The 56,049-nt window shown below is 65.8% G+C and carries 58 protein-coding genes (2 of these 58 only partly in view); 28 read left to right on the forward strand and 30 right to left on the reverse strand.

All coding sequences use genetic code 11. The annotated features are described in order from the left end of the window. Both katG and ABIA30_RS05005 read right to left on the reverse strand, forming a co-directional pair. A protein-coding gene (katG, locus tag ABIA30_RS05000) for a catalase/peroxidase HPI (protein ID WP_370062627.1) crosses the window boundary here: on the reverse strand, positions 1–1,650 show its 5' portion. The gene continues 540 nt to the left of window position 1, outside the view; 1,650 of the gene's 2,190 nt are visible here — the first part of the coding sequence; it begins with the start codon at positions 1,648–1,650; its stop codon lies beyond the left edge, outside the window. 36 nt (positions 1,651–1,686) lie between these two features. After that, complete coding sequence (locus tag ABIA30_RS05005; RefSeq protein ID WP_370062629.1) at positions 1,687–2,142, reverse strand: Fur family transcriptional regulator; 456 nt, start codon at positions 2,140–2,142, stop codon at positions 1,687–1,689. A 266-nt stretch (positions 2,143–2,408) separates the two neighbouring features. On the opposite strand from ABIA30_RS05005, the gene ABIA30_RS05010 reads away from it, so the two are divergent. Both ABIA30_RS05010 and ABIA30_RS05015 read left to right on the forward strand, forming a co-directional pair. After that, a complete protein-coding gene (locus tag ABIA30_RS05010) occupies positions 2,409–3,488 on the forward strand; it encodes a diguanylate cyclase domain-containing protein (RefSeq protein WP_370062631.1) in 1,080 nt (359 codons plus the stop codon). Between the two features lie 34 nt (positions 3,489–3,522). Further along, a complete protein-coding gene (locus ABIA30_RS05015) occupies positions 3,523–4,287 on the forward strand; it encodes an ABC transporter permease (RefSeq protein WP_370062633.1) in 765 nt (254 codons plus the stop codon). Here the strand turns inward: ABIA30_RS05015 and ABIA30_RS05020 are convergent. Next, positions 4,265–4,954, reverse strand: coding sequence for a GDSL lipase (locus ABIA30_RS05020; RefSeq protein ID WP_370062635.1), 690 nt, complete (start codon positions 4,952–4,954; stop codon positions 4,265–4,267). The genes ABIA30_RS05015 and ABIA30_RS05020 overlap by 23 nt on opposite strands. Positions 4,955–5,003: 49 nt before the next feature. Beyond that, positions 5,004–6,257 (reverse strand): acyltransferase family protein, encoded by a 1,254-nt coding sequence (locus tag ABIA30_RS05025; RefSeq protein ID WP_370062637.1) that lies wholly within the window; start codon positions 6,255–6,257, stop codon positions 5,004–5,006. Positions 6,258–6,556: 299 nt separating this feature from the next. Here ABIA30_RS05025 and ABIA30_RS05030 point away from each other — a divergent pair, with 299 nt between their 5' ends. After that, positions 6,557–6,862 carry a hypothetical protein gene (locus ABIA30_RS05030; protein WP_370062639.1) on the forward strand — a complete coding sequence of 102 codons (306 nt, stop codon included), beginning with the start codon at positions 6,557–6,559 and terminating at the stop codon, positions 6,860–6,862. A 24-nt stretch (positions 6,863–6,886) separates the two neighbouring features. Here the strand turns inward: ABIA30_RS05030 and ABIA30_RS05035 are convergent, their stop codons facing one another. Then, positions 6,887–7,105, reverse strand: a complete 219-nt coding sequence (locus ABIA30_RS05035; RefSeq protein WP_370062641.1) for a hypothetical protein — start codon at positions 7,103–7,105, stop codon at positions 6,887–6,889. A 159-nt stretch (positions 7,106–7,264) separates the two neighbouring features. On the opposite strand from ABIA30_RS05035, the gene yaaA reads away from it, so the two are divergent. The 3 genes from yaaA (at position 7,265) to ABIA30_RS05050 (ending at position 10,133) form a co-directional block, all read left to right on the forward strand. Then, positions 7,265–8,011: a peroxide stress protein YaaA gene (gene yaaA, locus ABIA30_RS05040; protein ID WP_370063347.1), complete on the forward strand. Its 747-nt coding sequence runs from the start codon at positions 7,265–7,267 to the stop codon at positions 8,009–8,011. Between the two features lie 170 nt (positions 8,012–8,181). Continuing rightward, positions 8,182–9,156 carry a TerC family protein gene (locus tag ABIA30_RS05045; RefSeq protein ID WP_370062643.1) on the forward strand — a complete coding sequence of 325 codons (975 nt, stop codon included), beginning with the start codon at positions 8,182–8,184 and terminating at the stop codon, positions 9,154–9,156. Positions 9,157–9,206: 50 nt separating this feature from the next. Beyond that, positions 9,207–10,133 (forward strand): alpha/beta fold hydrolase, encoded by a 927-nt coding sequence (locus ABIA30_RS05050; RefSeq protein ID WP_370062645.1) that lies wholly within the window; start codon positions 9,207–9,209, stop codon positions 10,131–10,133. Positions 10,134–10,139: 6 nt separating this feature from the next. Here the strand turns inward: ABIA30_RS05050 and ABIA30_RS05055 are convergent, their stop codons facing one another. The 4 genes from ABIA30_RS05055 to ABIA30_RS05070 all read right to left on the reverse strand — a co-directional run bounded on the left by ABIA30_RS05055 (position 10,140) and on the right by ABIA30_RS05070 (position 15,459). Continuing rightward, positions 10,140–11,435 (reverse strand): competence/damage-inducible protein A, encoded by a 1,296-nt coding sequence (locus tag ABIA30_RS05055; RefSeq protein ID WP_370062647.1) that lies wholly within the window; start codon positions 11,433–11,435, stop codon positions 10,140–10,142. Positions 11,436–11,468: 33 nt separating this feature from the next. After that, the gene (locus tag ABIA30_RS05060; RefSeq protein WP_370062649.1) at positions 11,469–11,687 is read right to left on the reverse strand and encodes a hypothetical protein; all 219 of its coding nucleotides are present in this window, start codon (positions 11,685–11,687) and stop codon (positions 11,469–11,471) included. 45 nt (positions 11,688–11,732) lie between these two features. Beyond that, positions 11,733–14,591: a glycoside hydrolase gene (locus tag ABIA30_RS05065; RefSeq protein WP_370063349.1), complete on the reverse strand. Its 2,859-nt coding sequence runs from the start codon at positions 14,589–14,591 to the stop codon at positions 11,733–11,735. Between the two features lie 130 nt (positions 14,592–14,721). Further along, positions 14,722–15,459: a glucose 1-dehydrogenase gene (locus tag ABIA30_RS05070; RefSeq protein ID WP_370062651.1), complete on the reverse strand. Its 738-nt coding sequence runs from the start codon at positions 15,457–15,459 to the stop codon at positions 14,722–14,724. Positions 15,460–15,569: 110 nt separating this feature from the next. Here ABIA30_RS05070 and ABIA30_RS05075 point away from each other — a divergent pair, with 110 nt between their 5' ends. Further along, complete coding sequence (locus ABIA30_RS05075; protein WP_370062653.1) at positions 15,570–16,646, forward strand: diacylglycerol kinase; 1,077 nt, start codon at positions 15,570–15,572, stop codon at positions 16,644–16,646. A gap of 48 nt (positions 16,647–16,694) precedes the next feature. After that, positions 16,695–17,459: an HAD family hydrolase gene (locus ABIA30_RS05080; protein WP_370062655.1), complete on the forward strand. Its 765-nt coding sequence runs from the start codon at positions 16,695–16,697 to the stop codon at positions 17,457–17,459. Here ABIA30_RS05080 and ABIA30_RS05085 read toward each other — a convergent pair. Together ABIA30_RS05085 and ABIA30_RS05090 are read right to left on the reverse strand one after the other, a co-directional pair. Continuing rightward, positions 17,422–17,601, reverse strand: a complete 180-nt coding sequence (locus tag ABIA30_RS05085) for a bacterioferritin-associated ferredoxin (protein WP_370062657.1) — start codon at positions 17,599–17,601, stop codon at positions 17,422–17,424. The two genes, ABIA30_RS05080 and ABIA30_RS05085, sit on opposite strands and share 38 nt — an antisense overlap. After that, the gene (locus ABIA30_RS05090) at positions 17,601–18,224 is read right to left on the reverse strand and encodes a fatty-acid--CoA ligase (RefSeq protein WP_370062659.1); all 624 of its coding nucleotides are present in this window, start codon (positions 18,222–18,224) and stop codon (positions 17,601–17,603) included. The genes ABIA30_RS05085 and ABIA30_RS05090 overlap by 1 nt, the downstream gene beginning before the upstream one ends. A 186-nt stretch (positions 18,225–18,410) precedes the next feature. Here ABIA30_RS05090 and ABIA30_RS05095 point away from each other — a divergent pair, with 186 nt between their 5' ends. The 3 genes from ABIA30_RS05095 (at position 18,411) to ABIA30_RS05105 (ending at position 22,583) form a co-directional block, all read left to right on the forward strand. After that, a complete protein-coding gene (locus ABIA30_RS05095; RefSeq protein WP_370062661.1) occupies positions 18,411–19,544 on the forward strand; it encodes a nitronate monooxygenase in 1,134 nt (377 codons plus the stop codon). A 238-nt stretch (positions 19,545–19,782) separates the two neighbouring features. After that, on the forward strand, positions 19,783–20,346 hold the full coding sequence (locus ABIA30_RS05100) for a TetR/AcrR family transcriptional regulator (protein WP_370062663.1): 564 nt from the start codon (positions 19,783–19,785) through the stop codon (positions 20,344–20,346). Next, complete coding sequence (locus ABIA30_RS05105) at positions 20,343–22,583, forward strand: molybdopterin-dependent oxidoreductase (protein ID WP_370062665.1); 2,241 nt, start codon at positions 20,343–20,345, stop codon at positions 22,581–22,583. Before ABIA30_RS05100 ends, ABIA30_RS05105 begins: the two co-directional genes overlap by 4 nt. On the opposite strand, the gene ABIA30_RS05110 is transcribed toward ABIA30_RS05105, so the two are convergent. Then, positions 22,584–23,018, reverse strand: coding sequence for a hypothetical protein (locus ABIA30_RS05110; protein WP_370062667.1), 435 nt, complete (start codon positions 23,016–23,018; stop codon positions 22,584–22,586). 239 nt (positions 23,019–23,257) lie between these two features. On the opposite strand from ABIA30_RS05110, the gene ABIA30_RS05115 reads away from it, so the two are divergent. Next, the gene (locus ABIA30_RS05115; protein ID WP_370062669.1) at positions 23,258–24,496 is read left to right on the forward strand and encodes a cytochrome P450; all 1,239 of its coding nucleotides are present in this window, start codon (positions 23,258–23,260) and stop codon (positions 24,494–24,496) included. A 13-nt stretch (positions 24,497–24,509) separates the two neighbouring features. Here ABIA30_RS05115 and ABIA30_RS05120 read toward each other — a convergent pair whose 3' ends face one another. After that, entirely contained in the window at positions 24,510–25,208 is a 699-nt protein-coding gene (locus tag ABIA30_RS05120; RefSeq protein WP_370063351.1) for a L,D-transpeptidase family protein, read from the reverse strand. 161 nt (positions 25,209–25,369) lie between these two features. Next, on the reverse strand, positions 25,370–26,677 hold the full coding sequence (locus tag ABIA30_RS05125) for a hypothetical protein (protein ID WP_370062671.1): 1,308 nt from the start codon (positions 26,675–26,677) through the stop codon (positions 25,370–25,372). 257 nt (positions 26,678–26,934) lie between these two features. Here ABIA30_RS05125 and ABIA30_RS05130 point away from each other — a divergent pair, with 257 nt between their 5' ends. Then, on the forward strand, positions 26,935–28,401 hold the full coding sequence (locus ABIA30_RS05130) for a peptide MFS transporter (protein ID WP_370062673.1): 1,467 nt from the start codon (positions 26,935–26,937) through the stop codon (positions 28,399–28,401). An 89-nt stretch (positions 28,402–28,490) separates the two neighbouring features. Continuing rightward, positions 28,491–28,730, forward strand: coding sequence for a hypothetical protein (locus tag ABIA30_RS05135; RefSeq protein ID WP_370062675.1), 240 nt, complete (start codon positions 28,491–28,493; stop codon positions 28,728–28,730). Here the strand turns inward: ABIA30_RS05135 and ABIA30_RS05140 are convergent. Beyond that, entirely contained in the window at positions 28,717–29,598 is an 882-nt protein-coding gene (locus tag ABIA30_RS05140) for a cytochrome c biogenesis CcdA family protein (protein WP_370062677.1), read from the reverse strand. The genes ABIA30_RS05135 and ABIA30_RS05140 overlap by 14 nt on opposite strands. Before the next feature lie 4 nt (positions 29,599–29,602). Then, on the reverse strand, positions 29,603–30,094 hold the full coding sequence (locus ABIA30_RS05145; protein WP_370062679.1) for a protein disulfide oxidoreductase: 492 nt from the start codon (positions 30,092–30,094) through the stop codon (positions 29,603–29,605). A 110-nt stretch (positions 30,095–30,204) separates the two neighbouring features. Between ABIA30_RS05145 and ABIA30_RS05150 the strand changes: the two genes are divergently transcribed. Beyond that, a complete protein-coding gene (locus ABIA30_RS05150; RefSeq protein ID WP_370062681.1) occupies positions 30,205–30,624 on the forward strand; it encodes a DUF6188 family protein in 420 nt (139 codons plus the stop codon). 4 nt (positions 30,625–30,628) lie between these two features. Here the strand turns inward: ABIA30_RS05150 and ABIA30_RS05155 are convergent, their stop codons facing one another. Next, positions 30,629–32,548, reverse strand: a complete 1,920-nt coding sequence (locus tag ABIA30_RS05155; protein WP_370062683.1) for a flavin-containing monooxygenase — start codon at positions 32,546–32,548, stop codon at positions 30,629–30,631. Positions 32,549–32,630: 82 nt separating this feature from the next. Here ABIA30_RS05155 and ABIA30_RS05160 point away from each other — a divergent pair, with 82 nt between their 5' ends. Next, positions 32,631–33,914, forward strand: a complete 1,284-nt coding sequence (locus ABIA30_RS05160; RefSeq protein ID WP_370062685.1) for a cytochrome P450 — start codon at positions 32,631–32,633, stop codon at positions 33,912–33,914. On the opposite strand, the gene ABIA30_RS05165 is transcribed toward ABIA30_RS05160, so the two are convergent. Both ABIA30_RS05165 and ABIA30_RS05170 read right to left on the reverse strand, forming a co-directional pair. Further along, entirely contained in the window at positions 33,907–34,275 is a 369-nt protein-coding gene (locus ABIA30_RS05165) for a cupredoxin domain-containing protein (RefSeq protein WP_370062687.1), read from the reverse strand. The genes ABIA30_RS05160 and ABIA30_RS05165 overlap by 8 nt on opposite strands. Before the next feature lie 50 nt (positions 34,276–34,325). Then, positions 34,326–35,231, reverse strand: a complete 906-nt coding sequence (locus tag ABIA30_RS05170; RefSeq protein WP_370062689.1) for a dienelactone hydrolase family protein — start codon at positions 35,229–35,231, stop codon at positions 34,326–34,328. Between the two features lie 125 nt (positions 35,232–35,356). On the opposite strand from ABIA30_RS05170, the gene ABIA30_RS05175 reads away from it, so the two are divergent. Further along, positions 35,357–37,153: an amidohydrolase family protein gene (locus tag ABIA30_RS05175; RefSeq protein ID WP_370062691.1), complete on the forward strand. Its 1,797-nt coding sequence runs from the start codon at positions 35,357–35,359 to the stop codon at positions 37,151–37,153. Beyond that, a complete protein-coding gene (locus ABIA30_RS05180; RefSeq protein WP_370062693.1) occupies positions 37,143–37,586 on the forward strand; it encodes a nuclear transport factor 2 family protein in 444 nt (147 codons plus the stop codon). Before ABIA30_RS05175 ends, ABIA30_RS05180 begins: the two co-directional genes overlap by 11 nt. 73 nt (positions 37,587–37,659) lie before the next feature. On the opposite strand, the gene ABIA30_RS05185 is transcribed toward ABIA30_RS05180, so the two are convergent. Continuing rightward, positions 37,660–38,142, reverse strand: coding sequence for a carboxymuconolactone decarboxylase family protein (locus ABIA30_RS05185; RefSeq protein WP_370062695.1), 483 nt, complete (start codon positions 38,140–38,142; stop codon positions 37,660–37,662). 100 nt (positions 38,143–38,242) lie between these two features. Here ABIA30_RS05185 and ABIA30_RS05190 point away from each other — a divergent pair, with 100 nt between their 5' ends. Continuing rightward, on the forward strand, positions 38,243–38,668 hold the full coding sequence (locus tag ABIA30_RS05190) for a hypothetical protein (RefSeq protein ID WP_370062697.1): 426 nt from the start codon (positions 38,243–38,245) through the stop codon (positions 38,666–38,668). On the opposite strand, the gene bfr is transcribed toward ABIA30_RS05190, so the two are convergent. Then, a complete protein-coding gene (bfr, locus tag ABIA30_RS05195) occupies positions 38,632–39,111 on the reverse strand; it encodes a bacterioferritin (protein WP_370062699.1) in 480 nt (159 codons plus the stop codon). The genes ABIA30_RS05190 and bfr overlap by 37 nt on opposite strands. 302 nt (positions 39,112–39,413) lie before the next feature. On the opposite strand from bfr, the gene ABIA30_RS05200 reads away from it, so the two are divergent. Then, positions 39,414–39,602: a bacterioferritin-associated ferredoxin gene (locus ABIA30_RS05200; RefSeq protein ID WP_370062701.1), complete on the forward strand. Its 189-nt coding sequence runs from the start codon at positions 39,414–39,416 to the stop codon at positions 39,600–39,602. Here the strand turns inward: ABIA30_RS05200 and ABIA30_RS05205 are convergent. Genes ABIA30_RS05205 through ABIA30_RS05215 form a run of 3 tightly spaced genes read right to left on the reverse strand, consistent with a single transcriptional unit; the run spans position 39,599 to position 41,710 of the window. Beyond that, entirely contained in the window at positions 39,599–40,363 is a 765-nt protein-coding gene (locus tag ABIA30_RS05205; protein ID WP_370062703.1) for an enoyl-CoA hydratase/isomerase family protein, read from the reverse strand. The genes ABIA30_RS05200 and ABIA30_RS05205 overlap by 4 nt on opposite strands. Next, positions 40,360–41,067, reverse strand: a complete 708-nt coding sequence (locus ABIA30_RS05210) for an EthD domain-containing protein (protein WP_370062705.1) — start codon at positions 41,065–41,067, stop codon at positions 40,360–40,362. Before ABIA30_RS05210 ends, ABIA30_RS05205 begins: the two co-directional genes overlap by 4 nt. Positions 41,068–41,071: 4 nt before the next feature. Continuing rightward, complete coding sequence (locus tag ABIA30_RS05215; RefSeq protein ID WP_370062707.1) at positions 41,072–41,710, reverse strand: PaaI family thioesterase; 639 nt, start codon at positions 41,708–41,710, stop codon at positions 41,072–41,074. Positions 41,711–41,849: 139 nt separating this feature from the next. Between ABIA30_RS05215 and ABIA30_RS05220 the strand changes: the two genes are divergently transcribed. After that, positions 41,850–42,329 (forward strand): nucleoside deaminase, encoded by a 480-nt coding sequence (locus ABIA30_RS05220; protein ID WP_370062709.1) that lies wholly within the window; start codon positions 41,850–41,852, stop codon positions 42,327–42,329. Beyond that, a complete protein-coding gene (locus ABIA30_RS05225; protein WP_370062711.1) occupies positions 42,326–43,585 on the forward strand; it encodes an alpha-amylase family protein in 1,260 nt (419 codons plus the stop codon). The genes ABIA30_RS05220 and ABIA30_RS05225 overlap by 4 nt, the downstream gene beginning before the upstream one ends. A 179-nt stretch (positions 43,586–43,764) precedes the next feature. Here the strand turns inward: ABIA30_RS05225 and ABIA30_RS05230 are convergent, their stop codons facing one another. After that, positions 43,765–44,691, reverse strand: coding sequence for an NADP-dependent oxidoreductase (locus ABIA30_RS05230; protein WP_370062713.1), 927 nt, complete (start codon positions 44,689–44,691; stop codon positions 43,765–43,767). A 69-nt stretch (positions 44,692–44,760) separates the two neighbouring features. Here ABIA30_RS05230 and ABIA30_RS05235 point away from each other — a divergent pair, with 69 nt between their 5' ends. The 3 genes from ABIA30_RS05235 (at position 44,761) to ABIA30_RS05245 (ending at position 48,272) form a co-directional block, all read left to right on the forward strand. Further along, positions 44,761–45,408 carry a VC0807 family protein gene (locus ABIA30_RS05235; RefSeq protein ID WP_370062715.1) on the forward strand — a complete coding sequence of 216 codons (648 nt, stop codon included), beginning with the start codon at positions 44,761–44,763 and terminating at the stop codon, positions 45,406–45,408. Positions 45,409–45,462: 54 nt separating this feature from the next. Then, entirely contained in the window at positions 45,463–47,796 is a 2,334-nt protein-coding gene (lon, locus tag ABIA30_RS05240) for an endopeptidase La (protein ID WP_370062717.1), read from the forward strand. Between the two features lie 86 nt (positions 47,797–47,882). Next, positions 47,883–48,272 (forward strand): nitroreductase/quinone reductase family protein, encoded by a 390-nt coding sequence (locus ABIA30_RS05245; RefSeq protein WP_370062719.1) that lies wholly within the window; start codon positions 47,883–47,885, stop codon positions 48,270–48,272. Between the two features lie 2 nt (positions 48,273–48,274). Here ABIA30_RS05245 and ABIA30_RS05250 read toward each other — a convergent pair whose 3' ends face one another. Then, positions 48,275–49,288 carry an ATP-binding cassette domain-containing protein gene (locus ABIA30_RS05250; RefSeq protein ID WP_370062721.1) on the reverse strand — a complete coding sequence of 338 codons (1,014 nt, stop codon included), beginning with the start codon at positions 49,286–49,288 and terminating at the stop codon, positions 48,275–48,277. A 3-nt stretch (positions 49,289–49,291) separates the two neighbouring features. Next, positions 49,292–50,341: an ABC transporter permease gene (locus tag ABIA30_RS05255; RefSeq protein WP_370062723.1), complete on the reverse strand. Its 1,050-nt coding sequence runs from the start codon at positions 50,339–50,341 to the stop codon at positions 49,292–49,294. Between the two features lie 85 nt (positions 50,342–50,426). Between ABIA30_RS05255 and ABIA30_RS05260 the strand changes: the two genes are divergently transcribed. From ABIA30_RS05260 to ABIA30_RS05270, 3 genes are read left to right on the forward strand one after another with little or no spacing between them, the layout of a single operon-like run. Then, positions 50,427–50,759, forward strand: a complete 333-nt coding sequence (locus ABIA30_RS05260) for a TfoX/Sxy family protein (RefSeq protein WP_370062725.1) — start codon at positions 50,427–50,429, stop codon at positions 50,757–50,759. Positions 50,760–50,799: 40 nt separating this feature from the next. Next, positions 50,800–51,432: an endonuclease gene (locus tag ABIA30_RS05265; protein WP_370062727.1), complete on the forward strand. Its 633-nt coding sequence runs from the start codon at positions 50,800–50,802 to the stop codon at positions 51,430–51,432. A gap of 42 nt (positions 51,433–51,474) precedes the next feature. Continuing rightward, positions 51,475–52,707: an NAD(P)/FAD-dependent oxidoreductase gene (locus tag ABIA30_RS05270; RefSeq protein ID WP_370062729.1), complete on the forward strand. Its 1,233-nt coding sequence runs from the start codon at positions 51,475–51,477 to the stop codon at positions 52,705–52,707. A gap of 6 nt (positions 52,708–52,713) precedes the next feature. On the opposite strand, the gene ABIA30_RS05275 is transcribed toward ABIA30_RS05270, so the two are convergent. The 3 genes in view from ABIA30_RS05275 to ABIA30_RS05285 are tightly spaced (at most 8 nt apart) and all read right to left on the reverse strand, a layout consistent with a single transcriptional unit that may run on beyond the window. Beyond that, complete coding sequence (locus tag ABIA30_RS05275) at positions 52,714–54,186, reverse strand: acetyl-CoA acetyltransferase (protein WP_370062731.1); 1,473 nt, start codon at positions 54,184–54,186, stop codon at positions 52,714–52,716. Between the two features lie 8 nt (positions 54,187–54,194). After that, the gene (locus tag ABIA30_RS05280) at positions 54,195–55,637 is read right to left on the reverse strand and encodes an aldehyde dehydrogenase (protein ID WP_370062733.1); all 1,443 of its coding nucleotides are present in this window, start codon (positions 55,635–55,637) and stop codon (positions 54,195–54,197) included. Further along, on the reverse strand, positions 55,634–56,049 hold the 3' end of the coding sequence (locus ABIA30_RS05285) for a CoA transferase (protein WP_370062735.1). Its footprint extends 1,942 nt past the window's final position; only the last 416 of its 2,358 coding nucleotides appear in the window; its start codon lies beyond the right edge, outside the window; the stop codon is at positions 55,634–55,636. Before ABIA30_RS05285 ends, ABIA30_RS05280 begins: the two co-directional genes overlap by 4 nt.

Here is a 56,049-nt window from a genome sequence, read left to right on the forward strand (position 1 = left end):
GACGCCGGCGTCCTTGGCCGCCTTCTCGACACCGACGACACCGCCTAGGACCACCAGGTCCGCGAAGGACACACCGGTGCCCGACGCCTGCTGGATCTCCTCGAGCTTGCGGATCACCTGGGCCAGCTCGTCGGGCTCGTTGACCTCCCAGCCGAGCTGCGGCTGCAGCCGGATCCGGCCGCCGTTGGCGCCACCACGCATGTCGCTGGAGCGGTACGACGCGGCCGCCTTCCATGCGGTGTCCACCAGCTGCTGCACCGACAGGCCCGACTCCGCGATGGCCGTCTTGAGCGTGGCGACATCGGCGTCGGACAGCGTCTTACCGGCAGGCACGATGTCCTGCCACAGCCAGGTCTGCTTCGGCACCAGCGGTCCGAGGTAGCGCACCACCGGGCCCATGTCGCGGTGCAGCAGCTTGAACCACGCCTTGGCGTACTCCTCCGCCAGCTCCTCCGGGTGATCCAGCCAGCGGCGGGTGATCTCGCCGTAGATCGGGTCAAGCCGCATCGACAGGTCGGTGGTCAGCATCGACGGGTGAGTCTTGCCGGTGCCCTGGGCCATCGGGACCGAGTTGGCCCAGCCACCGTCCTTGGGACGCCACTGGTTGGCGCCGGCCGGGCTCTTGAACAGCTCCCACTCGTTGCCGTAGAGGATCTCCAGGAACGAGTTGTCCCACTTGGTCGGAGTGTGGGTCCAGGTGACCTCAAGGCCGCTGCTGACGGTGTCGTTGCCGAGGCCGGGGTTGGCCCAGCCCAGGCCCAGCTGCTCGAGCGGAGCGGCTTCGGGCTCGACACCGTTTTCGACGTCGGTAGCGCCGTGGGTCTTGCCGAAGGTGTGGCCACCGACGATCAGGGCCGCGGTCTCGACGTCGTTCATCGCCATCCGGCCGAAGGTCTCGCGGATGTCGATGGCTGCGGCCACCGGATCCGGATTACCTTCGGGGCCTTCGGGATTGACGTAGATCAGACCCATGTGGCTGGCGGCCAACGGGTTCTCCAGCTTGGTCCGGTCGGTGCCGGAGTAACGGTCCTGCGAACCCAGCCACTCGTGCTCGGCACCCCAGTAGATGTCCTCCTCGGGCTCCCAGAAGTCGGGGCGGCCGAAGGCGAAGCCGGCGGTCGTGAAGCCCATGTGCTCCATGGCCCGGTTGCCCGCGTAGACGATCAGGTCGGACCACGAGATCTTCTTGCCGTACTTCTTCTTCAGCGGCCAGAGCAGGCGGCGCGCCTTGTCCAGGCTGACGTTGTCGGGCCAGCTGTTCAGCGGGGCGAAGCGCTGCATGCCGCGCCCGCCGCCGCCGCGGCCGTCCTCGACACGGTAGGTGCCCGCGGCGTGCCACGACATGCGGATGAACAGCGGACCGTAGTGGCCGAAGTCGGCCGGCCACCAGGCCTGCGAGTCAGTCAGCAGGGCGTCGAAATCACGCTCGAAGGCCTCGAAGTCGAGGGTCTTGACGGCCTCGCGGTAGTCGTAGCCCTCGTCGGTCGGGTCGATCGCGGGCGGGTTCTTCTGCAAGATCTTCAGGTTGACCGCGTTGGGCCACCAGTCACGGTTGCTGCCGCCTTCGACGGGCGGCTTGATGCGCATCGGGCAACCGCTCTCCGCGGGTTCCGTCTGGGCCTCGCCAATCGGTGGATGTGTCTCAGGCACTGCATTTCCTTCCGGGAGTGGTGAATTGGGCTGCGATCACGGATGTGATCGTGAAGTTGAAGTTGTCGCTGCCGCACAATCGGGGCACAGGCCCCAGTAGATGACCTCGGCCTCGTCGACGACGAAACCGTCGAGCACGCCGCGACTGTCCGATGGGGTCAGGCAGGGCGCCTCCCCCGTTGCGCAGTCGATGTCGGCGATGGTCCCGCACCCGCGACACACCACATGATGATGGTTGTCGCCGACCCGGGATTCATACCGTGCGACCGAACCCGAGGGCTGGATCCGGCGCACGAGGCCCGCTGTGGTGAGCGCAGCGAGCACGTCGTAAACCGCCTGCCTGGAGACATCGGGCAGAACGTCGCGCACCGCATCGAAAATGGTTTCGGTGTCGGCGTGCGGACGACCGGACACCACCTCCAGAACAGCGAGGCGGGGGCGTGTCACACGAAGGTCTGCAGCCCGCAGGCGTTCCGTGTAGTCCGGTGTCACAACCCCATTCCTACGCTCTTTTCTGGAACGAGTCAAGACTTTGGCAGCGCGTGTTCCGCCTGCCGACACCCTCCCCCGGCACCTACACGGATTGCCAAAAACATTGTTGCACAGCATGTTTAGGCATGGGACTGAATCGTGACAAAGAACTTTTCCACCTGCCCTCCGAATCTGTCCCCGATTGTTAATCTGCTCGCTATGCAACGCCGGACCACCCGCCACCGGGCATCCCCATGCCGCTCTGCCGGACCGCGGCCGGACCGCCTGTGAGTTCCCCGGCCGAGGATCACTACTACTGGTTGACGTCGCTGTTGGCAGCACGTGGCCAACAGCGGAGAACCTCGCGCTCCATCGCGGCGGTGAACGCGACGATGGGTGTCAGCCCGCTGGCGCTGATCGCCAGCCCGGGCGGCCCGCACGGCACCGTGCCTCAAGTACTCGCGATCGCCATCGCGATCTACTCCGTCGGCATCGCGAGCTTGTGGCTGGGACATGGCTGGCCCTCTCGGCCCGTCGCCGAAGTGACGGCGACAGTCACCACACTGGCGGTATGCGTCGCGTGCGTGATCATGACCAACCCGCTGATCGGGCTGTTCGCGTCGGTGACCTTCGCCTTCACCACGAGCCATATCGCGTTCTTCCACCGACGGACGATATTGATCACCTCGTGGATCATGGGCGGCGCCACGTTGCTCTATCTCGCCTGGCGGGTCGGTGAGTCCGATCCGGTGGTGGCGGTGGGCGGCGCCCTTCTCGTCGTGTTGCTCAACCTGTTCATCTATGCGGTGTGCAAGCTGGCGATCGGGCTCAGCGCCACCGATGTTCACCACAGTGAGATCGAGCCGCTCACCGGTCTGCTCAATTCCGACGGCCTGTACTCCAGAACCGCCAACTTGCTGGCCGCCCGCAACCGACAGGACGACCGGCACCTGGTGATGGTGGTGGTCAGCATCGACAGCTACCAGCTGCTCACGTCACTGTCGGGCCGAAAACACGCCAATCAGGCTCGCATCGAGGTCAGCCAGGCGCTGCGGGAAACCGTGCGGCGCAACGCAATCGCCGCGCACGTGTCCAACAGCGATTTCGTCATCGCCGACACCTTCACCGCACCCGACGCCTCGCCGCTGATCGAGCGTGTGCAGGGCGCCATGCGCTCCACCCCGTCGCGGGTGACCGCAAGCATCGGCGTGGTGTGTACCCCGTTGGCGCCGCTCACCGCACACCCGCCGGACGTGGTGATCGACAAGGTCATGGAGGCCGCCACCCAGGCGGTGGTGCAGGTTCGCGAAGCGGGCGGCAACGACGTGCGTTACGACATCCGCGCGGAATTCCCGATAGAGGACTAGCACCGGCGACGCGATCGCCCGTCAGACTGATGCCATGACCGCCGTGGTGCTGGGACCAACCCTGGCCATCGTCTTGGCCGTCATGGTGATCGCCGCCGCGGCGGTGTACCGGATCGCCCGGCTCGGACCCATGCGGGTGGTGCCCGGCGCGGCGATTCGGGCGGCTGCCCAATTGGCCGCGGTTTCGGCTGTCCTGGCGATGGCCATCACCCGGCTGTGGTCGTCGATCGCAGTGCTGTCGGTGATGTTCGGTGTTGCCGCGTTCACCGCTGCCCGACGTACCAGGGCCGGACGCAGTTCGGCGTGGGTGGTGCTGCCGTTGGCCGCCGGCCTCAGTGCGGTGCTGCCGCCGTTGCTCCTGAGCGGGTTGGTACCGGCCAAGGGCGTAGCCGTGGTACCGGTGGTCGGAATTGTCTTGGGCGGCACCATGACTGCGGTCGCCATCGCGGCAAAACGCGCACTCGATGCCCTGCAGCACCGCATCGGCGAAGTGGAAGCCGGCCTCAGCCTCGGCCTCAGCGAACGTGATTCGCGCATGGAAGTGCTCGCTCCCGAACTCACCGATGCACTGCTGCCCAATCTTGATCAGACCCGCACCGTCGGGCTGGTGACATTGCCGGGTGCGTTTGTCGGCGTACTGCTCAGCACCGGTTCGGCGACGCAGGCCGGAGCGGTACAGGTACTGGTGCTGATCTCGCTGATGCTGTCCCAGACCTGCGCCGTCGCCCTGACCGGCGAACTGGTGGCCCGCGGCCGCATCAACCGGACCACGGCAATCAGCCGGACAGCTGGGACCTGATCAGCGGTGCGATCCGGCCCGCCAGATAGGCGTGGCCGGCATCGGTGGGGTGCACGCCGTCCGCCCCGATCAGGCTCGGGTTGTCGACGAACCAGCGCTCGGCAATCGGATCGATGAACGTCGCGCCCGCAAAACCGGCCTGCATGCGCAGCACATCGCGAATCTGCAGCACCGCCGGAGGCACATCGGCCGTGGGCCAGGGCGGGCCGATCACCAGCAGCCGGGCCCCCGGCGCGATGCGGTGAGCGAGGTCGAATGCGTCATGCGTCAAGCCGGATAGCTGCAACGGATCGGCGCCCTGATCGTTACGCGAGCCGAAGAACACCACCAGGCGGTCGTCGGGCTGGACCGCCCGGGTCGTCAGATCACCGAACACGCTGCCATGGTCGCCACGCTGCCAGTAGCCCGCGCGACCCTCGGCCGCGACATCGGGATCGATCCGCAGACCCTGCTCCGCCAATTGCCCCCAGGCCAGCGCAGTCCAGCCGCGCGGACCGAGGCCGCCCATATTCGTCCCGGTGGTATAGGAATCGCTGACCACCGCGATCCGCTCCACCACAGATCCGAGTGGCACGATCCGGTACGAACGTGCCGGAATTCCCACCGTTGCCGCGAGCACCGCAACCAACACAGTCAGTGCGATGCGCACACCGATCAGACGTTTCACTCCCACCCCTAACTCATCGACATCGGATGCAGCTTAGAGGTGTCAGCTGTCAACCGGCGCGCGACGGGCGAGTGTCGTCGTCTTCGGCGATCCGCGTCAAGGTGCGATGTGTCACAGCGCTTTTCGAGTCACTGCCGGTCGAGTCAGTGGTCTTTGACCTGGCACCCGGCGGTGACACCATTCGGCGCATCCAGCGGCGTGCAGGCTCCTCGACGAAGTGGAACAGCACCACCGCGCCGACGAACGAGCCGGCCAGCAGCGCCAGCACGACCAACTTGGCGCTCCAGCTCGGCTGCATGTCGATCTGGTACTGCGCGGCAGCCCAGTTCCACCCCTGGTGTACCAGTTCGTGAACCATGTAGAGGCTGAAGGACACCTTGCCGCCGTACACCAGCACCCGTGTCGACAGCACCGCCGGCAGGCTGCCGGTGCCGATGGACAAGGCCACCACCAGGGGCAGGAAAAGCACGTCGACCAACCCGAAGTCGTCCCGGATGGACGGAACGGGATGTGCGTCAAACCAATACAGAATGCCGACGATCGCCACCACCAGGATCAGCGACAGAGCGCCCGCGGCCAACTCACCGCGACGGGTCAGCCGCAACTTGCGCACCGCCGCGCAGGCCAGGGCTCCGGCGGTGAATTGCAGGATGATGCGGGGCAGCCAACTCCACGGGGTGTAGAACGCTCCGGTCGCCGCCAGGAATACCAACGGCGGCAGGGTGGCGAAGAATGCCAGCCAGAGCAGGCTGCGGGCGCGACTGGCCCGGGCCACTCGGAACAACACCAGCACCAGCAGCCCGAACATCAGGTAGGCCAGCCATTCGGCGCTGATCGACCAGGCCGGTCCGTCCCAGCTGGTGTCATCGAAGAACGGCACCACCCACAGCTGCACCAGGAAGAGCTGGCGCAGATAGTTCGGCCCGGTCAGGTTGGCCGCCTCCGGCGACGGGAAATTGCCGACGTTCAGGGTGAAGATCACCCATAGCGCGGCGAGGTGCATCGTGACCAGATACACCGGCCAGACCCGGGCCAGCCGGAGCCACAGAAAATGCAACGTCTCACGGAATGACCAGGTGGGGCCCATCCGGTCGAGGTAGTTCCAGGTCAGCACGAACCCGCTCAGGATGAAAAACAGGTCGACGCCCTGGGCTCCGCAGTCGAGCACCGGCGCCAGCGCCTCGCTCAGTGGGGGCGACGCCTGATGCAGTAACGGGCGGAAGTGGAACAGCACGACCCACACTGCGGCGACGATCCGCAGCCCGGACAAGGCCTTGATCTCACCGCTGCGCACAACACTCATTTCGGGACTCTGCATAGCTCGTTTCGCACTACTCGCGTCGGCTGCCCGGGCGGTCACCGACCTGGGACATGTCATTCGGCGCAGCGTCAAAAGACTAACAGCGCCCCCTGCTCGTCCACGGATCGCGAAGCCGTGTCGTCGGTAGACCGACACACCCGAGCGCGGGATACCGTCAGAAAATTTGTTTACCCGCGACGGTCCCGCGTTTATCAGCCACACCGAAGGTAATCGGTACTGCCAGCAATGTATTCGCCGTCACGGCACTGGAATTTCCGGTCGAACGAGGGCAATCTGTAGACATGCTAATTAGGCGGAATTTCACAAAATCTGCGGTCGCCGCGGTGGCCGCCACGGCTGCACTCGTCGCGGCTCCCGCAGCGGCAGTGACTTTCGGCGCGATCGTCGGTGGTGACCGCACGGTGATCGCCGATGGCACACCGACCGGATCCGGCGGACCGGATGGCCAGGGCGGCGGCGGAGGCTGCGGCAACGGTTCAGGTTGGCAGGGCTGCGGTGGCTGGAACCCATCTACTGGCGGATTCGGCCACGGCTGCGTGGGCGGCGTCTGCGGCGGCTGGGACGGCAACCGCGGTTGGGGCGGCTGACCGGCTCGAGCCCGGCAGCCGGAGTTACTCCCGGCTCAGATGAGCATCGTCGGCGAACACCAGCGAGCCGCTGTCGAGCAATACCGCCCAACGCCGGGCCGCGTCCGCGATGTGCTGATCGCCGACCTCGACCGAGTAACCGGCATGGTCGCCGTAGTCCTCGACGATCACGCCCTTGCCGCCTTTGAGCCCATCGGCCTTAACTCGAACGCGCATCTGCACGGCGAATTTGTCGCTACCCATGTCCACCCCAGCTCTCCTGGTTATGCGTCTGCCTTAGCCCCCCGACCTGAGCAGGTACCAAACTCTAGGCCACAGCCAGGGCCGCGGCAAAGGATTCCGATGCGCTTGCCAGGTGTGACGTTGGCGTCGGGTGTGCCGGCGTCGGTTACTGTCGTCGCCGTGATTGTGCTGCTGCCGCCCTCGGAGACCAAGCGCCCCGGCGGTGATGGACCGCCCCTGGACCTCGCCGGGTTGGCCACGCCGGCGCTGACCGACCTGCGTGCCACCCTGATCGACGAATTGGTGACCTTGGCGGCGGATCCGGCCGCCAGTCGGTCCGCCCTGGGCATATCCGCAGCTCAGGATGCCGAGATCACCCGCAATGCCGAACTGCGCAGCTCCCCGACACTGGCCGCCATCGACCGCTACACCGGGGTGCTCTACGACGCGCTCGATGTCGGATCTCTGCGGGGCGCGACAGCCGAGCGGGCCCGCAGCCGGCTGGCGGTGGGCTCGGCGCTGTTCGGGCTGCTGCGGGCCGACGACCGGGTGCCGGCCTACCGGCTGTCGGCCGGCTCGAAGCTGCCCGGCGGTACCACGCTGGCCAGCCGGTGGAAGCCGGTGCTGGAGCCCGCGCTGGCCGAAATCGGAGCGCGGGAGCTGGTGGTGGATCTGCGCTCGGGCTCCTACGCCGCGCTCGGACGGCTGCCCGGCGCAGTCACCGTCGACGTGTATACCGAGCATCCCGACGGGAAGAGGACCGTGGTCAGCCATTTCAACAAGGCTCACAAAGGCCGGTTGGCACGCGCGCTGGCCAGCACCAGGGCCGAGCCCGACAACGCCGCCGCGGTGGCCACCATCGCCCGCCGTGCCGGCATGCGGGTCGAACGCGATGGCACCGAACTGACCGTGCTGATCAGCGCCTGAACCCTCAGATTGGGCGATTCTGACAGCAATCTGAAATACTGCTGTATGAGGGGAGTATTCCTTCGCCTTGGTGTCGTCATCACGTTGTTCATCGTTGAGCAACCGGTGCCTTGGGCCGCGATGCGGTGGTAGAGACCTCGGCCGTTTTTTGACGTCCGGAGGCTCCCGCAATGAATGTTTCTCAGCTCGAATGGATCGTCACCGTCGCGGTGACCGCACTCGTGCTCATCTTCGACGTCGTGGTGGTCGGCCGCCGCCCGCATGAACCCACCGTCGCTGAATGCGCCCGTTACCTGGCCGTGTACGTGGGTCTGGCGATCGCTTTCGGAATCTGGGTGTGGTCATTTCACGGCGAACAGTTCGGCCTCGAGTTCTTCGCCGGCTGGCTTACCGAATACAGCCTGTCGGTGGACAACCTGTTCATCTTCTTGATCATCATGGCCAGCTTCGGGGTGCCGAGAAAGTATCAGCAGCAAGCCTTGCTGATCGGGATCATCTTGGCCCTGATTTTCCGCGGCATCTTCATTGCCCTTGGCGCAGTGGCTATTTCGGAGTTCTCCTGGATCTTCTACCTGTTCGGCGCCTTCCTGGTCTACACCGCGGTCAAGCTCGCCTTCGACTCCGACCACTCCGACGACGGCGACAACTCGATGGTGCGCCTGGCCCGTAAGTACCTACCCACGACCGATCGGTGGGACGGTGTACGGCTGTACGTCAAGGACAACGGCAAACGCCTGATCACACCGATGTTCCTGGTGGTAGTGGCCCTGGGCACCACCGACCTGTTGTTCGCGCTGGACTCGATCCCGGCGATCTATGGCCTCACCGAACAGCCCTACCTGGTGTTCACCGCCAATGTCTTCGCGCTGATGGGCCTGCGCCAGCTCTACTTCCTGCTCGGCGATCTGCTCAAGCGACTGGTCTACCTCTCCCAGGGATTGGCCTTCATCCTGCTGTTCATCGGCGTGAAGCTGGTGCTGCACGCACTGCACGAGAACCGGCTGCCTTTCATCAACGGCGGCAACCAGGTGCCGGTCCCCGAGATTCCGACGATGGCCTCGCTGGCGGTCATCGTCATCACTCTCGCGGTCACCACGGTGGCGAGTCTGTACCGCACCCGAAGGGCTGATCAGCAAAGCACCTGAGGTCTGCGGGGCCGGTCCAGGCGTAGATCGCCGCGTGCAACAATCTGCGCATGGTTATGCCGATTGATCGCCCCAAGCTGGAGGGCAACATCGCCGTCGGCGAGGGTCGCCAGATCAGTTTCGCCGAGTTCGGCAATCCCCAAGGACGCGCAGTGTTCTGGCTGCACGGCACCCCGGGCGCGCGCCGGCAGATCCCGACCGAGGCCCGCTCGTTCGCGGCCCGCAAGAACATCCGGCTGATCGGCGTGGACCGACCGGGCATCGGCTCGTCGACCCCGTTCCAGTACGAGAACGTGCTGGGGTTCACCGATGATCTGCGGACCATCGCCGACACCCTCGGCATCGACAAGTTCGCGGTGATCGGATTGTCCGGCGGCGGCCCGTACACGCTGGCCACCGCGGCCGCCATGCCCGATCGAGTGGTGATGGCCGCGGTACTCGGTGGCGTCGCCCCGCTGATCGGCGAGGACGGCATCAGCAGCAACCTGATGGAACTGGCCAAGGTGGTGCGCCCGATCCTCGAGGTCGCCGATACCCCGGTTCGCTGGGTGGCGGGCACACTGATCAAGCTGATCGGCCCGTTCGGCTCCCCCGCCCTGGAGCTATACGCCCGGATCTCCCCTGAAGGCGATCGGAAGCTGCTCGGCCGCCCTGAGTTCAAGGCGATGTTCCTCGACGATCTGCTCAACGGCAGCCGCAGGCAACTGGCCGCACCGTTCGCCGACGTCGTGGTGTTCGCCCGCGACTGGGGCTTCCGGCTGGAGGACATCAAGGTGCCGGTGCGCTGGTGGCACGGCGACGCCGACCACATCGTGCCGTTCGCCCACGGTGAGCATGCGGTGGCGCGGCTGGCCGATGCCGAGATGTACACCCTGCCCGGCGAGAGCCACCTGGCCGGGCTCGGTGTGGCCGAGGACATCCTGACCAAGGTGCTCGAAGTCTGGGACGCCGCGGAGCCGGACGTCGTCGCACAGTAGGCGCGCTCAGCCGGTCTCGGCCTGCTCGCCGAGGACTCGGCGCAGCATGTGCATGGCCACGGTGGTCGAGCGTTCCCGGATATCGGCCCGATTGCCGGGCAGCATCAGGGTCCGGGTGTGGGTCCGGCCGTCACTCAGACGTACGCTGAAACACACTGTGCCGACTGGCTTTTCGTCGCTGCCGCCGCCCGGACCAGCGATCCCGGTGATGCCCACCGCGACATCGGCGGTGAACCGCGTCAGCGCGCCGGCGGCCATGGCCTCGGCGACCGGTTCGGACACCGCGCCGTCCGTGGCGATCAACGCCGGGTCCACGCCCAGCAACTCGGCCTTGGCCTCGTTGGAATATGACACCACCCCGCCCGCCAGATAGGCCGACGAACCGGGGCGGTCAGCCAGCCGTGCTGCCAGCAGCCCGGCCGTGCAAGACTCCGCGGTGGCGATAGTATGGCCCGAAAGCAGTTGCGCCACTTGATCATCGATGAGCGATCCATCTTCGGAGTAGACATCTTTCGGGTGTCGCCCCCGGAGCAGCGCTGCCAGCTCCCGATAGCTCTGCTCGGCCTCGGGCTCGTAGCGGGTGACGATCTCCAACTCGCCGCGGCGCAGGCACGTGGTGATCTCCAAGCCGGCGAAACCTGGTATCAGGGATTCAGCGTCGCGAAGTGTCTCGGCCAATCCGGATTCGGGCAGCCCGAACATCCGGATGGTTTCTTGCCGGTAGATGGCGCGGCCGGCGATGGCTCGCCCCGCGGTGGCGGTCTCGATCGCCCGGGTCCACATGGGCCGCAGTTCCCGCGGCGGCCCTGGGAGCACGACGACCGTCGGCCCGCCCCCGGCACGCGTCACCACCACACCCGGCGCCGTGCCGACCGGGTCCAGAATCTCGACACCGTCTGGACCCTTCGGTACCAATGCCTGTTTACGGTTGGCCGCGCGCACCGCGTCGAAGTCCACGTCCGGGAACCGGCCCATGAACGACCGGAGGATCTCGGCGATGCGTTCCTCCAACGCGTCGTCGAGTACCAGTTCGCGGCCGCAGAACTCAGCAACCACGGCGACGGTCATGTCGTCGGCAGTCGGCCCGAGGCCGCCGCTGGTGACGATCAGGTCGACACCCTGATCGGCCAGAAAGTTCAGTTGGGCCGCAATGTCTTCGGGCCGATCACCGCAGATGGTGATGTGGGCCAGTTCGATACCGAGTTCCAGTAGTCGATCTGCCAGCCACGGGCCGTTCAGGTCGGCCACCCGGCCGGTCAGGACTTCGGTTCCCGTGACGACGATGCCTGCGCGCACTCCCATGACTCAAGACAGTACGTGGGGCGTGGGCTGAACTCAGCCGACCATCCAGGCCCGGACGGTGCCCAATTCGCGGGTGTAGTTCTCCATCATGTCGTCCTGGAAACGAGTGGCGCCGCTGATCGCGGAGTCGCCCTGCCAGATGACCCGCACCCGCTGAGCACCCCGCAGGTAGATATCCACGCGCTCGTCCTGACGGCGCTGCCAACCGGTCGCGGCGGTGCTGTCAGCCAGTGCAGAACGTTCGTCGGCCATCTCATGTCTCCTTCATGTCGTTCACCATCATCGCCCAGCTGCCGATCAAGAGCCCGGGCCGGGTCCCCGATTCGGAGCCGCGTCGTGCGCCACACCGACTGGCGGGCCGTCGGCCCCGATGCCGTCGGAATGCGTGGCGGTCGCGGTTCCGCCCGTCCCAGCGATCGGGACGGTCACCGGAGCAGAGTTGTAGCCGCCGACCCGCACCCAACCCGCGGTCGGCCCGGACTTGGGCACCAAGCCCCGGATGTGCACGGTCTCCCCCGGATACACGGTGACGTAATTGTCCGAGTACTCGATGGGCAGGATCTCGTCGGCATCGGGATCGGTGGTGAGCTCTGCCCGCTCGAAGAACGCCAACTCCTTGGTCGGGTTACGCAACGCGATATCGACGTGCTGGCCGGCGTCGTCGGTGGTATCGGTGGCGGTGACCTCCAGTTGTGCCCTGGGCATGGTGTTCAGCGGGGTCATGTCCGCCCAGCTGACCTGGTGCCACGCGAACGCGTCGTCCTTGCGCGGGTCTCCGGAATCGTCGTTCTGCTGTGACTGCCAGTAGTCGTTGCCCGCGACGACATCGCCGGATTTGTTCAGCAGTTCGGTGCGCACGAAGTACACTCGCGAATCGAGGGCCTCCCGCGGCAGGGTCAGCACCTCGGCTGCAGTTCCCGATGCGACGTCGGTCGGCTCACTGGTCTTGTCGTCGCGAACCCGGCCGAACAGGTCGTAGATCCGCACCCGGGCCCGCAAACCCGTTGCAGTGTCCGGACTTTGGTTCGCGATGGTGATCTTGGCCTGGCTGTGATCGCCGGTGGCGTAGGAGTCGAAAGTGACCGACTGCGGCTGCAGTCCCTTCTTCGCCCCGTAGTACGCGCCCCCGGGCCGCAGGTAGTAGTCGAAGATGTTGCCGAAGAACGACGGCCAGTGGCTGTTGAGCATCCAGTAGATCGTCATCTTGCGGTCGGCCCAGCCCAGTGCCGCGAACGATTCGAACTGCGCGCGGGTCGCCTCGTAGTGCGCCAATTGCGCCTTTCGGGCGAATTCCTCTGCACCGGTGGAAGATCCGTAGCGCTGCACGATAGCGCTACGCACACTGGCCAGGGCGGCGTTGCCCGGGTTCGATCCGGCATGGAAGTACCACGCGTCGTTGATGGGCCACAGCTTGTCGGCCGGGATGAACTTGCGCAGGCTGGCGAACGGCGGGATGTGTTCGTTGTCGCCCTGTTCGGCCGACGCACCACGCGCGGCCGCATATCGCCCACTGAACCAATACGACGGCGGTCGCCAGGTGTAGGGCCCGGCCATCTGGATGCCGTCCCAGATACGGTTGCCCGACGAGTCGGCGGCGTAAGACGAGACGGTGTCCACAATCGCGTTCTGCCAGTGCAGATCTCGCAGGACCGAGTGGTACTGCTCCAGGATGTCCGCCGGCGGATGGCCGTCACTGGCGTTGGCCCAGATGAATGCGGCCGCGTGCGATCGCAGCATCGACACCTGGGAGCGCAGGCTGTCCTGGGCGACCTGATGATCCTCGGCGTCCCACTGCGGCCATTTCTCCCACTGGTTGCAGCACATCCAGCCGACCATCAGCGGTATGCCCAACTCGTCGGCGCGCTCCATGAAACGCTCGCCTGGGATCTTCGACTCCATCCGAATGATGTTGAGCCCAAGGTCTTTGACGTAGTTGAGCGTCGCGTTCTCGCGGGCGGGATCGTCGCGGTAGAGCAGGTCGGGAGTGTAGGTGGCACCCCTGGCCAGGAAGTCACGACCGTTGACCTTCAGATAGAAATTGCCCCCGGTGCCCAGCTGCGGAAATTCCGCGCTACCGTCGCGGTCCTGCTCGACGGTGCGGATGCCGAATTTTTGATGCAGTGCGTCGGAGGCCCGCCCGTACTGACGGAATTCGACCGTCAGGTCATAGAGGTCCGGACGCCCCATGGTGTACGGCCACCACAGGTCCGGGTGATCGACTCGGAGCGCTTCGAAATCCTTGGGGCTGAAGGTGACGTCACGAATCTCGCCCGCCGCCAGCTTCACCGGTTGATCGATGTCGATGTCCGGCTTGCCCGGCCGGCTGATGGTGACGTGCACCGCCCCACCGATGTTGCGATTGGAGTAGTTGCGGACCGTCGTGAGCACCGTGAGGCGGGCACTGTCGGTTCGCGGCAGCGGCAGTTCGGTGTTCACCGCGGCACTGCGGACCGCCACCGCGCCGGACATCTTCAGGGTGACCGGCTTGAGGATGCCCGCATTGCGATCGGGCACGAAGGAGTTGCCGTTGGCCGGGTTCTTACCTGGGCCCTGATACCCGAGATAGTTCCAGTTGATCCAGTCGAACCAGCTGTCTGCCAGTTCGACACCATTGATGTCCTGCAGCGCCCGTTCCGGGGTGATCTTCACCGCCAGGGTGTTGGGACGTCCGCGGTCGATCCACTCCGACACGTCCAGGTCGTGGTCGACGTACATACCGGCGACCTGGGTGTTGGCCGCGATCTGATGTCCGTTCAGCCAGATCTCGGCGCGGTAGTTGATCCCGGGAAAATCCAACCGGTAGGTGGAGTGCCCCGTCGGCGCCACGAAGGTCGTGCGGTACCACCAGTCCTGTTTGTACAGGTCCTGCGGGACCTTCTTCAGCAGGTTGTCGCCGAAGTACAGATCGGGGTAGGTGCCGTCGTCCTCCAGGGCCTGCAGGACGGTGGCGGGCATATGGCGCACGGTGTGCCAGCCGGTGCCGGCGAAACCGGTCCGGCTCAGCTGAGATCCGGTGGCGGCAACGTTGCGGGCAGAGGTCAGCTGCCAGCCGTCGGCCAGCTGCAATTCCTCGGAGCCGGCTCCCGGGTACGCGAAACGCGGCACATCGCCGATGCTGACGAACAGCAGCACCAGGGATACGACGACGCCCAGCACCAAGCCGCGACGTTTCTCGGTTGAGATGACCCTGCTCCCTCCGGATCTGGCAGCGCTTCAACTCGAGAAGACGCGGTGCGGGGGCACCCTATTGTGCCCGACCAGAGCCCGGAGGACGGAACCTGCGAGGTCAGAGCTTGTGTGGCACGTCGGTCACCAAGCCGCCGTCCACGACGAACTCGCTGCCGGTGGCAAAGGACGACTCGTCGCTGGCCAGGAAGACCACGAATGTGGCAACTTCGTCGGACCGACCGGGACGGCCCAGGGGCGTAGTGACCATGTCATCGGGAAAATGTTCGGTCATCGGGGTCTTGATGAAACCGGGGTGCAGCGAGTTGACCCGGATGTTGTAGCGGCCGAGTTCCAGCGCGGCGGACTTGGCCAGGCCGCGTACCGCCCATTTCGAGGCGACGTACGGGTGGACCATAGGCGCACCGCGCAGGCCCTCGATGGACGAGACGTTGATGATCGACCCGCTACCGGCCGCCTTCATCGACGCCACCACGGCCTGCATTCCCATGAAGGTGCCGGTCAGGTTGACGTCGATGACTTTCTGCCACTGGGCCATGTCGAACTTGCCGATCTTGCCCAGGGCAACGATGCCGGCGTTGTTCACCAGAACGTTGAGTCCGCCGAACTCGTCATTTGCCACTTTGACCGCCGCATCCCACTGCTCGGCTTCGGTGACGTCCAGGTGCACGTAGCGCGCCGCGTCACCCAGTTCGGCGGCCAGCGCCGAACCTTCGTCGTCAAGGATGTCACCGATTACAACTTTGGCACCTTCGGCAACGAGCATCCGGGCGTGAGCCGCACCCATGCCCCGTGCGCCACCGCTGATCAGTGCCACTTTTCCGTCCACACGTCCCATGAACTGCAGAGGCTACCGCACCAGAATATCAAAATAGAACCTGTTTCAATTTTGTCTTCCAGGCGCCATACTCTCGTCAAGTCGGCAACAACGTTCCCCCAAGGAGCATCATGGCTATCCGAGTAGCGCTGATCGGTACCGGAAACTGCGGCGCACTGGCTCTGCGGCAATTGATCGAAGACGACCGCTTCGAGCTCACCTCGGTCTGGGTTTCCGCTGAAGGCAAGGTCGGCCGCGATGCCGGCGACCTGGCCGGGGTGGACGTGCAGACCGGAATCCTCGCCACCGGTGACCTTGATGCACTGCTCGCCACAGGTCCGCAATGCGTCGTCTATTGCGCGAACGGTGATACCCGACTGCCCGAGGCGATGGCCGACGTCCGCAAGATTCTCTCCGCGGGCGTCAATGTGGTGGGTTCGGCGCCCGGTGTGCTGCAGCACCCCTGGCAAGTGGTGCCGGACAAGTACATCGCCCGGGTGGAAGAGGCTGCCCTCGAAGGCAATTCGTCGATCTTCATCACCGGCGTGGACCCCGGGTTTGCCACCGATCTGCTCCCGATGGCATTGGCGGGCACCTGCCAGAACATCCAGCAGATCCGGATGATGGAGATCGCCGACTACGCCACCTACGACGGCACGACGGTGATGTTCGAGGTGATGGGATTCGGCAACCAGATCGGCGATTTCCCCATGCTGTTCCAGCCCGGCGTCCTGAGCATCGCCTGGGGCACCGCAATCCGGCAGATGGCCACCGCACTGGGCATCGAGGTCGACCAGATCCGCGACTCCGTCGAACAAGAGCCCGCTCCCGAGGACTTCGACATCGCCGCGGGCCACATTGCCAAGGGCACGGTGGCCGCGTTGCGATTCCAGATCGAGGGCATGGTGGCCGGCGAGCCGGTCATCGTCGTCGAGCATGTCACCCGGCTGCGCGGCGACCTGCGTCCGGAGTGGGCCCAGCCCGCGCAGGAAGGCGGTTCGTATCGGGTGGAGATCACCGGCGAGCCCTCCTACACCATGGACATCTGCCCGACCAGCCGCAACGGCGACCACAACTACGCAGCGATCCTGGCCGCGGCCGGCCGCATCGTGAACGCAATCCCGTCGGTCGTCGAAGCGCCGGCGGGAATCCGCACGACACTCGACCTGCCACTGGTTACCGGCAGGGGTGTGGTGCGGTCGGCCTAGACGACCTTCCAGGCGGCAGGTGTCGGAGGACACCGGCATACTTGGGCCATGACCGCGTCGACCCCTGCCCCGGTGGCGGGGTTCGACGCGGACGCCACCACCGGGCGCGTCGGGGCTTTCTTCGATGTGGACGGCACCCTGGTGTCCGGCTTCATCGCCACCGCGCACGCCGGCCACCGGTTCCGCACCCGCCAGGCCGCGTTCGGAGAGCTCACCGGCATCCTGGAAGCCACCGTGCGATACAAGTTGGGGCGCATGGAGTTTCAGCGACTGCTGATCCGCGCGGGCGGATACATGCAGGGTGAATCACACGCCGAGCAGGAATCGCTCGGCGAGCAGTTGTTCCACAGCCGCATCCAGGCCCGCATCTTCCCCGCCATGCTCGACATCGTGCGGGCGCACCAGCGCTCGGGCCACACAGTGGTACTGAGTTCGTCGGCGCTGACCATGCACGTCATGCCATTGGCCCGGTACCTGGGCATCGAACACGTGATCTGCAACCACTTCGAGGTCGATGACACCGGGCTGCTGACCGGCAAGATCGTGCGGCCCATCGTGTGGGGCCGCCGCAAGGCCTCCGCCGTCGAAGCGTTCAGCACCGCCAATGGCATTGACCTGCAACAGAGTTTCTTCTACGCCGACGGCGACGAGGACCTTCCACTGATGCGTTCGGTCGGGCATCCCGTGCCCGTCAACCCCCGGCCCGCACTGGCAGCCGAGGCGCAGCGTCAGGGCTGGACCGTCATGCACACCACGAGCCAACTGCGCGGACCGTTCAAATCGTTGCGGCGCTTTGCTTTTGGACATCGATAATCGCACGCACCAGCCGCCGACAACGGCCGCAGTCCGACCCGGCCCCGCACACCGCGGCGACGTCTTTGGCGGTCCGGGCACCCGATGCGACGGCGTCGGCCACCCGAGCGTTGGTGACCCCGAAGCACAGGCATACATACATCAGCGCGGACCTTCGACACGCATCATGTCCCGGTACCGGCCGACGAACAGCGGTGGGTAGGCCCCGATCCCCGTCTTTCGCAACCACTCCGAAGTCGCCTCGGAGCGCGCCAGCCAACGAGCCGCGCTGGCCTCGTCCTGCAGGCCGAAAAGCAACATCACCTCGTTCGGATCGTCGAACGCCCGGAATATCAACAATTTTCGGATACCGGCAGCCAGAAAATCTGGCGCGTTGATGTGACCGACCAGATGGGCCACGTCATCGACCGGCGTGATCACCACGGCGACGGCCTGTGGAGCCTCTGGGGCCTCGCCGGCGTCGAAGTCCAGTCGTTCGGCGAGCTCGCCCGCGAACACCGCGGGAATGTCCTGGACCCCGAAGTCATCGAACCAGTCCAGGATGACCGGAGAGCGCAGCACGTCCCGCACCGGTTCATGGGAGTGCAGCGCCATCAGCACCAGCATCCGCTGCGGTTCCGCGGTGGAGGTGTAGACCAGCACGTGGTGCGCGCCGAGTTCGCCCAGCGCGGCCTCCTCGCGCCGCAGCATCGGCCACACCCGGGCCGGTTCGGGCACCCGATAGTCCGACGCCAGCACGAGCGAATGATCGAACCAATGCGTCACGGCTCTAGTCCTTGCCAAACGAATAGCGGTGTCAGCCCAGTTTGCCCAGAACGGTAAGCATGTTCTCGCACATTGTCGAGCCCCGATGAGGGTGCCGCCTTGCGTCACATCCCGGCACGCGGTACTAAATTAGAACACGTTCCAGTTCTGCTTTTCAGTACTCACACTTCAGTCAAGGAGCTCCGCATGCGCACCGCCCTCTGCGACCAGCTGGGGATCGAATACCCGATCTTCGCCTTCACCCACTGCCGCGACGTCGTGGTCGCAGTCAGTAAGGCCGGCGGATTCGGCGTCCTTGGTGCGGTCGGCTTCACCCCCGAACAGCTCGAGATCGAGCTGAACTGGATCGACGAGCACATCGGCGATCACCCGTACGGCGTCGACATCGTCATCCCGAACAAGTACGAGGGCATGGACCAGGTCGACCTGGATCCCGAGGTACTCAAGAAACAGCTCAACGCGCTCGTCCCGCAGGAGCACCTCGATTTCGCCAAGAAGATCCTGGCGGACCACGGCGTGCCCGTCGACCACAGCGACGACGACGCCCTGCAACTGCTGGGCTGGACCGAGGCCACCGCCACCCCGCAGGTGGAGATCGCCCTGCAGCACCCCAAGATGACGCTGATCGCCAACGCGCTGGGAACTCCCCCGGCCGACATGATCAAGCACATCCACGAGCAGGGCCGCAAGGTGGCGGCGCTGTGCGGCTCGCCTTCGCAGGCCCGCAAGCATGCCGATGCCGGCGTCGACATCATCATCGCGCAGGGCGGCGAGGCCGGCGGACACAGCGGTGAGATCGGCTCTATCGTGCTGTGGCCCCAGGTGGTCAAGGAGGTCGCCCCGGTGCCGGTGCTGGCGGCCGGCGGTATCGGCAGCGGCCAGCAGATCGCCGCGGCGCTGGCGCTCGGTACCCAGGGCGCCTGGACCGGATCGCAGTGGGTGATGGTCGAGGAGAGCGAGCACTCCGAGCAGCAGCACGCCGCGTACGCCAGGGCCACCAGCAAGGACACGGTGCGCAGCCGCTCGTTCACCGGCAAGCCCGCCCGCATGCTGCGCAACGATTGGACCGAGGCGTGGGAGCAACCGGAGAACCCGAAGCCACTGGGAATGCCGTTGCAGTACATGGTGTCCGGCATGGCGGTGGCCGCCACGCACAAGTACCCGAACGAGAGCGTCGACGTCGCGTTCAATCCGGTCGGCCAGGTGGTCGGTCAGTTCACCAAGGTCGAGAAGACCTCCGCGGTGATCGAGCGCTGGGTACAGGAGTACCTGGAGGCCACCACCCGGCTCGATGAGCTGAACGAGGCTGCGGGGGCCTGAGACGCGCCGCGTCGAGACTGACGAGATGGCGGCAGCGACGCTGCTTTCCGCAAGCATTTCGTCGATCTCGCGGTCCGTTAGACGCAATACCCACGAATCCCGTAGATCCGGCACTGCCGGGTCGACGGGATTCGTGCATTTCCGTGCTTTTCCGCCCCGACCTGCCTATGTATGCTGCTCTACATAACTCGCCCCGGACCGTCGGCCCCGCCGCACGTCCGGCGAAGGGAGCCGCAATATGGCCAGCCCCCGTGACCGCATGGTCACCTCGGCAGCACTGCTCATTCGGGAGCGCGGCGCGCATTCGACCGCCATCGCCGACGTGCTGGCCCACAGCTCGGCGCCGCGTGGCTCGGCATATCATTACTTCCCCGGTGGACGCACCCAACTTCTTTGCGAAGCAATCGATTTCGCCAGTGACCACATCGCAGGCCGGATATCGGCGGCGACCACCGCACTGGAGGCCCTCGATGCGTTGGTCGACGGTTTCCGAACCCAGCTGACCGAATCCGGCTTCCGCGCCGGCTGCCCGGTGGCAGCGGTCGCGGTCGAAGCCGACAACGCGCCGGTGATCGAACGCGCCGGCGCGGCATTCACCCGCTGGCTCGGCCAACTCGAATCGTTGTTGCAGGCCGACGGCACATCACCGGAACAGGCCGCCGACCTCGCCATGCTCGCCACCACCGCCATCGAAGGCGCCATCCTGGTGGCCCGCACCACGGGCTCCATCACTCCCCTCGATCTCGTCCACCGGCAGCTGCGCGCCCTCGTCGCTGCCGACGATCCGAAGGCGTCCTCATGACCGAAGCCCAGCCGCAATGGCAGTCCACCGCGTGCATCCTGTGCGAGTGCAACTGCGGCATCACCGTGCAACTCGACGGCCGGACGCTGTCGAAGATCCGCGGCGACAAGGCCCATCCGGCATCCCAGGGCTACACCTGCAACAAGGCGTTGCGACTCGACCACTACCAGAACAACCGGGCCCGGCTCACCGCACCGATGCGCCGCCGTCCGGACGGCAGCTACGAGGAAATCGACTGGGACACCGCGATTTCCGAGATCGCCGAAGGGCTTCGGCGGATCCGCGACGAGCACGGCGGCGACAAGATCTTCTACTACGGTGGCGGCGGTCAGGGCAACCACCTGGGTGGCGCTTACAGCGGAGCCTTCCTCAAGGCACTCGGTGCGCGCTACCGGTCGAATGCCTTGGCGCAGGAGAAGACCGGTGAGTTCTGGGTTGATGCGCAGCTCTACGGTGGGCACACGCGCGGGGAGTTCGAACACGCCGAGGTGTCGGTGTTCGTCGGCAAGAACCCGTGGATGTCGCAGAGCTTCCCGCGAGCCCGCACCGTGCTGCAGGAGATCGCCAAGGACCCCGAGCGGTCGATGATCGTGATCGACCCGGTCATCACCGACACCGCCAAGCTGGCCGACTTCCATCTGCGGGTGCGGCCAGGTACCGATGCCTGGTGCATCAGCGCGCTGGCCGCCGTGCTGGTCCAGGAAAACCTTTGCGATGAGGCATTTCTCGCCGAACATGTCACCGGCGTGGAACCCGTTCGCGAAGCCCTGCACAGTGTCGACATCGACGGCTTCGCACAGCGCTGCGGCGTCGAGGCCGAACTGTTACGCGCGGCCGCCCGCCGGATCGCCTGCGCGGCAAGCGTTTCGGTGTTCGAGGATCTCGGCGTGCAGCAGGCACCGAACAGCACGTTGTGCTCGTATCTGAACAAGATGCTGTGGATCCTGACCGGGAACTTCGCCAAACGAGGTGGGCAGCACCTACATTCGTCGTTCGCACCGCTATTTGCCGCGGGCGGCGTGGGTCGCTCGCCGGTCACCGGTGCCCCGATCATCGCCGGCCTGCTGCCCTCCAACGTGGTGCCGCAGGAGATCCTCACCGATCATCCGAACCGCTTCCGCGCGATGATCGTGGAGAGCAGTAACCCGGCGCATTCGATCGCCGATTCGACCGCGGTGCGCGAGGCCCTCGGCGCGCTGGAACTGTTGGTGGTCGTCGATGTGGCGATGACCGAGACCGCCCGGCTGGCCCATTATGTGCTGCCGGCTGCCAGTCAGTTCGAGAAGCCCGAGGCCACTTTCTTCAATCTGGAGTTCCCGCACAACACCTTTCATCTGCGGCACCCGTTGATGGCGCCGTTGCCCGGAACCTTGGCGGAGCCCGAGATCTGGGCCCGGCTGGTCCGCGCGCTGGGCGTGGTCGACGACGCCGAACTCGACCCACTGCGCCGGGCCGCCCGAGACGGCCTCGACGCATACGCGATGGCCTTTTTGACCGCGGTCGGCGCCAATCCCGGCCTGGGCCGGGTACTGCCGTATGTCCTGTACGAGACCCTGGGCCCGACCTTGCCGGACGGGCTGGCCGGGGCCGCCGCGTTGTGGGGGCTGGCGCAGAAAGCCGCCATGACCTATCCGGAAGCGATCCGCCGGGCCGGCCACGCCGACGGCAATGCCCTCTTCACTGCCATTCTCGATGGCCGCTCCGGGGTGACGTTCACGGTGCACGAGTACGCCGACGACTGGAATCTGATCAGCCACCCCGATCACCGGATCGCGTTCGAAATCCCCGAGCTGCTGACCGAACTCGATGCGCTGGCCGCCGATCGCCCGCCGCTGACCAGCCCCGAGTATCCGATCGTGCTGTCGGCCGGCGAACGCCGCGCCTTCACCGCCAACGATATCTTCCGCGATCCCGGCTGGCGTAAGCGGGATGCCGACGGCGCACTGCGGGTCAGCGTGCACGACGCGGCGACGCTCGGTCTGGTCGACGGCGGCCGGGCCCGGATCACCACCGCGGCCGGCAGTGCCGAGGCGTCAGTGGAGATCACCGACGCGATGTTGCCCGGCCACGCGGCGCTACCCAACGGATTCGGGCTGAACTTCACCGATGCGGACGGCACCGAGCGGGTACCCGGGGTGGCGCCCAACAATCTGACGTCGGCGCACTGGCGCGACGCGTTCGCCGGCACACCCTGGCACAAGCACGTGCCGGCGCGCATCGAGGCGGTGGCGAGCTAGCTAAGGCGAATCGGGCGAGGCGTCCGTAGCCGGTGGCGGTCCAGGCACAGGGCCGGGAGCCTGGGGTCCGGCCGGTAGCCCGGGCGGTGGTGCGGCGTCGGCGTCCATCGGGCGCTGCGCCAACAGCACCAGCGCCTGGCTCGGGGTGATGTCGTGGTCCTGGTAGGCGTGCCAGACGTCCTTCAGATACGACAGCCGGTCGGGGTCCTGCGGGCCGTCCTCGGTCGTTGTGGTGTACGGCGGCAGGTTGTTCAGGCTGGACAGGTGCGGCACCGGGGTCGGCTTGGCGGCTGCAGTAGGCGGACTGTCGGTCGACGGGGCATCAGCAGGCGCGCTCGACTTGGTGTCCGGCGCAGCCGGTTGCGCGGGCTCGTCGGCCCACGCCGGCGCGGCCGATCCGATGAGGACCAGACCCCACGTCACCGCAGCGGTCATTCGGTTTGCTCCGTAGAGGATCCGCATTGCAGCCCCTTCCCAAAACGTCCGTAACCAATGGTGCTACAGATGCCTGCGGTATCGCTGGGGTTTTGCTGGAACAAGTTGGCCGCCCCCGGCGGCGAACATCGGCGCAATGCCGGTCCGCCCAGATTTCTCAACCGGGCCCGAGGCCGACAACAGTGGTGTAGCAATGGATTACGCCAGCCAATGCCGGAATGACGAGGAGCGCCACCAGGATGCCGGTACCCAACCTGCCACCCGGATTCGACTTCACCGACCCGGACATCTACGCCCAAAGACTCCCGATCGCCGAGTTGGCCGAGATGCGCCGGGTCGCCCCCATCTGGTGGAACGAGCAGCCGACGGGAGTCGGCGGTTTCGACGACGGCGGCTACTGGGTGGTGACTAAACACAAGGACGTCAAAGAGGTATCCCGCCGCAGCGAAGTCTTCTCCAGCCTGCAGAAGACCGCGCTGCCGCGTTACCAGGACGGCACCGTTGCCGAGCAGATCGACCGCGGCAAGTTCGTCATGCTCAACATGGATGCGCCGCACCACACCCACTTGCGCAAGATCGTCTCGCGGATGTTCACCCCGCGGGCCGTCGAACTGCTCCGCGACGAACTGAGCACCAGGGCCGGGCAGATCGTGCGCGAGGCCGCTGCCGCCGGCTCGGGTGATTTCGTCGAGCAGGTGTCCTGTGAACTACCGCTGCAGGCCATCGCCGGATTGATGGGCGTGCCGCAGGAGGACCGCAAGAAGCTGTTCGACTGGTCCAATCAGATGGTCGGCGACATGGACCCCGAGTTCGCCGGCAACGACGCCATCAGCGCGTCGGTCGAGTTGATCATGTACGGCATGGCCATGGCCGCCGACCGCGGCGCCAATCCGCGCGACGACCTGGTGACGAGACTGGTCCAGGCGGACGTCGAGGGCCACAAGCTATCCGACGACGAGTTCGGTTTCTTCGTCATCCTGCTGGCGGTGGCCGGCAACGAGACCACCCGCAACTCGATCACGCAGGGCATGATGGCGTTCACCGAATTCCCGGATCAGTGGGAACTTTTCAAGCGGGAGCGGCCCGCCACGGCGGCCGACGAGATCGTCCGCTGGGCTACTCCGGTCACCTCATTCCAACGGACCGCCCTGGTCGACACCGAACTCGACGGAGTGCAGATCAAGAAGGGTCAGCGGGTGGTGATGTTCTACCGGTCGGCCAACTTCGACGAGGACGTCTTCGACGATCCTTACGCGTTCAACGTTCTCCGTGATCCGAACCCGCACGTCGGTTTCGGCGGCACCGGCGCGCATTACTGCATCGGGGCGAACCTGGCCCGGATGACGATCGACCTGATGTTCAACGCGATCGCCGACCAGATGCCCGAGCTGCGCCCGCTGAGCCCACCCGAACGGCTGCGGTCAGGATGGCTCAACGGCATCAAGCACTGGCAGGTCGACTACGGCCGGTCCGCCTGACTGCCCGAGGAACTCAGGCGTTGACGATGATCGGGTCGCCGACGCTGACCTGGTTGTAGTACCACTGCGCATTGTCGGTACTCAGGTTGATGCAGCCGTGGCTGACATTCGAACTACCTTGCTGCGCAACGGACCACGGTGCAGCGTGCACGTACACACCACCCCAGGTGACGCGAGTCGCCCAGTACACCGTCAGCTTGTAGCCCTCGGGGTCGTTGAGCGGGATGCCGATGGTGCGCGAATCCATCACCACCGGGTTCTGCTTCTCCAACGCGGTGAACGACCCGATCGGGGTGGGGTGCTTGGGTTTGCCCATCGAGGCCGGCATGGTCTTGACCACCTGGCCGTCGATGCTGACGGTGAAAGTGTGCCCGCTGATGCTGGCCACGCCCAGCGTCGCGGCACCCGTCTGGAAGGTCTGCTTGGCCCCACCGATCGACACCATGATCGATGAGTGCGCCGGCCAGTAGGTGCTCGGGGTGAATTGCATGGTGCTGTCATCGAGCCAGGAGAATTTGCCCTCGGGCGCCTTCGACGACGAGAACGCGATGGCGTGCTCGGCGCCGGCCCGGCTGACCACCGGGCTGGCGAAGGTCACCGTGACCGGCATCCCCACGCCCACCGCCTGACCAGTACTCGGGCTGATCTTCGCCACAATCATCGGCTCCGGCAGCGCCGCCATGGCGGACCCGACCTGACCGGTCAACATCATCACCGCGACGCCAGCGGTGGCCAGCACAAAACGCACAGCTTTAGACAACGAGACCATCCTCGGGTTCTTGAGTCATTGACTACATGGTAGTTCGACAACCGCGCGGATTTTGTTAGCCGCGGTCGCGGCACTGGTCACACGGGCCGGTGGACCAGCCCAGCTTAGGGCGACGGCGGCGCGTCAGCTGGGGGCGGCGCATCGACCGGTGCCGGCTCGGTGACCCCGTGCAGACGGTCCATGATCCGCGAGCGCAGGGTCTTGGGGGCCGGCTCGGCGGTTGTGGCCGGATCCGGCACAGTCGCGTCCGGTGCCGGCGGTGGCGCATCGGCGGCCGACGGTACGGCCGCCGGCAAAGCCGCCGGAGCTGCTGCAGCGTCGGCAGGCACCGCGTTGGCCTGTCCTTCCGGCGCCGCCGGCGGCATCTGATCGACAGTCGGGGCCTGTTCGACGGCCGGGGACGGCGCCTCCGACGGCTCGGGGGTCACCACCACGAGTGCGGGCGCGACCGGCGGAACAACAATCGGGGGCGGCGCGGGGACCTGCTGGACCACCGGCACCGCCGCAGCGGCGGGAACCGTCCTGATGTGCCGGTCAGGGATGAACTGCATGCTCACCGCCGCCGATACGGATACCACGAAGGCCACCGACCCGGTGACCAGCATCGCCAACGGCAGCGTGGAACCGGACCACTTCTTGGGGCGGACGTGGCGCGCGTGCCGACCGGACGATTCGAGGCCCAAAACGCGGCGATCGTCGCCCCAGTAGCCGCTGCCCAACACGTGACCGAAGTGGTAGGGCTCGGGAAGCGCGAATTCGGCGGTCTGCGCCGATGCCATCGCGGCGCCCCGCGCGAGCGCCAGCTCGGCCTCGTCCGGAGAGAACACCGGTACCGACAAGGCGTCCTGCAGCAGCGGCAGCACCTCGGCGAAATCGCCGGCTGAGCCCACCACGGCAAGCGCTTCGGGCTGCCAGTCCGCGCGGGTGAACACCGTGCTCAGCCAGCTGATCAAACTCTCGTCGGAGTCGATGGCGCAGTTGAACGCGGTGTGGACGGCGCCGTCGGCGGTGTCCATGCTGTGCACGATCAACGTGATGACCCGGTCGGGTTCGATCGTGCACACCGCAGTCGTGCGGAATCCGAGTGCATCCGCGATGCCCCGGGCCAGTGCTTCGGTGGCCTCCGGCAGAGCCACCGGGACGATGTTGTCGAACCCGGATTCCGAGAGGATCCGCATGAGCATCGAGGCTTCTCTGCCGGCGTCCTCGCTCCAGGTCACGCCGATCGACTTGAGCCGCAGGCCGCGCGTGGCCGCCAGTGACTCGCTGCGCAATACCGCCGCGGTAGCATCTTCGGAGTTCAGAACCTCGAAGGCGTCACGCTCGACGGTCACGCCGTCGGCATCATTGCCTTCGACGAGCACCATACCCACCGACGTCGGAGTCATGGACAAGCCGAGTACCGCGTCCAAATGTTTACCCCTTCGAAACCACATGGCGACGCGCCACGAATTCATCGCAGCCTGCGTCACAACCGTGCGGCATAGGTGATTCGTGGCAGATTAAGCCACTGCTTTGATCGCCGACACTACCTGCTGAAACGGCGACCGCCCAGTTATCAGTACACCGGGCGGCCAGCAACAATTTGCCAGCTCATTCAGCAGCCGAGATCAATCCGTTATCAAAATTTGCCATCTGCTGCGGCCGACCGACGTGGCAGGGTGAGTCGGTGACAGCTCAGCACATCGGAGATCCCCGGACCCCCACCCGCACGATCCTGGGCCATCCGATCGCGCTGGCGAACCTGTTCGGCGTCGAGCTATGGGAGCGCTTCTCGTTTTACGGGATGCTGACCATCCTGGGCTACTACCTGTACTACTCCGTGCCTGCCGGTGGCCTGGGCCTGCCCCAGCACACCGCGACGGGGCTGGTCGGCGCCTACGGCGCCCTGGTCTATCTGTGCACCGTGCTGGGCGGTTGGCTCGCCGACCGCCTACTGGGGATGGAACGCACGATTTTCTACGGCGGCGTGGTGGTGATGCTGGGACACCTGGGGCTCGCCGTACTGCCCGGCCTGTCCGGGGTCGGTGTAGGACTGCTGCTGATTGCGCTCGGATCCGGCGCACTGAAGGCCAACGCCTCCTCATTATTGGGGAGCCTGTACCGCCCCGGCGACACCCGTACCGACGCCGGCTTCACGCTGTTCTACCTGGGAGTCAATCTGGGCAGCCTGCTCGGTCCGTTGGCGACCGGGCTGTTGCAGACCCGGGCGGGGTTCCACTACGCGTTCGGCGCGGCGGCGGTCGGCATGGCCCTGGGCCTGGCCCAGTACGTGGCATTTCGGCGCAATCTCGGAAACCACGGCCGTGATGTGCCGAATCCATTGCCGCACAAAGCTATTGGCCGCTATCTCAGCGCCGGAACAGTATTCGTGACGGTAACGACCGTGGTCTGCGCAACCGGCCTGGTGACGTTGGCCAACCTGTCGCAGGTAGCCAGCGCGGTGCTGACCATCGCCGCCATCGCCTACTTCGTGATGCTGCTGACGAGCCCCAAAGTCCGGGCCGTCGAACGATCCCGGGTCCGCGCATTCATCCCGTTGTTCCTGGCATCCACAGTGTTTTTCGCACTGTTCCAACAGATGTTCACGGTACTGGGGGTGTACTCGGACTCACGGATCAACTGGACGGTGTTCGGGTGGCACGCACCATCCAACTGGATCGGCTCGATCGAACCCGTCTGGGTCATCATCCTGTCCCCCGGGTTCGCCCTGCTCTGGACGGCACTCGGCAACCGCGCCGCAAGCACCCCCCGCAAGTTCTCCTACGGCGTCATGGGCATGGGCACGGCCTTCCTGCTGTTTGTGCCGATGGCCGCCGCACCAGGACGTACCGTGCCCGCCGCCGCGGTCGCGGTGATTCTCGGAGTGTTCGCGGTATCGGAATTGTTGATCGCTCCTATCGGTCTGGCTGTCACCACAGCGCTTGCGCCCCAGGCATTTCGGTCTCAGATGATGGCGCTGTACTTTCTGGCGGCGGGGCTGGGCACCGCGCTGTCGGGAGCCTTGGCAAAGTACTACTCGGCCGAGCACGAAGCCGCATACTTCGGAATCCTCGGCGGGACTGCGGTACTCGTCGGACTCATGGTGTTCGCCGGGTCGGGGCGGATCACCCGACTGATGGCCGGGGTGCACTGATCCAGGTGGCCGAGTTGTGACCATGTAGTGCCCGAATCCGTAGCCGCGCGCCCTCACAATGATTTTCACGCCCGGCACAGGAGGTCACGATGGTTACCACAGCATCTGCCGCGCCGAGTCTGGTATCGACCGATGTCGACCCCACTGCATTCGACTGCCCCGGCGAAGTCCACGTACGGGTGCGTGGACTGTTGTCCGCCAACGCAATCTGCTCGTGCGGTTGGTGCGGACACCGTCGTCATCTGAAGGCCTCGGCCGAATTCGACGCCTGGGAACACGCCATGCAGACCACGTGTTCGGTGTCGTTCCCGCTGCTCAGTCCTTGGTGATCGCCGCGCCACTCGAGTGACGAAGCCCCTTGTCCCGTAAACGGTTTCGTACCGCCATGCCGAGCACCACCAGAGCCGTTACACCCAGTCCCACGGCCACCACGACGCCCCCCGAAGAGCGCGCGGCGGAGTAGGCCCAACCCGCCAATTCGCCTTGTATCCGCTGTGCGGCGGAGATGACCGGGTCGGGTCCGGCCATGTTGCGCAGTCGCACCTCGTATCCGCCGTAATAGCCGATATACAGACCGGTGCCGATCAACAACACCGCACCGACGCGCGGGATGAATCGGGCCCACTGTCGAAGCCGGCGTACCAGGATCGATCCGGTCAGCGCACCGGCGACCGCGACAAACCCCACGAGGGTGCCAAACCCTGCCGCGTACGCCAGGAACGCGACCCAGGCCCGCCCCGGGGTTTGCAAGCCGATGCCGGTGACCGCGATGAACGGGGCAATCGTGCAGGTCAGCGACACCAGCGCATAGAGCACGCCGTAGCCGACCATCGACCGCAACGTCCCGCTCGGCGCGTCCCACTGCGGTAGCCGTAACCAGACCATGCCCGCCGGGCGGCCCAGCAGTTGGCGCCCACCGATCCACACCATCGTCACGCCGATCAACACCGTGACATACGGCAATACCCGCTGCAGCAGTTCGGCCACCGAGATCGCCAGCAGCGCGAAAGCACCGAACACCGTGATGAATCCGAGTGTCATCGCGGCGGCGGCAGTCATCGCGCGCACCAGTGCCCGTGCCGATCCCCAACCGCCGGACACCAACCCGAGGTATCCGGGCAACATCGCGAAGCCACACGGATTGAGGGCAGCGACCACCCCCGCGACGAAAGCCAGCGAATACCCGCCCGCGTTCATCGGCTCACCGCGTCAGCGCCGCGACCCGGTCTGCCAACTCCCCCTCCGGCATGGCCGAGGTCGGGTTGTTGACGAAGGATGACGAGCCGTCTGGCCGGTAGAACACGTACGCCGGCTGCCAGGGCACGTTGTACCGCGCCCAGATCGATCCGTCGGCGTCATTGATGGTCGGGAAGTTCAGGTTGTACTTCGACACAAATCCCTGCATGGCCCCGACGTCAGAGTGTGCCGCGATCCCGACAAAGGCAACCTGCGAGTTGGCACTGGAAACCCGCTGTACCCCCGGCGCCTCGGCATTGCAGAACGGGCACCACGGCGTCCAGAACCAGAGCACCGCCGCACGGCCGGCCAGGCTGGCACCGTTGAAGCTCCCCCCACTCAAGGTGGTCCCGGTGAACTGCAACCGGTCGTCGGCTTTGGCCCTCAGCGGCGACATCACCGACAGTGTCAAGGCCAGCATCAGTGCCACAGCCACCGCACCGACGGTGTTGAACATGAATCTGTTGAATCTGCGCATAGGGATGACACGGCAGCGCGCAGTCAAAAGTTCAGCGATGTTTTACACCGATCCCTTGTGCGATGCGGCCAGACGTTTCACAGTGGAGTATGACCGAACAGTGGATTAAAGGATGCGCCGTGCAGCGGATCATGTTCCGCGACGGGCTCGTTCTGAACATGGCCCATTACAACGAGTTGGTGATCTCGACACCGCTGGCGCTGACCTTGCCGGCCACCGAGATCGACGATCAGGAAGTCATCCCGATCAACCCGAACAACATCCGTACCCAGGAGCGGCCGCTGTTCGACTTCGCCGGGCAGACCTGCACAGCCGCCGACTGGGACGAGACCGGAAGCCTGCACCTGGCCTTCTCCGACGGACACCGCATCGATGTGCCCAGCGACGACGACCACACCTCATGGGAGTTGTACGGCAAGCACCACGGATACGCCGCGTGCCTGCCGCACGGACGGGTCCGGGTGGTTCGCCACGACATGCCCGAGGGCCAGGAGGTGGCGACCGGCTGACCCCTCAGCCGAAGACGAAGTCCGCCGGGTCGGGTGTGCGGGTCCAGGTCCAGTAGTCCACCAACCGCCAGGGACTCAAGGTGTAGACGTCGCCGTCGGCGTTCTTGTAGAACGAGTGCCGGATCGACGGTTGGGACCACACCATGGTTCGCATCTCGGCCTGGGTACGTGCCACCCAGTTGTCCAGCCGTTCGCCCCTGGGCTCCATCGCGCTGTGGCGCCCGTCGATCAACAGGTCCAAACACTGTGCGATATAACGCATCTGGCATTCCGAGTGGAAGATCAGGCTGCCGCCACTGGCCAGGTTGGTGCCCGGTCCGTACATGCAGAAGAAGTTCGGAAAACCCGGCACGGTGATGCCCAGATAAGCGGTCGGCCGCTCGCCCCACCGCTCACTGAGCCTCTGCCCACCGCGGCCGGTGATGGTCATCGGCCACAGCACCTTGTTGGCGTGGAAACCGGTGGCGTAGACGATGACATCGACCGGGTGCCGGGTGCCGTCGTCGGTGATCACCGCGTCCGGTTCGATCCGTGCGACGGATGTGCGGATCAGGTCCACGTTGTCCCGGGTCAGCGTCCGCAGCCAACTGCCATTGTCCTGCAGAGTCCGCTTTCCGGTGGCCGGGTAATCCGGGATCACCTTGGCCTGCAACTCCGGATCGTCACCGATCTGGCTGGTGATCCAGTCGGTGAACATGATCCGGGTGATGTCGTTGATCTCGCTGACCGCGCGCTGCTGATCGGGGAACTCGGGATCCACCTTGGCCGCGGCCAGGCCCTTGTCACAGCCCGGCCAGAACAGCAGGAATCGATACCACCGGCCGTAGAACGGCAGATGCCGCAACGCCCACTGAACTCCGGCGCCGACCTCGGTGTGATAGTTGGGATTCGGGAACATCCACTGCGCGGTGCGTTGGAATACAGTCAGGTGGGCGACGTCGGCAGCGATCGCCGGAGCGATCTGAAATCCGCTGGCGCCGGCACCGATCATCGCAACCCGCTTGCCCCGCAGATCGACCTCATGGTCCCACTCGGCCGAGTGAAACGACGGCCCGGCGAAGCTTTCCTGCCCCGGGATCTGCGGCGTGTACGGCCGGTTGAGTTGGCCGACCGCACTGATCACGGCACGCGCCCCAATCTCGTCTTCGGCGCCGGTCTGGTCGCGCACTCTCACCCGCCAGGTCGCAGCGTCCTCGTCCCACTCCGCCGCGGTGACCTCGGTCTGGAACCGCACGTGCGGACCGATGCCATGCCTGTCCGACACGCCCTGGAAATAGGCCTGCAGCTCGGGTTGCTCGGCAAAGAATCGGGTCCAATGATCGCTGGGCTCAAAGCTGTAGCAGTAGAAGTGATTTCCGACGTCGACACGCGCACCTGGATAGGTGTTCGCCCACCAGGTTCCGCCGATCCCGGCGTTGCGCTCGATGATGGTGAACGGAATTCCGGCTTCCTTCAACCGGATTCCGGCAAGCAGACCGGATTCGCCACAACCGATGACCACGACGGGAAAGTCCGATGCCCCGATGGGGGCCGCAGTGGCCCTGACGTCGTGGCCGTCGAGTTCCATCTCTTCGAGCACCATCGGCACGTATTCGTCGGGCACCGCCTCGCAGACCAGGAACTCCATCATCTCTTTGAGCAGTTCGGGACTGACGGGCTGCGGATCGGGGCAGCCGCGATCGCGATAGTCCGCGATCACCGGCAGGGCCAGTGCGCGCACGGCCGCCTTGTCGTCCTCCGACATGTACCCCTGCACCTCGTTGAGGAACAGGCCGGCCGGCCGCAGGGCCCCCCGAATCAATTCCGGATCGCCGGACATGTGCACCAGCGAAAGCAGCAGCGTGGGGATGCTGACGTCCAGCAGCGCACTGGCGATCTCTTCATCGGAGGTAGTAAACGGTTGTCCTGCATGTGGATTGCGCACCCCACGGTGCTATCACGGTCCACCGATGATCCGCAGCCGATTCTGCACCAACCGCATCACGAGAGGTTCTAAGCTGCCGAAGATGGCCATCGCCGCATTGGACAACGGTGCACCCCCACCGGAAATCGCCCTAGCCGACATCGACCTGGGGTCGATCCGATTCTGGGGCCGCGACGACGCGATCCGTGACGGTGCCTTCACCGCACTGCGCCGGCTGCAGCCGATCTCCTTTCACCACGAGATCGTCCAGGAGTCGGTGCCCGGCGGCGCCGGACACTGGGCGCTCACCCGATACGACGACGTACATTTCGCCAGCCGCCATCCGGACATCTTCAGTTCCGCGCAGGGCATGACCATCGCCGACCAGAACCCGGAATTGGCCGAGTACTTCGGCTCGATGATCGTGATGGACGATCCCCGGCACACCAGGCTTCGCAACATCGTGCGCAGCGCGTTCACGCCGAAAGTGGTGGCGCGCACCGAGGAATCAGTACGCGACCGCGCCCGCCGGTTGGTCGAGTCGATGATCGAGCGCCATCCCGATTGCCAGGGTGAGATCGTCACGGACCTCGCCGGCCCGCTGCCATTGCAGATCATCTGCGACATGATGGGCATCCCCGATGAGGACCACGAGCGGATATTCCATTGGACCAACATCATTCTCGGGTTCGGCGATCCCGATCTGACCACCGATTTCGACGAGTTCTTCCGCTGCGCGATGGACATGGGCGCGTATGCCAGCGCGCTGGCCGACGACCGGCGGGACAACCCCCGCGAGGACCTGACCACCAATCTGGTGCAGGCCGAGGTCGACGGACAGCGACTCAGCTCCGCCGAGGTCGCCTCGTTCTTCATCCTGCTGGCGGTGGCCGGTAATGAGACGACGCGCAACGCGATCAGTCACGGCGTGCTGGCGCTCAGTCGATTCCCCGAACAACACCGGTCCTGGTGGGCCGACTACAACTCAGTGGCTCCGACCGCCGTCGAGGAGATCATCCGCTGGGCCTCACCCGTGGTGTACATGCGCCGCACGCTGACCCGTGATTTCGAGATGCGGGGTGTGAAAATGCAGGCGGGACAGAAAGTTACGATGTGGTACGGGTCGGCCAACCGCGACGAGGAAAAGTTCGACCAGCCTTGGTTGTTCGATGTGCGCCGCAACCCGAACCCGCACCTGGGCTTCGGTGGCGGCGGGGCGCATTTCTGCTTGGGCGCCAACCTGGCCCGACGCGAGATCGCCGTCGCCTTCGACGAGATCCATCGCCGGGTGCCGGATCTGGTGGCCGTCGCAGAACCCGAACGCCTGTGGTCGCCGTTCATCCACGGAATCAAGAAGCTTCCGGTGGCCTGGGACCGGGCTACTTGACGGTGAGCGTGCCGATCATCATCGGATGGTAGATGCAGTAGAACGGGTAGTCGCCCGGCTCGGTCGGCGCGGTGAACGTCGCCCGGCCGCCGGCACCCGCGCGAGCATCGAACTGCCCCTTGCTTTTTGAGGTGACCGTGTGGGGAACGTCGTCCTTGTTGACGACGGTTATCTGCGCACCGGGGGCGACCGCCAGCGGGTCACCGTAGTTCAGGGCGGAGATGGTGATGACCGGGCCGGTGGGAGCCGGAAGGCTGGTCGGCGGCGGAGACGCCGTGGAGGCCTCCGGCGCCGAACTCGAGCAGCCGGCGCCGGCCAGCGCCAGACAGCACGCTGCGGCGATGGCGAGTGTCCGCGACATGACGACTCCTGTTTTCAAAAGTAGGTGTGAGCAGCGAACTGCGACGGCACTCAGGACAGATTCTTGGCGAGCCAGTCCTGTAGCTTCTGCCAGGCGTCGGCAGCCGCGGCGGCGTTGTAGCGCTGCCCGCCGTCGTTGAAGAAGGCGTGGTCGGCATCGGGTTCGACGACGATCTGATTGACCATGCCCGCCTGGTTCAGCGCGGCCTGGGCAGCGTCCTTGGTGGAGGTGACCCGTTGGTCCTTGGCACCGTAAAACGCCAGTACCGCAGCTTGTTTCGAGCCGGAGAAGTCGTGGTTGTCGGGCAGCGGACCGTAGAACGGCGAGGCCGCCGCCAGCCTGGGCTCGCCGGCGGCCAGCAGCTGCCACACCAATCCCCCGCCCATGCAGAATCCGACGATGCCGACCTTGACTCCCGGAGCGAGGTTCTGCAATTCGTCGATACCCGATCGCATGTCGGCGACGAACTGTTCAGGGGCGATCTTGCCGAGCGCGGCAGTGGCCTGGGCCGGGTCGACGAACGCCGCGGTACCCCCTTGCTCGGAGAGCAGATCCACCGCCAGTGCCGAATACCCGACGCCGGCCAGCCGGCCCACCACCGAACGCACCCAGTCGGTCAGCCCTTTGTTCTCGTGGATCACCAGGACCGCGCCGCGCGGCTGCTGGGCCTGCGCCCACGCGCCCTGCAGCTTGCCCGTCGGCCCGTCCCAGGTCATCTGTGTCGTCTCGAGTGCGTTCTCCATGCCGGGCGGAGGCCCTGGGGCGACCGACGCCGTGCTCGATGTGGCGTTGCCGGCGGACCCGTGCTGGTCTCCGCAGGCCGCGATCAACGCTGTGGCCGCGGCGGTGCCCATGCCCAGCAGTGCCAACCGGCGCATGGCCTCACGGCGGGTCAGCAGCCCGTCGACGTGATCGGTGGCGATTTCCTCGGCGATGTATCGCTGTAACGGAGTCACGTCGAGTCAGTATCCGCCCCGATCCTGAGCGCCATGTCAGGTTCAGCGAACCGTCAGTAGACAATTTTCAAAAAGTGTTCACTTTTCCATTGACACCAGCCAGAACGGCGCGGTTCTATAGTTAGGTGACCTCTGCAACGACGTTCGACACGATCATCACCGGCGGACGCTGGTTCGACGGAACCGGTGCCCCTGCGGCCGTCCGCGATATCGGAATTCGAGACGGACACGTCGTGGCGATCGCCGAGAACCTCGACACCACAGACTGTCCGCAGGTGATCGACGCCGCCGGCAAGTGGGTACTGCCCGGACTGATCGATATCCACACCCACTACGACGTGGAGATACTGGGCGGTCCGGAACTCGCCGAGTCGCTGCGTCACGGAGTCACCACGGTGATGCTGGGATCCTGCTCGCTGTCCACCGTGCACGTGGGCGGCGAGGACGCCGGCGACCTGTTCGGCCGGGTCGAGGCCATCCCGCGCGATCACGTGATCGCCGCCGTCGACGACCACAAGACCTGGAACACCGCCATCGAATACATCGAGGCATTGGAGGACCGGCCGCTCGGGCCCAATGTGTGTTCCTTCCTTGGCCATTCGGACATGCGCACCGCCGCGATGGGCCTGGATCGAGCCACCCGAGGCGACGTCCGCCCCACCTCCGCCGAGCAGGAGGAGATGGAGCAGATGCTGATCTCTGCCCTGCAGGCGGGCTTTGTCGGAATGTCCTCACAGCAACTGCTTTTCGACAAGATCGACGGCGACACCTGCCGGTCCCGCACACTGCCGTCCACCTACGCCAAGCCGCGCGAGCTGCGCCGGCTCAAGTCCCTGCTGCGCCGCTCGGGCCGGGTGCTGCAGTCCGGCCCGGACATCCAGAACCCGCTGAACCTGGTATCCCAACTCGCCCAGTCTCTCGGCGTGTTCCGCAGCAACCTGAAGACCAGCCTGCTCTCGGCTGCCGACATCAAGGCCAACCCGTACTCGATCCACATGATGGGTCCGATGGCCCGCGCGGTGAACAAGCTGGGCGGCAACTTCCGCTGGCAACACCTGCCGGTGCCGTTCGAGGTCTACGCCGACGGCATCGACCTGGTGGTGTTCGAAGAATTCGGTTCCGGCGCAGCGGCTTTGCACTTGCGCGACGAGATCGAGCGCAACGAGCTGATGCGCGACGAGCAGTACCGGCGCCGGTTCCGCAAGGACTACGAGAACAAGCTCGGCATCCGGGTCTGGCAGCGTGACTTCTTCGATGCCCAGATCGTCGGCTGCCCGGATGAATCACTGGTCGGCAAGACGTTCGGACAGGTGGGCGTCGAGCGCGCCCTGCACCCGGTGGATGCCTTCCTGGATCTGGTCCTCGAACATGGCCGCGATATCCGCTGGCGCACAACCATTTCCAATCATCGTCCCGAGGTGCTCAAGAAACTGGCGCAAGATCCCGGCATCCAGATGGGCTTCTCCGACGCCGGTGCGCACCTGCGCAATATGGCGTTCTACAACATGGGGCTGCGACTGCTCAAGCATGTCCGCGATGCCGAACGCACCGGCAAGCCGTTCCTGACGGTCGAGCAGGCCGTGCACCGGCTGACCGGTGAGCTGGCCGACTGGTACCGCCTCGACGCCGGGCATCTGCGGATAGGCGACCGTGCCGATCTGGCGGTGATCGACCCCGAACGGCTCGACGAGTCGTTGGAGTCCTACGCCGAGGAGTCGGTACCGCAATACGGCGGGTTGTCTCGCATGGTCAACCGCAACAACGACACCGTCACCGCGGTCTTCGTCGGAGGGCAGCGTGTGGTCACCGGCGGCGAGCCGACCGATCTGGTCGGCTCGACCCGCACCGGCCAGTTCCTGCGGGCTGGCCGCCGAGCCCCCGCGCTGCACGCCACGGAAGGTGAGTTCGCCAGTGCCAATTGAGAATACGATTTACGGTCTGTGGCAGGCACTGTCGGATCGGGATTGGGAACGCCTCAAGACATTCATCTCCGATGACTGCATCTATCTGGACATGCCGGTAGGTCCCGCCGCGGCCGCTCGCGGGCCGGAGGACATCGTCAAACGGCTCAAGATCGGCCTGGCACCACTGGCGTCCTACCAGAATTTCGACGGTCTGCTGCTGACGGGCGGTGCCGACGCCATGTACGAGCACCACGAGGAATGGCATTGGGTCACCGGCGAATCGGCGATCCTGAAGTTCGTCAGCGTGCACCGCGTCGCGAACGGCAAGGTGACGTTATGGAAGGACTATTGGGACATGAGCGCGCTGGCGAATTCTGCGCCGCCGACGTGGCTGGAGGATTTCGCCACCGCCGACATGTCCTGGGTGTTCGACGCCACCGGGCTGGTCTAGCAGACCCGACCTCGACCGGGCATTCCGATCGCTGCAGTCGCAGAATCGGCGATCTGAATGCTCACTGACGGCATCACAACGTGATCTTGCAGGCCTGTCCGATGTCGAGGGTGCGCAGCATCCGTCCCATGCCCAGCCACATCGCGCACGACAGCGCCAGATCGGTCAGCAGCTCGTCGTCGAAGTGCTGGCCTGCCCGGTCCCAGAACTCCTCGTCGTCGCGCAGGCCCGTGTGGTCGGTGGCGAATCGATGCGCGAACTCTGCGGCGATGCGTTCCTGGTCGCTGTAGCCGGGCCAGGTCTGCCACTGGGCGGCATGTTCGTAGAGTTCTTCGTCGACGCCGGCCGCCGGGCCTTCGGAGTCACGGGTGTTCTGGCAGACCACACACTCGTTGTCCACGGCGATCACCGCCCGGGCCAGTTCGCGCACCCGTAAAGGCAAGCGGCCCTTGGTGTATACGGCGCGGGTGAAGCCTGCCATCGCGGCACCGATGTCGGGGGACTTGAGAGCCCAGGCGGCCACGTCGTCGTCGGCGAAATCTCCGATTCGGCTCATGGAGCGAATGCTACGCCCGAACCGCGCATTTCTGGAACGTGTTCCAATTTTTCGCTCGCGACTGCCGCGGTCCCCGCAGCCGGCTCTCTAGGATGAAGCCGTGAGCCGCGATCAGGTCGGCGATGCATCGCGGCGGGCCACACCGCCCGTCCGGCACGAATGGGTCGCCGGACCCACCGACGCCCGCCTGTTGGCCGGGCCCATCGCGATCCGCTCACTCGGGACTGCGCGGGTGGCCATCCTGATGGTCGTCGTGATGGCAGCGGTCGGCGCTCTCGTCGGGCCACGGTGGGCCCTCGTCGAAGCCGCGGTCCTGCTCGCGCTGCTCCCGCTGACCGCCTGGCTGCGCACGTATCTCCGGTTGCGGCGAACCGTTGGGCCCAGTAGGCGGTGGCGTTCATCCGGGAGCGACTCGCCGCCACCGCGAGCCCGCACTGACCACAACGGCCCCACCCCAATCGGGGCGGGGCCGTCGGCGGCAGGTGCGGGTTACTGCGGCGGGCGCGACACGCACTGGGCGGCGTAGAGCTGCTCACCCAGCTTGTCCATCAACTCCAACTGGGTTTCCAGGTAGTCGATGTGCTTTTCTTCGTCGGCCAAGATGTCCTCGAAGATGTTGGCCGATGTCGCGTCGCCCTTTTCGCGACACATGATGATGCCCGGTTTGAGACGCGCCACCACTTCGTACTCGATGGCCAGGTCGGCCTCGAACTGTTCACGCAGCGTCTGGCCAACCCGCAGGGAGAACAGCCGCTGATAGTTCGGCAGGCCATCGAGCAGCAGGATGCGATCGGTGATGGTCTCCGCGTGGTGCATCTCTTCGAAGGATTCTTCGCGGGTGTGCTTCGCCAACTCGGTGAAACCCCAGTTGTCCTGCATCTTCGAGTGCAGGAAGTACTGGTTGATCGCGGTGAGTTCGCTGGTCAACTGCTCGTTGAGCAGTTTGATGACTTCGGGATCGCCTTGCATTGCGGCTCCTCAACACTTCAGGGCTGGTCAAGTGTCACGTGCGCGGCACGAGCAACGTGCCTATCCAAGAACCTAGTGCAGCGACCCCGGCCAGGAGTGGTGATTGCCCGGCGTTTTCCGATCAATACGCGGTTCAGTTCACAATCCGCGCAGGTCAGCGGGTATGGACTGGCTCGCCTAAGTAATGTTAGGCTCCACTAATATCGGCTAGCCTAACCAGGCTCGCCGGCATCGACGAGCAGAGGCGGGACATTGGGCGAGCACCACGTGGACTCGCCGATCGCCGTGGCAGGCGGGCACTGATGTACGTCTGCCTGTGTACCGGAGTCACCAGCCAAACCGTCACCGATGTCGTTGCCGGCGGCGCCACCACGTCGAAGGAAGTCGCGGCCAAGTGCGGTGCCGGACTGGACTGTGGGCGCTGCAGGTTCACCGTGCGGTCCATCATCGAGGCCGCCCGAACCGCTTGCCCGGTACACAAGGCCAGCTAGGTCGCCTTGCGGTCGACGAATGCACTGAGCGCGTCGGCGTTGTCCGCCTTCCCCAACAGCACCGCGAACTGACCCGATTCCCGGGCCGCCGCCTCCACCGTGGCGGCACGGGTCGGCTCCACCATCGCGTACTTGACCGCCATCAGGCTGGAAAGTGGCCTGCCGGCGAGGATTTCCGCATGCCGCCGGGCCTCGGCCAGCAGCTCCCCCGGTTCACACACCTTCCACACCAGGCCCATGCGTAGGGCTTCCTCGGCGCCGACCCACTCGGAAGACAGCAGCAGCCAGGCGGCGTTCTGCCGCCCCATCAACCGCGGCAACAGATACGACGACGCCGCCTCCGAAGCCACTCCCAAACTGGTGAAGGGACACTTGAGCCGCGCGGTGCTGGACATGAACGCCAGATCGGCATAGCCCAGGATGGTGGTTCCGATGCCCAGCCCCACCCCGTTGACCGCGCAGATCAACGGCTTCGGGAACGCCGTCAGCGCCGCGATCAGGCCGGGGAACCCGTACTCGCCGCGCTGATAGTCGGGATTGGTGACCATCTCCTGCATCTCGACCAGGTCATTGCCGGCACTGAAAGCGCGGCCGGCTCCGGTCAGCAACACCACGGAGACCTCGGGGTCCTCGGCCGCCTCATTCAGCGCGACGGTGGTGGCGTCGTACAGCGCCTCACTGAAGGCGTTGAGCGCGTCAGGCCGATTGAGCGTCAGGGTGCGCACCCGGTTGGTGTCGTCGATCTGGATGAGGTCAGTCATCGGTTGTCTCCGAACGGGTTTCGCAAGACGTACCGGCTGGTGGGCACGGTGTCGACATTCTCGTTGGCCCCGAATGCCGAGGTGCTGGCGACCATCTTGGACATCCGGTCGGCCAGATCGGCGTCGTCAGCCGCTCCGAAGAAGGCCTGCAGGCTGCCGACGGCCTCGATCGGAAACAGTTCCTCGACGATCGCATCCACCCGCGGAGCGTTCGGGGTCAGCGCGCCCACCACGGCATTCTGGGTGTAGCCGAATGTGGACTGCGTGTCGATGGCCACCTGAGTGTGGTCAAGGTGCCAGCGCCGCAACCAGTCTCGCTTGCTGAGACCTTCGGGACGACGGAGCAGCGCAAGGTTCGCCATGCCGACGGTGCGCTCGCCCGGCACGATCGCCGGACCGGGCATCGGCACCGACTCGGTGACCAAGTAGCCCGCCAGCTCGGTGCATTCACTGCGCAACCGGTCCAGCACCGCGTTCATCTGGCTGCCGTAATACTGCTGCGTCCACATCGAGACGGCCGCCACCGCCGGCGGCTCCAGCGTGGTCAACACCATCAGCGAATCGCGCACCGGCGCGTCTTTGACGTTGACCGTCAGGCCAGGCACACCGAGCGCCAGCAGCTCATCGGCGACGGTCGTCCGCAGCCGCTCACACCAGGTGTCGTCGGCCGTATCGGCCCGCAGTACGACGATGACCTTCTCCATTTGCCTACCTCCCAGCCGCCTCGTCGCGTGCCCACCGCGGGGTGATGAACACACCTTCGGCCTGCACGGTGATGCCATCGGTATCCGAAATATGTCCCACTGCAAAGGTTTTGATGCCCTCGGTCCGCACGATCCGGGCCTCGGCGCGCAACGCGCCCAACGGGGTCGGGCGCAGGTAACGCAAGCTGATGGTGCCGGTCAGCCGGGGTGTCGACGGTGGGCTGGCACCCTCGCCGAGGACGTGGTCAAGAATCAGCGCGGAGATACCGCCGTGTACATGGCCGGGCGGTCCCTCGTAGGCCGCGCCCAGGTGAAAATCAGCGAACACGCTGCCGTCATCCACGCGCTGCAGCACCAGTGGTGGCGCGAACGGGTTCCGCACACCGATCACCGGGTTGCCCCAGGGCATCTGATCACCTTCCACCCCGAACCGGATCCCGAAGGCCCCGTCCACCTGCGTGTCACGCAATCGCGCAGTGGCCCTGTCGATTTCAGCCCTGGCCGCAGCGACCACCTCGGCGTCGGCCTCGGTACGGATGGCGGCGTCGACCAGCTCCCGAACCGACTGGGTCAAGGGTTCGTAGATACCACGCAGCCGCGCCACTTCCTCAGCGCTGAGGTTCTCCCGCGTGTACTCAAGCACCCATGAACTAGAACACGTTCTACCTCGGCTGTCGAGACCGGGTCACCACAGTCGCGTCGCGGGCGCAGTCCCGGGCCCGCCCGGTCCGCGCCACCGACGGCCCACCTTCCGGTCGTTACGCCCCGCGTAAGCTGCCACCATGCCGATCACCGACATCGACCTGCGCCATCTGCATCGGTGCGTCGAACTGGCCCACGAGGCACTGGACCAGGGCGATCAACCCTTCGGCTCAGTGCTGGTCGACGAGCAGGGCACCGTGGTCTTCGAAGATCGCAACCGGGTCAGCGACGGTGACGCCACCCGCCATCCCGAATTCGAGATCGCCCGTTGGGCCGCAGAGCATATTCCTGCGCACCAGCGAGCCACAGCCACCGTCTACACCTCCGGTGAGCATTGCCCGATGTGCTCGGCCGCCCACGCCTGGGTCGGACTGGGCCGCATCGTCTACGCGACGTCGTCTGCCCAACTGAGCGGGTGGCTGTCGGAGTGGGGTGTTCCGGCCTCTCCCGTTGCGGTACTGCCGATTTCGGCCGTTGCTCCCGATGTCCCGATCGATGGGCCGGCAGGTGAGCTGGCCGACACCATGAAGAGCCTCTACCAGGCGGCATTCCGGCCATGACGGCGTGGGTACAGCACGCCATCTGGTGGCAGGTGTACCCCCTGGGATTCGTCGGAGCCTATCCCGCCGACCCGGCCCCGGTCGCAGCAGAGCACAGGCTGCGCCGGATCGTGGATTGGCTCGACCACGCCGTTGAACTCGGCGCCTCGGGGTTGGCATTGGGGCCGATATTCGCCTCGCGCACTCACGGATACGACACCACCGACCATTTTCGGATCGACCCCCGGCTGGGTGACGAAGACGACTTCGATCACCTGGTCGCCGAAGCGCACCGCCGCGGGCTACGGGTCTTGCTGGACGGGGTGTTCAACCACGTCGGGGTCGATTTCCCACATCGCGAGTGGTTTCGACTGCGCAACAACATCTTTGACACCTTCGAGGGTCATCGCGACCTGATCGCCCTGGATCACGACAAGCATGAGGTGGTCGACCATGCGGTCGACGTCATGACCCATTGGCTGGCCCGCGGCGCCGACGGTTGGCGCCTGGATGCCGCCTACGCCGTCCCCGATACATTCTGGGCCGCGGTACTTCCGCGGGTTCGCGCCCGTTTCCCCGACACCTGGTTCGTCGGCGAAGTCATCCACGGCGACTATCCGCAGCGGGTCGCCTCATCGACATTCGACTCGGTCACCCAGTACGAACTGTGGAAGGCGATCTGGAGCAGCCTCAACGACGCCAATTTTCACGAACTCGACTGGGCCCTGCAGCGGCACAACGGTTTTCTGGACACCTTCGTGCCGATGACCTTCGTGGGCAATCACGATGTGACCCGTATCGCGAGCCGACTGGAGAACCCCGGCCACCTCGAACACGCACTGGTACTGCTGCTGACGGTCGGTGGCACGCCGAGCATCTACGCCGGAGACGAATGGGCCTGGTCCGGTGTCAAAGAGGAGCGGTTCGGCGGCGATGATGCCGTGCGCCCCGAATTCCCCAGCCAGCCAGGCGAACTCGCCAACGACGCGACCCGGCTGCTACAGCACCTGATCGGCGTCCGGCGGCGCCATCCCTGGTTGCACGCGGCGCGCACCCGCGCACTGTCGGTGCAGAACGAGCAGTACGTCTACCGCACCGAGCACGACGGACAGGCACTGGTGGTGGCGCTCAACGTGTCGGATGCACCAATGACATACGCGTTGACCGACGACGGCTCTCACGCCGGCAATATCATTGCCGGATCCGGCGCTCCCACATCACACACCGTCAAACAGGTCCGAGTCGAAGCGCAGGGCTGGGTCATCGTCGCCGTGTGAGTCGGCCGGCAGCGAGTCCGCGTCGCGTCACAATCGTTAGTGAATCGCAATATCGAAAGAGGCCGTTACCCAAGGGATTTGACCGGTTCCGGGTGGTTCAATTGTGCCAGCGAACACTCCAGACCCAGGGAGCCTGCCGTTACCCCCCGAGACGGCAGGCTCCCTGCTTTGTGCCTGGGTCAGGGTTTCAGCACGAGCTTGCCGCGGGTGTGCCGCTGTTCCAGTTGCCGGTACGCGCTGCGCACGTCGTCCAGTGCGAACACGCCGGCGATCGGGATCTCCAACTCACCCGCTGCGATCAAATCCGCCAACTCCGCGAGCACCGCCGCGTCGGATCCCTCCGCACTGCCCTCGGACCGCACGCCGAACTGCTCGACGGCCGCGAAATCGATGACGGTGTCGACCTTTTCCGGACTGATTCCCAATTCGTCGACGGCCAACTCCACGTATCCACCGCCGAAGAAGTCCAGGAACGCATCGATCCGGCCGGACGGCGACGCCGCGCGCAACCGGTCGGCCAAACCGTCGCCATAATTCACCGGGATCACGCCGTGCTCGGTCAGCCATTGGTCGTTCGACGGGCCCGCGATCCCCAGCACCGTCGCACCACTGCGCCTTGCCAGCTGCACGGCGATGGCCCCGACGCCACCGGCCGCGCCGGCCACCGCGACGGTGTCCCCCGCACTCAGCGCCACGGCCCGCACTGCCGCATACGCGGTCGATCCCGCCACCTGGAGCGATCCGGCCACCTCCCACGGCACCGCGGCAGGTTTGGCGGTCAGCTGGTCGACCGGCACGGTCACATACTCGGCATGACTGGATCGGCGGTGGGAGAAACCCAGCACCTCGTCGCCGACCGTGAACGTGCTGACACCAGGGCCGAGTTCGGCCACGACTCCGGCGAAATCGGTACCCTGCCCTGACGGAAAAGTAGCCGGCCAGATGTCGTCGAGGACGCCGAGCCGGATCGCGGCCTCGCCGGGATTGATGCCTGCGAACCTGACCGCAACGAGAACCTCGCCGGCGGCAGGTTCGGGGCGTGCCACATCCCGAACCTCCAACACGTCGATCCCACCGTATTTATCGAATTGCACCGCTCTACTCATGGCGACTATGACCGCCGACACAGCCCGGCTATTCCCTCCTGTGCGCTTCGCGCGCATATCGTCAGCCCGGTGAACCAACCGCGTTCGATCCGGCCGGTCATCCGCGGCATCCTCCTCGACATCGCGCCACCGCTGATCGCCTACTACGGGCTTCGGGCGGCCGGCTTCTCGGAATACGTCGCGCTACTGACCGCGACGATGCTGGCCGGAGCCAAGGTCGTCCACGATGCGATCCGCGCGCGGCGGCTCGATCCCTTCGCGGGCTACCTGATGCTCAACTTCGGGCTGAGCCTGGCCGTGGGCCTGAGCACCTCGGACCCACGGCTGCTGCTCGCCGGCAATACGCTGGTCGGCGGCATCGGCGGGCTGATCTTCCTGGTCAGCTGCGTCGTCGGAAGGCCGCTGACCCAGATCGTGGCCGAACGCGTCCAGTCCCAGCAGGAGACGTCGGGTCCCGGTGCCGCCGAGTACAGGCGTCGCGTGCACGTTCTGCTCTCAGCGATGTGGGGCGTAGGCCTGATCGTCAGTGCGGCCATCCATCTGGCCGTCATCTACTCGACGTCGGTGGACGTCGCCAATGCCGCTACCTCGGTGTTGTCGCTCGCCTCCACCGGTCTGCTGATGACCGCGACGGTTGTCATCGCCAATCGAGCTCGCAAGCGGTGGGAACAGCGAGCGACGGTAGAACGGGAACAAAGCAACGACCGCCAAGGTTGAGCGCATCAGATTCAACTTTTGTCTATGGCGGGCGCCGCTCGCGTGGAGGAAATGATGTCCGAAGCCACAAACGTTGCTGTTCCTGTCCTGTTCATCACCGAGCCGATCGTGCTGCCCGGCATGGTGGTGCCGATCGAACTCGACGACGCCGCACGGGTCGCCGTCGACGCCGCTCAGGCAAGCGAGTCCGGGAAGCTGTTGATTGCGCCGCGCCTCGACGACCGCTACCCCACCTACGGTGTGCTGGCGTCGATCGTGCAGGTCGGACGGGTCCCCGGTGGCGGCGCAGCCGCAGTTGTCCGTGGTGAGGGACGCGCCCACATCGGTTCCGGCACCACCGGTCCGGGCACGGCACTGTGGGTTTTCGTCGACGAGGTGGCTGACACCGAACCCACCGACGAGACCAAGGCGCTGGCCGCCGAGTACAAGAAGCTGCTGCTGGCGATGCTGCAGCGCCGTGAGGCCTGGCAGATCATCGATGCGGTCAACAAGATCACCGACCCGTCCGGGCTGGCTGACACCGCCGGATACGCCTCGTACCTGACCGACGTGCAGAAGCGCGAACTGCTCGAGACCGAAGACGTTTCGGCCCGGCTGCGCAACCTGGTCGCGTGGACCGGTGAGCACCTGGCAGAGGTCGAGGTCAACGACAAGATCGCCGAGGACGTGCGAGCCGGCATGGACAAGCGGCAAAAGGAATTCCTGCTGCGCCAGCAACTGGAGGCCATTCGCAAGGAACTCGGCGAACTGGACCCTGAGGGCGAAGCCAACCCGGAGGACTACCGGTCCCGGATCGAGGCCGCTGCACTGCCCGAGAAGGTGCGCGAGGCCGCGCTGCGCGAGGTCGGCAAGCTGGAGCGGTCCAGTGAGCAGAGCCCGGAGGGCGGGTGGATCCGCAGCTGGCTGGACACCGTCCTGGAGCTGCCGTGGAACGTGCGCACCGAGGATTCGACGGATCTGGCGGGGGCCCGCGAGATCCTCGACGCCGACCACCACGGGCTGGACGACGTCAAGGACCGCATCGTCGAGTACCTGGCCGTGCGGGCCCGCCGGGCCGAGCGCGGCATGGCAGTGGTCGGCGGGCGCGGTTCCGGTGCGGTGATGGTGCTGGCCGGACCACCCGGGGTCGGCAAGACCTCGCTGGGTGAGTCCGTCGCCCGGGCGCTGGGTCGCAAGTTCGTGCGCGTCGCCCTGGGCGGTGTGCGCGACGAGGCCGAGATCCGCGGCCACCGGCGTACGTACGTCGGCGCGCTGCCGGGCCGCGTGGTGCGGGCCATCAGCGAAGCGGGTTCGATGAATCCCGTTGTGCTGCTTGACGAGATCGACAAGGTGGGCTCGGACTACCGGGGCGATCCGGGTGCGGCGCTGCTGGAGGTGCTTGACCCGGCGCAAAACCACACCTTCCGCGATCACTACCTGGATCTGGACCTGGACCTGTCCGATGTGGTGTTCCTGGCCACCGCCAACGTGATCGAGAACATCCCGTCGGCACTGCTGGACCGGATGGAGCTGGTGCAGATCGACGGCTACACCGAGGACGACAAGGTGGCCATCGCCCGCGACTACCTGCTGCCGAGGCAGGCCGAGAAAGCGGCGCTCACCGCCGAAGAAGTGCGGGTGACCGATGCGGCACTGCGCAAGGTCGCCGCGGATTACACGCGCGAACCCGGGGTTCGGCAGTTCGAGCGGCTGCTGGCCAAGGCGCTGCGCAAGGTGACCACCAAACTGGCCTCAGGCGTGGACGCAGTGACCGTGGACGAGCCGGATCTGGTTGAGTACCTGGGCCGTCCGCGCTTCATGCCCGAATCGGCGGAACGTACGGCGGTGCCCGGGGTGGCAACCGGGCTGGCGGTGACCGGCCTGGGAGGCGACGTCCTCTACATCGAGGCCGGCTCCAACGACGGCGAAGCGGGTCTGCAGCTGACCGGTCAGTTGGGGGACGTGATGAAGGAGTCGGCGCAGATCGCGCTGTCCTACGTGCGGTCGCACGCCGCGCAGTTGGGCGTGGATCCGAAGGCACTGGACCGTCGTATCCACGTGCACGTGCCCGCGGGTGCGGTGCCCAAGGACGGTCCATCGGCGGGTGTCACCATGGTGACGGCGCTGGTGTCGATGGCCACCGGACGTCAGGTCCGTGGTGATGTCGGCATGACCGGTGAGGTCACGCTGAACGGCCGGGTGCTGCCCATCGGCGGCGTGAAGCAGAAGCTGCTGGCAGCCCAACGAGCCGGGCTGACAACGGTTTTCATTCCGCAGCGCAATGAGCCGGACCTGGACGACGTGCCCGCCGAGGTGCTGGCCGCGCTCGATGTGCGACCGATGACCGACGTGGCCGACATCATCGCTCAGGCGCTGGAACCGGCCGCCGAGATCACTGTGGCGGCGTAGCAACACCGACAACGCGAGCAGACGCAAATGCTCCTGTTCACCTCCGGGTGGTGGGACATTTGCGTCTGCTCGCGTTAGATGGGCACATGCCCAACTTCAATGAAGTCAAACGACGGGTGGTCCACACGGTCCAACGTCGTCTCGTCAATCCGGTGGGCCGGCAACTGCCGGTGACCATGCTGGAGACCGTCGGCCGTAAGTCCGGCGAGCCCCGCCACACCGCGATCGGTGGCCGAGTGATCGACAACGCCTTCTGGCTGGTGTCCGAACACGGCGATCACGCCGATTTCGTGCGCAACATCATCGCGAATCCGGCTGTGCGCGTTCGTATCGACGGCCAGTGGCGGACCGGTACTGCACACCCGGTACCCGACGACGATCCGGTCGCGCGCCTACGTCAGCTCCCGCAGCTGAACAGCGCGGTCGTCCGAGTGATGGGCACCGACCTGTTGTCCGTGCGGGTCGATCTGGACTGACCTCAGGCGATATCCGCCTGAGCCGCGTCGTCCAGGTCGAGCTCCCGGTGCTCGATCAGCTCGTGGATACGATCGGGGCCGAGCCGCGCCCGGAACTCCTTGACGGTGTAGCCGACGACCGTTCCAGCTGTGAGAGCACGGACGGTCGCGGTGCGCGGCAAACCGAACAACGGCCCGATCTCGCCGAAGTAGTCACCGGGGCCGGCGATGTGCAGCAACAGCGTCTCGCCATCGGGCATCTCGCGGGTGATCTCGAACCGGCCGTCGGCGACGACATAGATCAGGTCGCCCATGGTGTTCTGCTCGAACACCACCGAACCTTCTGTCAGACGGAAAGTTTCGGGTTCGCGGTCGGTGCTCGCCAAGGCAGGCACCATCTCGATTACCCGATTGGCCAGTGGCAGCATCCGGCTGTCGTGCGTCGCGACCACGACGAGGCGGTCTTTCGACAGCTCGTGGATGAGCTTGAGTACCTCTTCGACCTGGATGAAGTCCAGATGCGCGGTCGGCTCGTCGGCCAGGATCACCGGCGGGTCGAGGGCAATCGCGCGGGCCACCGCGACCCGCTGCTGCTGACCCCCGGACAGGTCACCCGGGCGGTGCGTCGTCCGATCAGACAGCCCGACGCGGTCCAGCAGCTCAGCGGTACGCTCGCGGGCCTCGCGACGGCTCATGCCGGCGGCCCGCATCGGCACCATCACATTCTCGGCCGCCGTCAGGCTCGGCACCAGGTTGAACGCCTGAAACACGATGCCGACCGTGTTACGGCGATAATCGGTAAGACCCTTCGCGTCGAGTGTGGTGACATCGATGTCATCGAACAGGATCTGGCCCGACGTGGGCTTGAGGATTCCGCCGATACACGAGAGCAACGTCGTCTTCCCACAGCCGCTCGGACCCAACAGCAGCGCCAACGATCCCGACGACAACTCCAGGTTGAAGTTATCGATCGGTCGGACCTTGTCGCCGGACTTGCCGTACTCCACCACCAGATCACGAATCTGCAAGCCGCTCATGGTCTAGGGGCCTCCGAATGCCATCGCCGGATCGATCTTGACCGCTCTACGCAGTCCCGCCAGGCTGGCCAGCAGCCCGATGCCGACGGCCACCACCGGCAGCAACAGGTATGCGCCGGCGGGCACGTCGACCCGCATCGGGAACATCGGTCCGAGCACCATCGAGAGCAACACACCGAATGCCGCAGACACCACTGCGATCACCACAGCCTGCAGCGCCAGCCCGGCCAGCACCGACTTCGTCTGCACCCCAACAGCTTTGAACACCGCGAAATCACGGGTGCGTTCCATCGCGGACATGTAGATGAACATGCCGACGATCGTCGCGGCCACCACCCAGAGCAGCACCGCCATGATGCTGATGGCATCCACCGCGACCTTCAGCGGCCGCATCATGTCGTCGATCGCACCGTGACGGTCCACCAGCCGGTACCCGTCAAGGGCGCGGGCCGGGTTTCCGCGGATGCCGACCGACGCGATGACCGGCTGCCCGCCGTAGACCAGACCTTGCGCACCCAGCGTCGTCAGGAACAGGTTGGGTTGCTGGGCCAGCACCGTGGAATTGTTGACGATCCCCACCACCTGCAGTGTGTGCGAGGCGATGTGCATCTGGTCGCCGATCTTGCGGCCCAGTGTGGACGACACCGCAATCTCATCCGGCGTGGCGGGCGGACGGCCCTGCGACATCACCGGCATCCCCGGGCCATTGGTGGGTGCGCCGAACAGGTTCATGGTCCGGGGTGTGCCGTTGTCCAACGCCGTCGTGCCCGCATACACCACGGCGGCTGCGTCCTGAACCCCGGGAAGTTGTTGCGCGCGTGTGACTTCGGTCTGAGCGAACGGCGACGAACCCAGAAATGGTCCGGCCGCTCCTTTCTGGATCATGAAGTAGTCGATGCCCAACGAGTTGACGGTGTTGCTCGCCTCCACCCGAAATCCGTTGGCCAGCCCGGTCAGTACCAAAGTCATGGCGAATACGAAAGCGGTACCGACGACCGCGAGGAAGAACCGGCGCCGCCGCCACTCCAAGTCCCGTAACGCCGCGATCAGCACGTGTGGAATCTAACTCGTCCCAGGCGGTTCGTGGGCAAGTTAGCCAAAGCCAACATTGCCGGCAGCGTGGTGCGAGACTTGCCATATGGCCTACGACGAAGACCTGGCCAACAGGATTCGGGAGCTGCTCGGTTCGGTCGGCGGTGTCGACGAGAAGCGGATGTTCGGCGGGCTCGCCTTCCTGGTGCACGGCCACATGTCGGTGGCAGTGAGCCGGGACGGCGGCATGATGGTCCGCGTGGACCCCGGCGACACCGAAAAGCTGCTGGGGCGGCGCCATGTGGAACTGATGACGATGGGCGGCCGTCAGATGCGCGGTTGGCTGCGGGTGGCGACCGACGGCCTGAAGACCAAGAGGCAGCTGCAGAGCTGGGTGGATAGGGGTATCGGGTACGCCGGGACCCTGCCCGCCAAATAGGCGGCGTTTGCGACCGGGGTGAGCGGGTATGCGTCCTGCTATGGCAACTGAGCACAAGCTGGCCGCCAGGCTCATCGCCGCGGCCGGCACCACCTACGCCGAAGACGCCGGCATCACGATCCGAAACAAACCGATGCCGCTGTTCGAGCTGCTGTCGCTGTGCATGCTGGCCGGCAAGCCGGTTGCCGCGTCGACCGCAGCAGCAGCAGCGCGTGAACTGTTCCGGCGAGGCCTGCGAACCCCGGTTGCGGTCCTCGCGGCGAACCGTCGACAGCTGATCGAGGCCTTCGGACGCGCCGGCTACGCCCGCTATGACGAGAGTTCGGCCACTCGGATGACCGGCCTGGCAACCCGGGTGCGCGACGAGTACGCCGGAGACCTCCGCAATCTGGCCGCCGAGGCCGAACATGACGTGGCCTCGGCGACATCCGCCCTGCAGCGTTTCGACGGCATCGGCCATACCGGCTCCGGCATCTTTCTGCGTGAAGTGCAGGACGTCTGGCCGTGGGTGCGACCGTACTTTGACGATCGAGCCCTGGCTGCGGCGAAAACCCTTGGATTACCGACGGATCCGCGAGTCCTCAGTGCGCTCGCGCCACACCAGAGCACGCGCCTCGCGGCCGCGCTGGTGCGCGCGGGAGTCGACGAGTTACGCGGGCGCATCGGAGCGTAGTACCGAAACAACAGTCCCCCACGGTCATCGAACGGAGTACACATGTCCACCTCACCCATTTTCGTGATCGTCGGCGGCGGCCTGGCCGCAGCCAAGGCCGCAGAATCTCTGCGCAACAACGACTTTGCCGGAACGGTTGTCGTGTTCGGCGCCGAAGAGCGAGCGCCGTACGAGCGGCCTCCGCTGTCCAAGGGCTATCTGGCCGGCAAACAGAGCCTGGAGGAATTCACCGTCCACCCCGCCGACTGGTACCGCCAACACGATATCGACCTCCGTCTCGGAGCGGAGGTCACCACGATCGATACCGGCTCGCACACCGTGGCATTTCACGCCGGTGATCATGAGCACTACGATAAATTGTTGCTGGCCACAGGATCTCACGCGCGCCGGCCACCGATTCCCGGCGCCGACGCCCGCGGTGTGCACTTTCTGCGCACCGTGGACAACGCAGAGGCACTGCTGGCGGATCTGAGCGCGCACAGCCGATTGGCGATTGTCGGGGCCGGCTGGATCGGGCTGGAGGTCGCGGCCAGTGCCCGCGGGCTCGGCGTGGAGGTGACCGTGGTGGAATCGGCGCGGCTGCCGCTCCTGGCGGCCCTGGGCCACGAGGCGGCGGAAGTCTTCGCCCGACTGCACCGCGATCATGGAGTCGACCTGCGCCTGGGCACCACCGTGGATGAGATCACCACCGAAAACAACACGGCGACAGGGCTGCGACTCGGTGACGGATCCACCGTCACCGCCGATGCCGTACTGGTCGCCGTGGGCGCCAAGCCGAACATCGAGCTGGCCGAACGTACCGGATTGACGATCGCCGGGGGCGGCGTCCGGGTCGATGCGTCACTGCGGACCAGCGACCCCGACATCTACGCGGTTGGCGACATCGCGGCCGCCGAGCATCCCTTGTTCGACGGCCTGATCCGCACCGAGCATTGGGCCAACGCCCTCAAACAACCCGAGGTCGCGGTATCGGGCATGCTCGGGAGTCCGGGCTGCTACGACGAACTGCCGTACTTCTTCACCGACCAGTACGACCTGGGCATGGAGTACGTCGGCCACGCGCCGACGTATCACGAGGTAGCCGTTCGCGGTGATGTCGACAACCGCAAATTCACCATGTTCTGGCTCGATACCAACAGCCGCGTGATCGCCGGGATGAATGTCAATATCTGGGAAGGCCTCGACCACATCAAGACGTTGATCCGGGCCCGCCATCCGGTCAACACCATGGCGCTGACCGACCCGTCGATCGAATTGTCCACCCTGGCCGGGTAACCCGTCTCAGTCCAGCCCGGCGCTGCCGTCGGGTTTGACGGTGACTTCCGCACCCGCGATGTCCTGCCGCGTGCTGGCCTCCGCCTGCGAGGCGTCGGTGATGACCGCGAGCGCCCGGCTGCCCGTGGGCGTGCGCACCGCGACGTATACCTTCTCCGGCTCACCGTCACGATTGAACGGCGTCGTCCAGGTCTCCACCGTGCCGGTACCGGACCACGCCTCCTCAGCGAGGATCGTCGGCTCGGCATCAACCTCGGATTGCAGGTCCTGCCAACGGAATTGACCACTGGGTGGCTCGGTTCCGTAGACGCCGAAGCTGTGCTTGGTGAGGTAGCCGCCATTCGCGGTGATCAGCCCCACTTGACCGGGGTGGGCGGACAGCCGCTCAGCCATGGTCGCGATGGAATGCGAGACGTAGTTGTTCCACGGACCACCGGCGAAGGTCAGGCCGCCGGTGACGGTCAACGGCCGTTGCGGATCGTCGAGCGCCAACCCAAGTTCACCCGCCGCCACCTGGACCGCGGACGGGAAGCATGAATACACGTCCACCGCGTCGATGTCATCGATACCCCGGCCGGCGAGCTCCAGCACCCGCTGCCCGGCGATCCGGATCGCCGGGGAGCCCGAGAAACTGGCCCGCTGGCCGATCAGATAGGTGTCGTGGGCGTCGGTACCGGCGTGTGGGAAAACCCAGCGCTGCCTGGGGATCTGGAGCGCAGTCGCTTTCTCGACCGAGGTCAGGACCAGCGCAGCGCCCTGATCGACCATATTGTTCGAATTCATCAATTTGGTGTACGGCCAGCTGATCATCCGGTTCGACGGGCCCGGCTGCCAGATCTGCTCGCCCGGCACCGACTCCCGGCTCCACGCGTGTGGATTGCCTTGCGCCACTTCACTGAAACGTGACCACAGCGCACCGATGCGGCGTCGATGGTCGTCGGAGCTCTCCCCCGCTGCGATCCGCAGCGCCTGTTCGAACATCGGATAAACATGCGACGGCGCCACCAGACCGATCCGGACCTCAGCTGGACCGGCCATGTCGAATTCCGGATCACTGGGCGCCATCTGCACCGAGGCGTCCTGTTCCGTCCCGGTCAGCCGTTCGCCGCGCGCCTTCAAACGCGTTCGGGTGCGCCAGGTTTCGCCGCCGGCGATCAGCACCACCTCGTTGCGGCCCTGCTGAATGTCCAGACAGGCCCGGTTGACCAACGACTGTGGCACATTGCCACCGACCGGCGAGTAGCCGGTGACCGCATCCGGCGCGCCGATGCGCTGGGCCAACAGCAGGCCCGGATCCCTGTACCGCAGCGACAGCACGTTGACGATGCGTACCGCGTCGACAGCTTCCAGCACCCGGGCTTCGGCAGCGGCCCGGGCGGCGGCCTCCATCAGGTCGACCGGCTCGGCGCCGGGTGTCTCGTCGTGCTGATTGACCTGGCCGTAGCCGACCAGCACCGGTGTTCTTGGATCGAGTGGCACTTGATCTCCTATTGGGCTGGGCCGACGCGGTAGATGGACTTCAGTTGCTGGTAGGCGGTCAATCCCTCGGGACCGAGTTCACGGCCCAGGCCACTTGACTTCACGCCGCCGAACGGCGCCGCCATGTCCAGTTGGTAATCGTTGACCCCGACGGTGCCACTGTGGATGGCGCGGGCGATGTCGGTCGCGCGCTCGGCATCAGCCGACCACACCGTGCCGCCCAGCCCGTATTCGCTGTCGTTGGCGATGTCGATGGCCTGCTGCTCGGTGTCATATGGGATGACGGCCAGCACCGGACCGAAGATCTCCTCCTGCGCGATGCGTGTGGCGTTGTCCACATCGGCGAACACCGTCGGTGCGACGAACCAACCGTCGGGCTGGTCCGCCGGAATCCCGCCGCCGGCAACGAGCCTGGCACCCTCAGCTTTACCCGCTTCGATGTAGCCGAGCACCCGGTCGCGCTGCCGGGCACTGACCAGCGGGCCGACCTCGGTCGACTTGTCCAGCGGGTCACCGACTTTCAGCCCGGTGGCCAGCGCGGCAAGAGCATCGACCAGCTCGCCGTAGCGGGACCGGGGCGCCAGTATCCGGGAACTCAGATGGCAGGTCTGGCCGTTGTTGACGAACGACGCGTTGAGCAGGCCCTTGATGGTGGAGTCCAGGTCGGCGTCCTCCAGGATGACCGCCGCCGACTTGCCGCCCAGTTCGAGCGTGACCGGCCGCAGCAGCCGTCCACAGATCTCGGCGATGAGCCGCCCCGTCGCCGTCGACCCGGTGAAGGAGACCTTGTCGATGCCGGGATGCGAGATCAGATATCCGCCGGTTTCGGGCCCGCCGGCGATGACGTTGAGGACGCCGACGGGCAGCCCGGCATCGATGGCGGCTTCAGCGAAAACCAGTGCGTCCAGAGCGGTTTCCGGCGATGCCTTGAGCACCATGGTGCAGCCTGCCGCCAAGGCCGGCGCGAGCTTGAATGCGGCGAGGGCCTGCGGATAGTTCCACGGCACGACCGCAGCCACCACTCCGACCGCTTCCCGACGCACGATGGTGTGCCCGATCGCCGCCGGCCGAATCTCCTCGACGGCACTCTCGCGGATCAACTCGGCGTAATACCGCAGCAGTGCCGCCGGAAAGCGGCCATTGGCCCCGCGCGAGAGCCGGATCGGCATCCCGTTCTCTCGGGTGCACAATTCGTTGGTGCCGGGCGCCCGCGCCTCCAGCGCATCGGCGAAGCGCATCAGTACCGCGGCCCGTTCGGTCGGTGCGGTGCCGCGCCACCCGGGCAGCGCGGTCCGCGCCGAGGCCACTGCTGCATCGACCTCGGCGGAAGTCGCCACCGCTCCGGAGCCGAGCAGTGCCCCGGTGGCCGCTTCCAGCACCGGGGCGGATGCCGCCGCGCGGCGGATCTGCCCGTCGATGAAAATCCGTGCGCCCTCGTCGATCACAGTCATGCCCTGACCCCTTCCGAAGAACCTTCGAACACTGCCCCCGAGTCGATCAGGTCGTCGACCTCGCCACTGCCCAATCCGAGTACCCGCGAACAGATTTCGCGGGTGTGCTCGCCGGCCTGCGGGGCCGGCCGCATCGGCGCCGACCCGATACGACGGAACATCGTCGGTCCGGTTTCGGCGGGCATCGGCTCCTCGAACAGCGGATGATGCAGATCGGCATAAAGGCCGCGGGCCAGAACCTGCGGATCGCCCAGCACCTCGACCGCACGGTTCATCGGACCGGCCGGGACTCCCGCGTCCTGGACTGTCCTGACCACCTCAGCCGGGCTGCGCACCGCAGTCCACGCCGACACCACCACATCGAGTTCATCTGCACCGCTGGGTAATTCGCTGACCTGCAGGACCGTTGCCA

The organism is Mycobacterium sp. MAA66, from assembly GCF_041261665.1.
GTDB lineage: Bacteria > Actinomycetota > Actinomycetes > Mycobacteriales > Mycobacteriaceae > Mycobacterium.

Excerpts from the sequence above, each read along its gene's own strand:
- ABIA30_RS05015 (WP_370062633.1), top strand. The coding sequence starts at position 3,523 with ATGACCGCCGTGGTGCTGGGACCAACCCTGGCCATCGTCTTGGCCGTC.
- ABIA30_RS05025 (WP_370062637.1), bottom strand. The coding sequence starts at position 6,257 with ATGAGTGTTGTGCGCAGCGGTGAGATCAAGGCCTTGTCCGGGCTGCGG.
- ABIA30_RS05030 (WP_370062639.1), top strand. The coding sequence starts at position 6,557 with ATGCTAATTAGGCGGAATTTCACAAAATCTGCGGTCGCCGCGGTGGCC.
- ABIA30_RS05035 (WP_370062641.1), bottom strand. The coding sequence starts at position 7,105 with ATGGGTAGCGACAAATTCGCCGTGCAGATGCGCGTTCGAGTTAAGGCC.
- ABIA30_RS05045 (WP_370062643.1), top strand. The coding sequence starts at position 8,182 with ATGAATGTTTCTCAGCTCGAATGGATCGTCACCGTCGCGGTGACCGCA.
- ABIA30_RS05050 (WP_370062645.1), top strand. The coding sequence starts at position 9,207 with ATGGTTATGCCGATTGATCGCCCCAAGCTGGAGGGCAACATCGCCGTC.
- ABIA30_RS05055 (WP_370062647.1), bottom strand. The coding sequence starts at position 11,435 with ATGGGAGTGCGCGCAGGCATCGTCGTCACGGGAACCGAAGTCCTGACC.
- ABIA30_RS05060 (WP_370062649.1), bottom strand. The coding sequence starts at position 11,687 with ATGGCCGACGAACGTTCTGCACTGGCTGACAGCACCGCCGCGACCGGT.
- ABIA30_RS05070 (WP_370062651.1), bottom strand. The coding sequence starts at position 15,459 with ATGGGACGTGTGGACGGAAAAGTGGCACTGATCAGCGGTGGCGCACGG.
- ABIA30_RS05075 (WP_370062653.1), top strand. The coding sequence starts at position 15,570 with ATGGCTATCCGAGTAGCGCTGATCGGTACCGGAAACTGCGGCGCACTG.
- ABIA30_RS05080 (WP_370062655.1), top strand. The coding sequence starts at position 16,695 with ATGACCGCGTCGACCCCTGCCCCGGTGGCGGGGTTCGACGCGGACGCC.
- ABIA30_RS05085 (WP_370062657.1), bottom strand. The coding sequence starts at position 17,601 with ATGTATGTATGCCTGTGCTTCGGGGTCACCAACGCTCGGGTGGCCGAC.
- ABIA30_RS05095 (WP_370062661.1), top strand. The coding sequence starts at position 18,411 with ATGCGCACCGCCCTCTGCGACCAGCTGGGGATCGAATACCCGATCTTC.
- ABIA30_RS05100 (WP_370062663.1), top strand. The coding sequence starts at position 19,783 with ATGGCCAGCCCCCGTGACCGCATGGTCACCTCGGCAGCACTGCTCATT.
- ABIA30_RS05105 (WP_370062665.1), top strand. The coding sequence starts at position 20,343 with ATGACCGAAGCCCAGCCGCAATGGCAGTCCACCGCGTGCATCCTGTGC.
- ABIA30_RS05110 (WP_370062667.1), bottom strand. The coding sequence starts at position 23,018 with ATGACCGCTGCGGTGACGTGGGGTCTGGTCCTCATCGGATCGGCCGCG.
- ABIA30_RS05115 (WP_370062669.1), top strand. The coding sequence starts at position 23,258 with ATGCCGGTACCCAACCTGCCACCCGGATTCGACTTCACCGACCCGGAC.
- ABIA30_RS05120 (WP_370063351.1), bottom strand. The coding sequence starts at position 25,208 with ATGATGTTGACCGGTCAGGTCGGGTCCGCCATGGCGGCGCTGCCGGAG.
- ABIA30_RS05135 (WP_370062675.1), top strand. The coding sequence starts at position 28,491 with ATGGTTACCACAGCATCTGCCGCGCCGAGTCTGGTATCGACCGATGTC.
- ABIA30_RS05140 (WP_370062677.1), bottom strand. The coding sequence starts at position 29,598 with ATGAACGCGGGCGGGTATTCGCTGGCTTTCGTCGCGGGGGTGGTCGCT.
- ABIA30_RS05145 (WP_370062679.1), bottom strand. The coding sequence starts at position 30,094 with ATGTTCAACACCGTCGGTGCGGTGGCTGTGGCACTGATGCTGGCCTTG.
- ABIA30_RS05150 (WP_370062681.1), top strand. The coding sequence starts at position 30,205 with ATGACCGAACAGTGGATTAAAGGATGCGCCGTGCAGCGGATCATGTTC.
- ABIA30_RS05160 (WP_370062685.1), top strand. The coding sequence starts at position 32,631 with ATGGCCATCGCCGCATTGGACAACGGTGCACCCCCACCGGAAATCGCC.
- ABIA30_RS05165 (WP_370062687.1), bottom strand. The coding sequence starts at position 34,275 with ATGTCGCGGACACTCGCCATCGCCGCAGCGTGCTGTCTGGCGCTGGCC.
- ABIA30_RS05185 (WP_370062695.1), bottom strand. The coding sequence starts at position 38,142 with ATGAGCCGAATCGGAGATTTCGCCGACGACGACGTGGCCGCCTGGGCT.
- bfr (WP_370062699.1), bottom strand. The coding sequence starts at position 39,111 with ATGCAAGGCGATCCCGAAGTCATCAAACTGCTCAACGAGCAGTTGACC.
- ABIA30_RS05200 (WP_370062701.1), top strand. The coding sequence starts at position 39,414 with ATGTACGTCTGCCTGTGTACCGGAGTCACCAGCCAAACCGTCACCGAT.
- ABIA30_RS05205 (WP_370062703.1), bottom strand. The coding sequence starts at position 40,363 with ATGACTGACCTCATCCAGATCGACGACACCAACCGGGTGCGCACCCTG.
- ABIA30_RS05210 (WP_370062705.1), bottom strand. The coding sequence starts at position 41,067 with ATGGAGAAGGTCATCGTCGTACTGCGGGCCGATACGGCCGACGACACC.
- ABIA30_RS05220 (WP_370062709.1), top strand. The coding sequence starts at position 41,850 with ATGCCGATCACCGACATCGACCTGCGCCATCTGCATCGGTGCGTCGAA.
- ABIA30_RS05225 (WP_370062711.1), top strand. The coding sequence starts at position 42,326 with ATGACGGCGTGGGTACAGCACGCCATCTGGTGGCAGGTGTACCCCCTG.
- ABIA30_RS05230 (WP_370062713.1), bottom strand. The coding sequence starts at position 44,691 with ATGAGTAGAGCGGTGCAATTCGATAAATACGGTGGGATCGACGTGTTG.
- lon (WP_370062717.1), top strand. The coding sequence starts at position 45,463 with ATGTCCGAAGCCACAAACGTTGCTGTTCCTGTCCTGTTCATCACCGAG.
- ABIA30_RS05245 (WP_370062719.1), top strand. The coding sequence starts at position 47,883 with ATGCCCAACTTCAATGAAGTCAAACGACGGGTGGTCCACACGGTCCAA.
- ABIA30_RS05250 (WP_370062721.1), bottom strand. The coding sequence starts at position 49,288 with ATGAGCGGCTTGCAGATTCGTGATCTGGTGGTGGAGTACGGCAAGTCC.
- ABIA30_RS05260 (WP_370062725.1), top strand. The coding sequence starts at position 50,427 with ATGGCCTACGACGAAGACCTGGCCAACAGGATTCGGGAGCTGCTCGGT.
- ABIA30_RS05265 (WP_370062727.1), top strand. The coding sequence starts at position 50,800 with ATGGCAACTGAGCACAAGCTGGCCGCCAGGCTCATCGCCGCGGCCGGC.
- ABIA30_RS05270 (WP_370062729.1), top strand. The coding sequence starts at position 51,475 with ATGTCCACCTCACCCATTTTCGTGATCGTCGGCGGCGGCCTGGCCGCA.
- ABIA30_RS05280 (WP_370062733.1), bottom strand. The coding sequence starts at position 55,637 with ATGACTGTGATCGACGAGGGCGCACGGATTTTCATCGACGGGCAGATC.